At 48.4% G+C, this 57,671-nt stretch carries 55 protein-coding genes and 2 tRNA genes (2 of these 57 cut by a window edge); 29 read left to right on the top strand and 28 right to left on the bottom strand.

What is annotated here, in order from left to right; translation table 11 throughout:
- The 3 genes from ABO04_RS02655 to cyoE all read left to right on the top strand — a co-directional run.
- Window positions 1-572 carry the 3' portion of an SURF1 family protein gene (locus ABO04_RS02655; protein ID WP_160809071.1) on the top strand. Its footprint begins 148 nt before the window's first position, so only the last 572 of its 720 coding nucleotides appear in the window; its start codon lies off the left edge, out of view; the stop codon is at window positions 570-572.
- A complete protein-coding gene (locus tag ABO04_RS02650) occupies window positions 547-1,128 on the top strand; it encodes a hypothetical protein (RefSeq protein WP_160809070.1) in 582 nt (193 codons plus the stop codon). The genes ABO04_RS02655 and ABO04_RS02650 overlap by 26 nt, the downstream gene beginning before the upstream one ends.
- A gap of 122 nt (window positions 1,129-1,250) precedes the next feature.
- A complete protein-coding gene (gene cyoE / locus ABO04_RS02645) occupies window positions 1,251-2,147 on the top strand; it encodes a heme o synthase (protein ID WP_160809069.1) in 897 nt (298 codons plus the stop codon).
- Between the two features lie 166 nt (window positions 2,148-2,313).
- Here cyoE and ABO04_RS02640 read toward each other — a convergent pair whose 3' ends face one another.
- Together ABO04_RS02640 and ABO04_RS02635 are read right to left on the bottom strand one after the other, a co-directional pair.
- The gene (locus ABO04_RS02640; RefSeq protein WP_160809068.1) at window positions 2,314-3,681 is read right to left on the bottom strand and encodes an FAD-linked oxidase C-terminal domain-containing protein; all 1,368 of its coding nucleotides are present in this window, start codon (window positions 3,679-3,681) and stop codon (window positions 2,314-2,316) included.
- A gap of 163 nt (window positions 3,682-3,844) precedes the next feature.
- Entirely contained in the window at window positions 3,845-4,432 is a 588-nt protein-coding gene (locus tag ABO04_RS02635; protein ID WP_164504219.1) for a BON domain-containing protein, read from the bottom strand.
- A 643-nt stretch (window positions 4,433-5,075) separates the two neighbouring features.
- On the opposite strand from ABO04_RS02635, the gene ABO04_RS02630 reads away from it, so the two are divergent.
- The 11 genes from ABO04_RS02630 (at window position 5,076) to ABO04_RS02580 (ending at window position 17,762) form a co-directional block, all read left to right on the top strand.
- The gene (locus ABO04_RS02630; protein ID WP_240141381.1) at window positions 5,076-5,552 is read left to right on the top strand and encodes a chemotaxis protein CheW; all 477 of its coding nucleotides are present in this window, start codon (window positions 5,076-5,078) and stop codon (window positions 5,550-5,552) included.
- A gap of 66 nt (window positions 5,553-5,618) precedes the next feature.
- Window positions 5,619-6,506, top strand: a complete 888-nt coding sequence (gene argB / locus ABO04_RS02625) for an acetylglutamate kinase (RefSeq protein WP_160809066.1) — start codon at window positions 5,619-5,621, stop codon at window positions 6,504-6,506.
- 368 nt (window positions 6,507-6,874) lie between these two features.
- Window positions 6,875-8,041, top strand: a complete 1,167-nt coding sequence (locus ABO04_RS02620) for a nucleotide sugar dehydrogenase (RefSeq protein ID WP_160809065.1) — start codon at window positions 6,875-6,877, stop codon at window positions 8,039-8,041.
- On the top strand, window positions 8,042-9,049 hold the full coding sequence (locus tag ABO04_RS02615) for an NAD-dependent epimerase (RefSeq protein WP_160809064.1): 1,008 nt from the start codon (window positions 8,042-8,044) through the stop codon (window positions 9,047-9,049). It begins immediately after the preceding gene.
- Between the two features lie 8 nt (window positions 9,050-9,057).
- Window positions 9,058-10,332: a Vi polysaccharide biosynthesis UDP-N-acetylglucosamine C-6 dehydrogenase TviB gene (gene tviB, locus ABO04_RS02610; protein ID WP_160809063.1), complete on the top strand. Its 1,275-nt coding sequence runs from the start codon at window positions 9,058-9,060 to the stop codon at window positions 10,330-10,332.
- A gap of 610 nt (window positions 10,333-10,942) precedes the next feature.
- A complete protein-coding gene (locus tag ABO04_RS02605; RefSeq protein WP_160809062.1) occupies window positions 10,943-12,247 on the top strand; it encodes an oligosaccharide flippase family protein in 1,305 nt (434 codons plus the stop codon).
- A 15-nt stretch (window positions 12,248-12,262) separates the two neighbouring features.
- Window positions 12,263-13,297: a hypothetical protein gene (locus ABO04_RS02600; RefSeq protein ID WP_160809061.1), complete on the top strand. Its 1,035-nt coding sequence runs from the start codon at window positions 12,263-12,265 to the stop codon at window positions 13,295-13,297.
- Window positions 13,297-14,412 carry a glycosyltransferase gene (locus ABO04_RS02595; protein ID WP_160809060.1) on the top strand — a complete coding sequence of 372 codons (1,116 nt, stop codon included), beginning with the start codon at window positions 13,297-13,299 and terminating at the stop codon, window positions 14,410-14,412. The genes ABO04_RS02600 and ABO04_RS02595 overlap by 1 nt, the downstream gene beginning before the upstream one ends.
- Window positions 14,384-15,388 (top strand): hypothetical protein, encoded by a 1,005-nt coding sequence (locus ABO04_RS02590; RefSeq protein ID WP_160809059.1) that lies wholly within the window; start codon window positions 14,384-14,386, stop codon window positions 15,386-15,388. Before ABO04_RS02595 ends, ABO04_RS02590 begins: the two co-directional genes overlap by 29 nt.
- On the top strand, window positions 15,388-16,518 hold the full coding sequence (locus ABO04_RS02585) for a glycosyltransferase (RefSeq protein WP_160809058.1): 1,131 nt from the start codon (window positions 15,388-15,390) through the stop codon (window positions 16,516-16,518). The genes ABO04_RS02590 and ABO04_RS02585 overlap by 1 nt, the downstream gene beginning before the upstream one ends.
- Window positions 16,519-16,685: 167 nt before the next feature.
- Entirely contained in the window at window positions 16,686-17,762 is a 1,077-nt protein-coding gene (locus tag ABO04_RS02580; RefSeq protein ID WP_345852759.1) for a glycosyltransferase family 4 protein, read from the top strand.
- A gap of 207 nt (window positions 17,763-17,969) precedes the next feature.
- On the opposite strand, the gene ABO04_RS02575 is transcribed toward ABO04_RS02580, so the two are convergent.
- The 5 genes from ABO04_RS02575 to yegQ form a co-directional block, all read right to left on the bottom strand.
- Complete coding sequence (locus tag ABO04_RS02575) at window positions 17,970-18,650, bottom strand: tetratricopeptide repeat protein (protein ID WP_160809057.1); 681 nt, start codon at window positions 18,648-18,650, stop codon at window positions 17,970-17,972.
- Window positions 18,651-18,746: 96 nt separating this feature from the next.
- The gene (locus ABO04_RS02570; protein WP_160809056.1) at window positions 18,747-19,871 is read right to left on the bottom strand and encodes a deoxyguanosinetriphosphate triphosphohydrolase; all 1,125 of its coding nucleotides are present in this window, start codon (window positions 19,869-19,871) and stop codon (window positions 18,747-18,749) included.
- Window positions 19,864-20,973: a 3-dehydroquinate synthase gene (gene aroB / locus ABO04_RS02565; protein ID WP_193565778.1), complete on the bottom strand. Its 1,110-nt coding sequence runs from the start codon at window positions 20,971-20,973 to the stop codon at window positions 19,864-19,866. Before aroB ends, ABO04_RS02570 begins: the two co-directional genes overlap by 8 nt.
- 47 nt (window positions 20,974-21,020) lie before the next feature.
- On the bottom strand, window positions 21,021-21,638 hold the full coding sequence (locus ABO04_RS02560) for a shikimate kinase (protein ID WP_160809054.1): 618 nt from the start codon (window positions 21,636-21,638) through the stop codon (window positions 21,021-21,023).
- A 107-nt stretch (window positions 21,639-21,745) separates the two neighbouring features.
- Window positions 21,746-23,104, bottom strand: a complete 1,359-nt coding sequence (gene yegQ / locus ABO04_RS02555) for a tRNA 5-hydroxyuridine modification protein YegQ (protein WP_160809053.1) — start codon at window positions 23,102-23,104, stop codon at window positions 21,746-21,748.
- A gap of 90 nt (window positions 23,105-23,194) precedes the next feature.
- On the opposite strand from yegQ, the gene dnaE reads away from it, so the two are divergent.
- Window positions 23,195-26,698: a DNA polymerase III subunit alpha gene (gene dnaE / locus ABO04_RS02550; RefSeq protein WP_160809132.1), complete on the top strand. Its 3,504-nt coding sequence runs from the start codon at window positions 23,195-23,197 to the stop codon at window positions 26,696-26,698.
- 13 nt (window positions 26,699-26,711) lie between these two features.
- On the opposite strand, the gene ABO04_RS02545 is transcribed toward dnaE, so the two are convergent.
- Window positions 26,712-26,903: a twin transmembrane helix small protein gene (locus tag ABO04_RS02545; RefSeq protein ID WP_160809052.1), complete on the bottom strand. Its 192-nt coding sequence runs from the start codon at window positions 26,901-26,903 to the stop codon at window positions 26,712-26,714.
- Between the two features lie 142 nt (window positions 26,904-27,045).
- Between ABO04_RS02545 and miaA the strand changes: the two genes are divergently transcribed.
- The 3 genes from miaA (at window position 27,046) to ABO04_RS02530 (ending at window position 28,316) form a co-directional block, all read left to right on the top strand.
- Entirely contained in the window at window positions 27,046-27,999 is a 954-nt protein-coding gene (miaA, locus tag ABO04_RS02540) for a tRNA (adenosine(37)-N6)-dimethylallyltransferase MiaA (RefSeq protein ID WP_160809051.1), read from the top strand.
- Window positions 28,000-28,140: 141 nt separating this feature from the next.
- A tRNA-Ala gene (locus tag ABO04_RS02535) sits at window positions 28,141-28,216 on the top strand.
- Window positions 28,217-28,240: 24 nt separating this feature from the next.
- Window positions 28,241-28,316 (top strand) — tRNA-Glu (locus ABO04_RS02530).
- Between the two features lie 145 nt (window positions 28,317-28,461).
- Here ABO04_RS02530 and ABO04_RS02525 read toward each other — a convergent pair.
- The 6 genes from ABO04_RS02525 to def form a co-directional block, all read right to left on the bottom strand.
- Window positions 28,462-29,727, bottom strand: coding sequence for a sigma-54 dependent transcriptional regulator (locus ABO04_RS02525; RefSeq protein WP_160809050.1), 1,266 nt, complete (start codon window positions 29,725-29,727; stop codon window positions 28,462-28,464).
- A 279-nt stretch (window positions 29,728-30,006) separates the two neighbouring features.
- Complete coding sequence (locus ABO04_RS02520) at window positions 30,007-32,196, bottom strand: ATP-binding protein (protein WP_160809049.1); 2,190 nt, start codon at window positions 32,194-32,196, stop codon at window positions 30,007-30,009.
- Window positions 32,197-32,204: 8 nt separating this feature from the next.
- Complete coding sequence (locus ABO04_RS02515; protein WP_240141380.1) at window positions 32,205-32,837, bottom strand: DUF4390 domain-containing protein; 633 nt, start codon at window positions 32,835-32,837, stop codon at window positions 32,205-32,207.
- Window positions 32,815-34,095 (bottom strand): 16S rRNA (cytosine(967)-C(5))-methyltransferase RsmB, encoded by a 1,281-nt coding sequence (gene rsmB / locus ABO04_RS02510; protein ID WP_160809048.1) that lies wholly within the window; start codon window positions 34,093-34,095, stop codon window positions 32,815-32,817. The genes ABO04_RS02515 and rsmB overlap by 23 nt, the downstream gene beginning before the upstream one ends.
- Window positions 34,088-35,053 carry a methionyl-tRNA formyltransferase gene (gene fmt, locus ABO04_RS02505; RefSeq protein WP_160809047.1) on the bottom strand — a complete coding sequence of 322 codons (966 nt, stop codon included), beginning with the start codon at window positions 35,051-35,053 and terminating at the stop codon, window positions 34,088-34,090. The genes rsmB and fmt overlap by 8 nt, the downstream gene beginning before the upstream one ends.
- A gap of 60 nt (window positions 35,054-35,113) precedes the next feature.
- Window positions 35,114-35,620 carry a peptide deformylase gene (gene def / locus ABO04_RS02500; RefSeq protein WP_160809046.1) on the bottom strand — a complete coding sequence of 169 codons (507 nt, stop codon included), beginning with the start codon at window positions 35,618-35,620 and terminating at the stop codon, window positions 35,114-35,116.
- 178 nt (window positions 35,621-35,798) lie between these two features.
- Here def and ABO04_RS02495 point away from each other — a divergent pair, with 178 nt between their 5' ends.
- The 4 genes from ABO04_RS02495 to ABO04_RS02480 all read left to right on the top strand — a co-directional run bounded on the left by ABO04_RS02495 (window position 35,799) and on the right by ABO04_RS02480 (window position 41,216).
- Window positions 35,799-36,827 carry a LysM domain-containing protein gene (locus ABO04_RS02495; RefSeq protein ID WP_160809045.1) on the top strand — a complete coding sequence of 343 codons (1,029 nt, stop codon included), beginning with the start codon at window positions 35,799-35,801 and terminating at the stop codon, window positions 36,825-36,827.
- A 103-nt stretch (window positions 36,828-36,930) separates the two neighbouring features.
- Window positions 36,931-38,052, top strand: coding sequence for a DNA-processing protein DprA (dprA, locus tag ABO04_RS02490; protein ID WP_160809044.1), 1,122 nt, complete (start codon window positions 36,931-36,933; stop codon window positions 38,050-38,052).
- A gap of 80 nt (window positions 38,053-38,132) precedes the next feature.
- The gene (locus ABO04_RS02485; protein ID WP_160809043.1) at window positions 38,133-38,591 is read left to right on the top strand and encodes a DUF494 domain-containing protein; all 459 of its coding nucleotides are present in this window, start codon (window positions 38,133-38,135) and stop codon (window positions 38,589-38,591) included.
- Window positions 38,592-38,717: 126 nt separating this feature from the next.
- Window positions 38,718-41,216: a DNA topoisomerase III gene (locus tag ABO04_RS02480; protein ID WP_160809042.1), complete on the top strand. Its 2,499-nt coding sequence runs from the start codon at window positions 38,718-38,720 to the stop codon at window positions 41,214-41,216.
- A gap of 49 nt (window positions 41,217-41,265) precedes the next feature.
- Here ABO04_RS02480 and ABO04_RS02475 read toward each other — a convergent pair whose 3' ends face one another.
- On the bottom strand, window positions 41,266-41,520 hold the full coding sequence (locus ABO04_RS02475) for a hypothetical protein (RefSeq protein WP_160809041.1): 255 nt from the start codon (window positions 41,518-41,520) through the stop codon (window positions 41,266-41,268).
- A gap of 479 nt (window positions 41,521-41,999) precedes the next feature.
- Between ABO04_RS02475 and aroA the strand changes: the two genes are divergently transcribed.
- From aroA to ABO04_RS02445, 6 genes are all read left to right on the top strand, one after another.
- Window positions 42,000-43,289: a 3-phosphoshikimate 1-carboxyvinyltransferase gene (gene aroA, locus ABO04_RS02470; RefSeq protein ID WP_160809040.1), complete on the top strand. Its 1,290-nt coding sequence runs from the start codon at window positions 42,000-42,002 to the stop codon at window positions 43,287-43,289.
- A gap of 78 nt (window positions 43,290-43,367) precedes the next feature.
- Window positions 43,368-44,042, top strand: a complete 675-nt coding sequence (gene cmk, locus ABO04_RS02465; RefSeq protein ID WP_160809039.1) for a (d)CMP kinase — start codon at window positions 43,368-43,370, stop codon at window positions 44,040-44,042.
- A gap of 96 nt (window positions 44,043-44,138) precedes the next feature.
- Entirely contained in the window at window positions 44,139-45,851 is a 1,713-nt protein-coding gene (gene rpsA, locus ABO04_RS02460; protein WP_160809038.1) for a 30S ribosomal protein S1, read from the top strand.
- Between the two features lie 9 nt (window positions 45,852-45,860).
- Window positions 45,861-46,178: an integration host factor subunit beta gene (locus ABO04_RS02455; protein WP_160809037.1), complete on the top strand. Its 318-nt coding sequence runs from the start codon at window positions 45,861-45,863 to the stop codon at window positions 46,176-46,178.
- 312 nt (window positions 46,179-46,490) lie between these two features.
- Window positions 46,491-46,688, top strand: coding sequence for a LapA family protein (locus ABO04_RS02450; protein ID WP_160809036.1), 198 nt, complete (start codon window positions 46,491-46,493; stop codon window positions 46,686-46,688).
- Between the two features lie 13 nt (window positions 46,689-46,701).
- The gene (locus ABO04_RS02445) at window positions 46,702-46,839 is read left to right on the top strand and encodes a hypothetical protein (RefSeq protein WP_160809035.1); all 138 of its coding nucleotides are present in this window, start codon (window positions 46,702-46,704) and stop codon (window positions 46,837-46,839) included.
- Window positions 46,840-46,932: 93 nt separating this feature from the next.
- Here ABO04_RS02445 and ABO04_RS02440 read toward each other — a convergent pair whose 3' ends face one another.
- The 6 genes from ABO04_RS02440 to ABO04_RS02415 all read right to left on the bottom strand — a co-directional run bounded on the left by ABO04_RS02440 (window position 46,933) and on the right by ABO04_RS02415 (window position 51,845).
- Entirely contained in the window at window positions 46,933-47,985 is a 1,053-nt protein-coding gene (locus tag ABO04_RS02440) for a phytoene/squalene synthase family protein (RefSeq protein WP_160809034.1), read from the bottom strand.
- A 9-nt stretch (window positions 47,986-47,994) separates the two neighbouring features.
- Window positions 47,995-49,248 carry a diaminopimelate decarboxylase gene (lysA, locus tag ABO04_RS02435; RefSeq protein ID WP_160809033.1) on the bottom strand — a complete coding sequence of 418 codons (1,254 nt, stop codon included), beginning with the start codon at window positions 49,246-49,248 and terminating at the stop codon, window positions 47,995-47,997.
- Entirely contained in the window at window positions 49,245-49,367 is a 123-nt protein-coding gene (locus ABO04_RS02430) for a lipoprotein (RefSeq protein ID WP_164504218.1), read from the bottom strand. Before ABO04_RS02430 ends, lysA begins: the two co-directional genes overlap by 4 nt.
- A gap of 103 nt (window positions 49,368-49,470) precedes the next feature.
- On the bottom strand, window positions 49,471-50,085 hold the full coding sequence (locus ABO04_RS02425; protein WP_160809032.1) for an ABC-type transport auxiliary lipoprotein family protein: 615 nt from the start codon (window positions 50,083-50,085) through the stop codon (window positions 49,471-49,473).
- A complete protein-coding gene (locus ABO04_RS02420; protein ID WP_160809031.1) occupies window positions 50,082-50,990 on the bottom strand; it encodes an MlaD family protein in 909 nt (302 codons plus the stop codon). The genes ABO04_RS02425 and ABO04_RS02420 overlap by 4 nt, the downstream gene beginning before the upstream one ends.
- Before the next feature lie 27 nt (window positions 50,991-51,017).
- The gene (locus ABO04_RS02415; RefSeq protein WP_160809030.1) at window positions 51,018-51,845 is read right to left on the bottom strand and encodes an inositol monophosphatase family protein; all 828 of its coding nucleotides are present in this window, start codon (window positions 51,843-51,845) and stop codon (window positions 51,018-51,020) included.
- A 50-nt stretch (window positions 51,846-51,895) separates the two neighbouring features.
- Here ABO04_RS02415 and ABO04_RS02410 point away from each other — a divergent pair, with 50 nt between their 5' ends.
- A complete protein-coding gene (locus tag ABO04_RS02410) occupies window positions 51,896-52,645 on the top strand; it encodes an RNA methyltransferase (RefSeq protein WP_160809029.1) in 750 nt (249 codons plus the stop codon).
- A gap of 101 nt (window positions 52,646-52,746) precedes the next feature.
- Here ABO04_RS02410 and ABO04_RS02405 read toward each other — a convergent pair whose 3' ends face one another.
- The 7 genes from ABO04_RS02405 to ABO04_RS02375 all read right to left on the bottom strand — a co-directional run.
- Entirely contained in the window at window positions 52,747-53,565 is an 819-nt protein-coding gene (locus ABO04_RS02405) for an ABC transporter permease (RefSeq protein WP_160809028.1), read from the bottom strand.
- Complete coding sequence (rfbC, locus tag ABO04_RS02400; protein ID WP_160809027.1) at window positions 53,565-54,113, bottom strand: dTDP-4-dehydrorhamnose 3,5-epimerase; 549 nt, start codon at window positions 54,111-54,113, stop codon at window positions 53,565-53,567. The genes ABO04_RS02405 and rfbC overlap by 1 nt, the downstream gene beginning before the upstream one ends.
- On the bottom strand, window positions 54,101-54,268 hold the full coding sequence (locus tag ABO04_RS02395) for a hypothetical protein (protein WP_160809026.1): 168 nt from the start codon (window positions 54,266-54,268) through the stop codon (window positions 54,101-54,103). The genes rfbC and ABO04_RS02395 overlap by 13 nt, the downstream gene beginning before the upstream one ends.
- Before the next feature lie 14 nt (window positions 54,269-54,282).
- On the bottom strand, window positions 54,283-55,167 hold the full coding sequence (rfbD, locus tag ABO04_RS02390) for a dTDP-4-dehydrorhamnose reductase (RefSeq protein WP_160809025.1): 885 nt from the start codon (window positions 55,165-55,167) through the stop codon (window positions 54,283-54,285).
- A gap of 49 nt (window positions 55,168-55,216) precedes the next feature.
- Window positions 55,217-56,296 (bottom strand): dTDP-glucose 4,6-dehydratase, encoded by a 1,080-nt coding sequence (rfbB, locus tag ABO04_RS02385; RefSeq protein WP_160809024.1) that lies wholly within the window; start codon window positions 56,294-56,296, stop codon window positions 55,217-55,219.
- Window positions 56,297-56,299: 3 nt separating this feature from the next.
- Window positions 56,300-57,346, bottom strand: a complete 1,047-nt coding sequence (locus ABO04_RS02380; protein WP_240141379.1) for a glycosyltransferase family 2 protein — start codon at window positions 57,344-57,346, stop codon at window positions 56,300-56,302.
- A 218-nt stretch (window positions 57,347-57,564) separates the two neighbouring features.
- Window positions 57,565-57,671, bottom strand: the end of a protein-coding gene (locus ABO04_RS02375) for a hypothetical protein (protein WP_160809023.1). 163 nt of this gene lie beyond the right edge of the window; only the last 107 of its 270 coding nucleotides appear in the window; its start codon lies off the right edge, out of view — the gene reads right to left on this strand; it ends in the stop codon at window positions 57,565-57,567.

Here is a 57,671-nt window from a genome sequence, read left to right as displayed (position 1 = left end):
CCCAGCAGCCACCAGTTACAATTCCAGAGTCACTTGTAAACCTGGATGATTATTTATATCGCCGAGTTGAAGTTGATGGTTATTTTGATCCAGAGCAGAGCATCTTTCTCGATAACAAAATCCATCATGGAGTTGCAGGCTATCATGTGCTTACACCGTTGCGGCCAGTAAACAGCTCAATTGATATCCTGATCAATCGCGGTTGGGTAGCTGGAGGTAATGATCGATCAGTGTTGCCCGATATTCGCACACCAGACGGACTGGTTCATCTGGTTGGAATAGTAGTATCGCCATCAATCAGAACGTTATCACTTTCAAACGATAACTTCGCAGGAAGCGTTTGGCAAAATTTTGATCTTGATAGTTATCAAAGCATGACCGGACTTACCTTGCAGCCTTTGCTGCTATTGCAGCAGAATGATGTCGCAGATGATGGCCTGGTCAGACAATGGGAAACTCCGGATTCCGGTTCTTCAAGAAATACAGGTTACGCTTTTCAGTGGTTTTCATTCGCAGCAGTGGCTTTAATTATCTACATTGTATTAAATGTCAAACGAAAAAATAACGCGTAGTCGGCTTAAACTGATCATATTAATACTGGTGATATTATCGCCAATCGTAATTTCATCCTTCCTGCATCGATGGGATTTTCGTCCGGATCATACGGTAAATTATGGGGAGTTGCTGGAAATCAAGCCTCTGCAGGGAGTAGCAACAAATATTGAAGACAATACAATTTTCCGGAATCGCCAATTAAAAGGTATTTGGAGTTTATTGATTATTGACTCAGGAAAATGTGATGGTTACTGTCAGGAAAAGCTTTACATAATGAGACAGATTCGCTTGGCTCAGAATGTTGATAAAGATAAGGTTCAGCGGATATGGTTAATTAATGATGATGTTAAACTTGATCCAGAAATAGTTGATAAATACAAAGGGACCAAACTGATTCTCGCACAAGGCAAAGATTTGTTGAGTGAGTTTCCCTTTGTGAATGACCAGAAAGACCATATCTATGTTATCGACCCGATGGGAAATCTAATGATGCGGTATCCCCGGGATCCGGATCCCAAAAAGATGATCGGAGATCTGAAAAGATTGCTAAAACTCTCGCATCCTGAGTATTAACTGGAGGCTGACCAGGGCGGCAGAGTGAAAATCGATTTTACGGGACAAGGTGCCGATTAACGTAAATTATAAGCAGGTATTACAAACCTGTAATTGGAAATTAGTATTATAAGGAGTGAGTAATGTCAGCAAATCCGTTAGTCTGGCAACAGGCAACCACACGCATTCAACAGTTTTACCGACTTACCAAACCACGGGTAGTTTCTTTAATTGTTTTTACGGCTGTGATTGGTATGTTTCTATCAGTCCCCGGCGCAGTCCCTTTGGATAAGTTAATCCTGGGCACGATCGGAATATCACTTGTTGCGGGCGCAGCTGCTGCCCTTAATTGCCTGGTTGAGTATAAGTTTGATGCAGTTATGGCCCGAACAAAGGGGCGACCCTTGCCCCAGGGAAAAGTGAGTGTTCCTGAAACTCTGTTTTTTTTGGTAATAGTGGGTGGGCTTGGGCTTTTTATTCTCCATCAATGGATTAATCCATTGACTATGTGGCTAACGCTTGGCACGTTTGTAGGGTATGCAATCATATATACCGTAATACTTAAGCCGTTGACACCACAAAATATCGTTATCGGCGGTGCATCTGGTGCTATGCCACCCGTACTGGGATGGGCAGCAGTTACAGGAGAGGTTACGGCTGATGCTCTGTTGCTGTTTCTTATTATTTTTGCCTGGACTCCTCCTCATTTTTGGGCATTGGCTCTTTATCGCAAATCGGATTATGCAAAAATTGGGATGCCAATGCTTCCAGTCACACATGGTGAGGAATTTACTCGGCTGCATGTGTTACTCTATACAATCATTCTTTGTATTGCAACAGTTTTGCCTTACCTTACGCAGATGAGCGGTTTAATTTATCTTGCGAGTGTGCTGATACTCGATGCGGTATTCCTTTATTATGCAATCAGGATTTACTTGCACTACACTGACCAGATTGCCAGAGAGGCTTTTCGCTACTCTATAATTTATCTGGCATTATTATTTACCGCGTTACTGATGGATCACTACTTTTATTTCTGATATCAAATAAATTCATTATCTGAACAAAAAACCTCGATAAAAATAAGTTTTTATCGAGGTTTTTATTTGTCTGAAAGATTAGAGAAAATATTGGCGTAAGGCAAAAATAAATAATACGTTCGATTTTAACGCCGCATTGTGTTTTTCAGTGGTATTTTGAACAGTTTTAGGGGAATAATTTTCCTGGATTCAGGATATTGCAGGGATCAAATGTTAATTTGATCTGCTTCATCAAAGTCAAGGTGGCTTCATTGAGCTCTTTATCAATGTAAGGGCGCTTTTCAGAACCAATGCCATGCTCACCCGAAAGTGTTCCGTTAAGGCTGATAACCAGATCAAATATCTGATTCAGGCATTGATATGCATTTGCGTTTTCCCCTGGATTATCCGGATCAATCAGCAGATTGATGTGAAGATTTCCATTACCTGCATGTCCAAAGTTCACGTTGGGTATCTGATATCGTTTACATAGCGAGGATAATCCGGCTAACAACTGGGGAATTTTATCAACGGGTACTACAATATCCTCATTTATCTTCTTCGGTGCGATATCTCGCAGCAAGGGCGATAACGTTTTTCTGGCCTTCCACAAGTCTGCTGTATTTTGAACAGGCAGTGCTTTCAGCAATCCGGAGTTTTGACAGGCAGCCAGAAGTCTGGTTGCTATTTCAAAAATTTCGTGTTTTGTACCATCGATCTCAATCATCAGCATGGCACGAGAATCATCCGGTAACATTCCGGGATTCCTGGAGCGAATAAGATCAAGCGAGCCTGAATCCAGGAATTCAAGCGCGCTGGGTCCTTGTGGCTCTTTCATAATAGTCGCTATCGCTGATGCACAACTCTCAGTATCTTGATAATGAGCAACAAGTCCACTTTTTGCTGCGGGTAACGGAGTCAGCTTAAGTGTTGCCTCGGTTATAACAGCAAGCGTACCTTCCGAGCCAACCAGTAAACGGGTAAGATCGTACCCAACTACCCCTTTGGTGGTGTAGCACCCTGTTTTAATAATATTGCCTTGCCCTGTTACTGCGGTCAGTCCCAAGACATGGTCGCGAGTCGTGCCATATTTAACCGCATGCGGACCTCCTGCGCAGGTGGCAAGGTTTCCGCCGATACTTGAGAATGCAGCACTGGAAGGATCTGGCGGCCAAAAAAAACCATAAGGTTTGACAGCTGCCTGGACGGATTCATTTAAGACCCCCGGCTCTGCAACAAGTACTCGATTGGCCGTATCGATCGATATAATTCGTATCATGCGCTCCAGTGAAAGTGAAGCCCCCCCCTGCTCGGTAAGACTGCCACCAGCTGTACCGGTGCCTCGCCCACGAGGCGTCAAGGGAACCTTGAACTGATTGCATAGCTGGATCGTCTTGACGACTTCATCAGTTGTCAGAGGGAAAATGACACATTCAGGCGGAAAATATTTTCTGCTGTTGTCATAAGCATAAGCGTAACAATCAACCGGATCGAAATAGAGACGATCAGGTGGAATCAGATTTTGTAATAATTGGATAAACTCAGCGGACAACATCGATTGATGCCAGAGAAAACTTTGAGAAGAGCTGAAAAGGCACTTGCTTTGAATCTGTTCATCTTGATCAAGGAAAGTCATTGCTGTCGGACATGGGGCAATTCCGTTATTTCATTTTCACTTAACTTTGCATGATTGATGTAATCATCAGATGAAAATGGAATTAGTCAAGGTACTCAAATACTTTAACAACCTTTATAACGCTTTCTGTCGTACTGGCAATGCGTGTAGCAGTATCCCCTTCTTTTCGGGTGACCAGCCCCAGTAAATACACAACACCGTTTTCTGTAATTACTTTGACATGGTTTATCTGGAATACTTTATTGTTAATGAAGCGGGCTTTTACCTTGGATGTGATTAGTGCGTCATTACTGCGGGAAGATAATGAGCTTTTGGGCGCAACAGTAATTTCATTGGAAATATTTCGTACGTTTTCGATACTCATTGCCAGTTTTTCGGCTTCCTTTTTGCTGAATTCGTCAGGTACTTCACCAGTCAGCAAAACATTACGGTTAAAACTGGTGACGTTAATATGGACTTTGTCACCCAATCGTTCTTCAATTCTGCGACTGGTTTTAAGTTCGATTCCCTCATCGTCTATATACATTCCACTACTACGACGATCTTCCACCATTAATGCCCCGGCTCCGGCACCCATTCCCACGCCGGTCAAGACCACTGGCGCACACCCCGGCAAAAGGAACAATAAAACTTGCGTCCATAATGTCAATCTGATGAAAGTATTTTGCATAATGATTGAAAAACGTACAATAAACCTAATCTGTTTGCCAAAACAAAAGTTTGCAAGCTCCGGCACGCGTCACTGAACCTGCAACAAAATAGCGTGGAAATACAAAGTACATAGTCTACACTGGTTTAACCTGTACTGATGATTAACCACTGTGCTTTATTGTCTGCAGGCAAAGCCTTAGAATACAAAATTATAATTTTTTCCTGGTTGTGAACGAATACAAAGTTTTTATTGAGAACTGCACATGACGCTAAAACAATATTGACAATTGATGATTTACCAACGGATTGTCATATTCTTTCCAGCATACTAACCCAAAACAGGTCAGCAGGAAGGGGGAGGGGCTGAAAATGGTGAAGCAGGTGTTACCAAAGTCAGAGAGACTTGGCCGGATCTGGTTTTAATGGATGTGGTAATGTCTGGAATCAACGTCTATCAGACAACACGCATGCTTGTACGGGATGGCGCAAAGTGCTACATCCCCGGATCCTGTGTACAATCAGTAAACCAGATAAAATCTGGGGGTGCGACAAGGTGCTCAGGATTATATTACCAAGCCGGTTGTGGCTGCAGAGTTGCTGCAAAAAACTGTCGAACTGGATTAATGTGTTAAAAACAGACTACGCTGAGGCATCAATTGTTGATGACTGAACAAAGCAATACAAAAGTTCAGAAAATTTCACTCGCTATCCCGGTGCTGGGAATCACGATCAATGAAGATCGCTGGCTGATTCCAATGAATGATATCAGTGAAATATTGCCTGTCCCGAAAATAACACCGGTTTTTCTGACACACCCCTGGTTTCTTGGTGTCATCAATGTACATGACAACATTTATGGTGTATGCGACCTCGCCCATTACTTGGATGAAAAGCCGACGCGCGTTAATGTAAAGACGCGAATTTTCTTGACTGCTTCCCGTTCGAGGACAGGCTATGCCATGCTGGCTGAAAGTGTTCTGGGTATCCGGGACCTGATGGAGTTTACCCGTCAGCCAGACCACGAGGACAAACGGCCTGTTATTGCCAATATATACAACGACCGCCAAAACAGATCTTGGCGTATGCTGAATTTACCCGCACTGGTACGACTTGAATCCTTCCTTAAGGTAAGCGATTGAATTGCTCTATGTGTGCTCACGCTCGCACGACCCCACCACAACAATACAACAGAATTTCTTTCCAACATGCAATCTTCTTTTGCCGTTAACGAAAAAGTAGAAATCCTCGCTGAAGCATTGCCATATATACGGCGCTTTCATAATAAAACCATTGTAATCAAATACGGCGGCAATGCTATGACGGAGGAAATACTCAAACAGAGTTTTGCCAAGGATGTAGTGCTGCTGAAGCTAGTCGGCATGAACCCGGTTATCGTCCACGGTGGTGGTCCGCAAATAGACAGCATGCTGAAGCGTGTCGGCAAGGAAGGTGTGTTCATACAAGGTATGCGCGTTACAGATGCCGAGACAATGGATATTGTCGAGATGATATTGGGCGGACTGATCAACAAGGAAATCGTCAATCTTATCAATCGCCATGGCGGACAAGCGGTAGGACTGACCGGTAAGGATGGCATGTTTATTCGTGCCAAAAGAATGCTGATCAAGGATAGAGAAAATGTCGGGCAATGGATTAACCTTGGCCAGGTTGGCGAAATAGAGTATATCGATCCTTCGCTGATTAAATTGCTTGAAACCCGTGGTTTCATCCCTGTAATTGCCCCTATCGGCGTCAGCGAAGAAGGTGAATCTTACAATATTAATGCTGATCTTGTGGCGGGTCACCTGGCGGAAACACTCAAAGCTGAAAAACTGATATTGCTGACTAATACGCCGGGTGTGCTGGATAAAAATGGCAATCTGCTCACGGGTCTGACCACCAGCCGGGTAGATGAGCTTTTTGCTGACGGTACTATTTCCGGTGGGATGCTGCCCAAAATAAAATCAGCGTTGGATGCAGTAAAAAATGGCGTCAAATCCTGTCATATTATTGACGGGCGTGTACAGCATGCTCTTTTGCTTGAAATACTGACTGACGAGGGAGTGGGAACCCTGATTAAAAGCGAGAGCTGAAGATCAAGCCAGGACAAAAATAACTTAGGAGCTTCTGATAAGTCTTCCATGAGCGCATGATTTTGCCACAGCCTTTTGGAGACTGGTTTTGCGGACGGACTACAGTGTTAAGCGTGTTGTGAAGGGGTCACATTCACTGCCGCATTTGTACAAAACACAGTGTGCGGCCATGTGGGATTTAATCAGAAGTTTCCTTGTCATCACATCTGACGATTTGATCTGCACTCAATTCTTCAAGGAAGATCTGAACTGCAAAATCCAGCAAACTTCCGGGCAAACCCCATTTTCCAGTCCAGTTATTTGTTTAAACAAAAAAGCAGTGATGATAACCTAGGCTCTTGATATCAATCTGGAAAGCACTTGAAACTATGAAAATTGCGGTTGCAGGAGTTGGTTATGTAGGATTGTCTAATGCGGTATTACTGGCGCAGCATCATGAAGTTGTTGCACTGGATATTGTTCCCGGAAGGGTAGAGAAGCTCAATCGTAGGGAATCGCCCATTGAAGACGCGGAGATTGTGGATTTTCTGGGAAACAAACCTCTGAACCTGCGTGCTACGGTTGATAAACGTGAAGCATATGCAGGTGCCGAATTTATCATCATTGCCACGCCGACAGACTACGATCCTGAAACCAATTATTTCAATACAAGTTCCATTGAGGCAGTCATTCGTGATGTCATGGCGATCAACCCTCAGGCGGTAATGGTAATCAAATCCACTATCCCGGTAGGCTATATCACCAAAACACGAAAAGCGCTGGGTACAGATAATCTGATTTTTTCTCCTGAATTTTTGCGTGAAGGCAAGGCGCTTTACGACAACCTGTATCCTTCACGCATTGTGGTGGGAGAGCGTTCGCAACGGGCCGAGGTCTTTGCCAGTCTGCTCAAGCAGGGCGCTATCCGCCAGGATATTCCGCTATTGTTTACCGATAGCACTGAGGCAGAGGCAATCAAACTGTTTGCCAATACATTTCTTGCAATGCGCGTTGCCTATTTCAATGAGCTGGATACTTATGCCGCTACGCTGGATCTGGATACACGTCAGATCATTGATGGAGTTTGCCTTGATCCGCGTATTGGCAATTATTACAACAATCCGAGCTTTGGCTATGGTGGTTACTGTCTACCCAAAGATACAAAACAGCTGCTGGCCAATTACCGCACAGTGCCACAGAATCTGATCCATGCCATCGTCGAAGCCAACACCACGCGCAAGGATTTTATTGCTGATGAGATTATTCGCCGCGGACCCGGAGTAGTCGGTGTCTATCGCCTTATTATGAAAACGGGCTCGGATAATTTTCGTGCTTCGAGTATTCAGGGCATTATGAAGCGCATCAAGGCTAAGGGGATTGAGGTGATTGTCTATGAGCCGGTGCTGAATGACGCCGAGTTTTTCAATTCACGGGTAGTGAATGATCTGGAAACATTCAAACGCGAAGCAGATGTCATCATTGCCAATCGTAAAACTGACGCACTGAGAGATGTCTCTGACAAAATTTATACACGTGATTTATTCGGGAGCAATTAGTTGAAGATACTTATTACGGGTTCAGCCGGATTTATTGGATCTGCACTGGCACTGCGACTGCTTGAACGGGGCGATACTGTTATTGGTGTTGATAATCACAATGATTATTACGATCCCAAGCTGAAGGAAGCCCGCCTGGCCCGTTTTGCTGATTATTCTGCTTACACCCATTTACGTTTGGATCTGGCTGATCGGAAAGGGATTCAAACCTGTTTTGCAAATCACAAGCCGCAACGCGTGGTGAATCTGGCAGCTCAGGCCGGGGTGCGTTATTCCATCGAAAACCCGCTGGCGTATATCGATAGCAATATCGTTGGTTTTGCACATATTCTGGAAGGCTGCCGTCATCACGGTGTTGAACATCTGGTGTATGCCAGCAGTTCCAGTGTTTACGGTGCGAATACAACCATGCCGTTTTCGGTGCATCACAATGTGGATCACCCGCTCAGTCTTTATGCTGCCAGCAAAAAATCGAACGAGCTGATGGCGCATACCTACAGCCATTTATACAACCTGCCTACTACCGGGCTGCGTTTTTTTACGGTGTATGGCCCGTGGGGGCGACCGGATATGGCGCTGTTCAAATTTACCAAAGCGATTCTGGCCGGAGAGAAAATACCGGTTTTCAACTATGGCAGGCATCGGCGGGATTTCACTTATGTCGATGATATTGTCGAGGGTGTGATCCGCGTGCTGGATCAGCCGGCTGAGCCTGATCCGGCCTGGAACGGTGCAACACCGGATGCCGGCACCAGTACAGCACCCTGGCGGGTTTACAACATCGGGAATAACAGCCCGGTCGAACTGATGGATTACATTGCTGCGCTGGAGAAAGCACTGGGTAAAAAAGCTGAAATGGATTTGCTGCCACTACAGCCGGGTGATGTGCCCGACACCTATGCCGATGTTTCCGATCTGATCGAACAGTTTGATTACAAACCTTCCACGCTGGTGGAGCATGGAATTGCCAATTTTGTGGCGTGGTATCGCGCTTATTTCAATTTGTAGGAGATAACATGCAGTTGCAGGATATCAGGCTTGCCATCATCGGACTTGGATATGTCGGCCTCCCGCTGGCCGTGGAATTCGGGCGCAAGCGCCCGGTAACCGGTTTTGACATCAATCAGCGCCGTATTGATGAGCTCAAAAACGGCAACGACTTTACGCTGGAAACTACGTCGGAAGAACTGGCTGCAGCCAAGCAGCTGGAGTTTACCACCCATTTGGATGATTTGTACGCCTGCAACTGCTACATCGTGACGGTTCCTACGCCGATCGATGAATACAAGCGCCCCGATCTGACGCCCCTGCTCAAGGCGAGCGAAACGGTTGGCAAGGTGCTGAAACAGGGTGATATCGTTATTTACGAATCTACCGTCTATCCTGGTTGTACTGAGGAAGACTGTGTGCCAGTGCTGGAGCGGGTTTCCGGCCTGAAATTCAACCGGGATTTTTATTGCGGTTACAGTCCGGAGCGGATTAATCCGGGAGACAAGGAGCATCGCGTGACCACAATCAGGAAAGTGACATCCGGCTCTACGCCGGAAGTTGCCGATCTGATTGATCAGTTATACCGGGAAATTATTACAGCCGGTACGCACAAGGCAGAAAGTATCAAAGTGGCGGAGGCTGCCAAAGTGATTGAGAATACGCAGCGTGACCTGAACATTGCGCTGATCAATGAGTTGGCACTGATTTTCAACAAAATTGGTATCGATACGGAAGCGGTGCTAAAGGCGGCAGGTACCAAATGGAATTTTTTGCCGTTTCGGCCCGGTCTGGTGGGCGGGCACTGTATTGGAGTGGATCCGTATTATCTGACGCACAAAGCGCAGGCGATCGGCCACCACCCGGAAATTATCCTGGCCGGCCGGCGGTTGAATGACAGCATGGGTGCCTATGTGGTTGCTCAACTGGTCAAAGCAATGACCAAAAAGCGCATTCAGGTGGAAGGTGCCCGGGTACTGGTGATGGGGCTGACGTTCAAGGAAAACTGTCCGGATCTGCGCAATACCCGCGTGGTGGATATCGTTAAGGAACTGAAAGACTACAACTGCGTAGTCGATGTTTATGATCCCTGGGTCGATGCCACTGAAGCGCAGCACGAATATGGTATTGTGCCGATAGCATCACCCGACGTCGGTCATTATGACGCTATTATTCTGGCGGTGGCGCATCGTGAGTTTAAGGACATGGGCGCTGCTGCCATTCGTGCTTTGGGTAAATCCAATGCAGTACTCTACGACCTCAAATATGTGCTCGATCCACAGGAATCGGATCTGAGATTGTGATTCCTGATGATAGCAGATGTACCAAAACAGTTTCTATCCAGCGCTTATATTCAGACTGTTTATTGTCGGGGCATGGAGTGTATATCTCAATTGGATTCGATGAATGCGGTTTTTGAAGCAGTGGTCAATGCTATGGCGCACAGAGATTACTTCATATACGGTTCCCGTATCCGCCTACATCTGTTTTCAGACAGGCTGAAAATATTTTCGCTCGGTACGCTAATACCATGACGGTAGAAAGCATTTCCGGGCGCAATGAACTGGTCACATCTTGACTGATGCACTGTTCCATGAATGCGATGGGCAGCTAACATAATTACATCATGGATAAGCACGGAGAAAGTGTGCCGATCATCATCACGGAAAGAGACAGCTTTCGGATAAAAATTCGTGTACAGATTGCTGAATGATGCTGACCATTTAGGCAGCCCAGCCGCCTCATGGAGAAGATAAACATAAAAATCGCAGCTGATTGCTTATCGACCTCTGGAAACCGTGATGGATATTGAGTCTACTGCCTTCGCTCATGCCGACCTGATGGGTGAGACTACTGCACGCCTGATTGTACGCTTGATATGCTGTCTGGCTGCGTTGCTCCTCGTTGTAGGGAATGACTCTTTCAACACCTTCTCCAACAAAATGTCACCTTGTGTTGTTCAGGGGTTCCTTAGCCTTGTCTGATATATCAGGAAAAAACCGGGATCTTCACCAGTTACTGGATAATCTGGTATCGCTAGCGATAGTACGGGGATTGGATTATCTGGTGCCTTTAATTACGCTTCCATATCTGGTAAGAATTTTAGGTATAGAGGGGTTCGGGCTGGTCAACTATGCACTGTCTTTTGCTTTGTATTTTTCTGCGGTAATGCAATATGGCTTCACGATAACAGCAGTTAGAAAAATTGCAAAAAATCGTGATAATCCTAAAGAGATTGCTGTTATTTATAGCGAAACTATCACGGCTACGATGTTACTCATTGTGGCAGGTGCGCTGATCTATTTTCCGATGGTGTTGTTTATAAACGATTTTTATCAGCATTTTTGGCTGTACGTATTTTCGTTTACTTTTATCGTTGCGCAGGCATTGTTTCCTCTCTGGTTTTTTCGGGGCGTGGAACGAATGCGACAGAGCGCTGTAATTAGTATTACATCGAAACTGTTGATGTTGTCTGGTATGTTCATCTTTATTAAGAATGAATCAGATTATTACCTGGTTCCGGCATTGAACACCGCAGCGATGGCTGGATGCGCAATTTTTTCTGCTTTCTGGATATCCAGCCAGTATGACATTTCGTACAAGATCCCTTCCCTGAAAAAAATAAAAGACGTGTACAAAGAAGGGTGGGATATTTTTATTTCTCAGCTGGCACCCAATCTGTATAACAACTCTGCTTTCTTTTTGTTAGGGGTTTTTGCAGGGCCGACAGCGGTCGGTTTTTTCAGCGCAGCATCAAAAGTAGTCGATATATTCAATTCTGCCGGGATGATCATTTCCAATGCATTTTTTCCATACCTGGCCAGAAACAAAAATATGATTCCTAAGTTTCATAAACTGATGTTGCTCATGGGTTTATTACTCATGATCCTTTGTTTTGTTTTTTCGGATTTTATTACAGCAATTTTGTTTGCTGATAAAGGTGCTGGCATTGCTTATTACATCAAGTTCATGAGCTGTGGGATCTTGGCTTATTTTATGACTTTATCATTTCATCATAACGGATTGGTACTGGCTGGAAAAGACAGATATGTTCGATTGATTTCTGTATGGGTGTCTGTTTTCTTTTTTTTAATAGGGCTGGGAATTGTTCCAGTTTTTGGAATTTATGGCGCGATGATTATGCTGGTAGGCGCACGGATAATGATGGCTGTGGGAGGGTTCTTTTTTTACAAAAGGTATGTTGCAGATACTTTTTAGTCCTGGAGATCTGATATGGAAGGAAAGATAGGTATACATGCACGTCCGGGAAGTTTTAGTGACCGTTGGATCGAATATTGCCAACAAAAAAATATTCCCTACAAAATAGTTGATTGTCATTCGTCCGATATCATTGAAGAGCTGGCTGAGTGTTCGTTTCTGATGTGGAACTGGAGTCAAACCTACGCGGAGGATATGCTGATCGCACGTGGTTTGATAAAAGCTGTGGAATCAATGGGAATCCGGGTTTTTCCAAGTTCTGAAACATGCTGGCACTTTGATGACAAAGTCACACAAAAATACCTGATGGAAGCTTTAGGTGTTCCCATGATTAAAAGTTATGTTTTTCTTGATCGGACTACGGCGTTGGAGTGGGCCAGGAAAACGGAATATCCGAAGGTTTTCAAGCTGAGGGGTGGAGCTGGGAGCAGCAATGTTTTTCTGGTGAATGATATCAGCAAGGCTAAAAGCCTTATCAACAAGGCTTTTTCAATCGGTTTTCCGGCGGTTTCGCGCTGGAACGCGTTGAGTGAGCGCTGGTGGCAGTTTAAGAGAGACAAGACTTTTACCTCTTTTTTCAATGTCTCCAAAGGAATCTTGCGTGCACTGATTCGGAATCCTACTCTCAAACGTTTACCGATTCAGAGAAACTATGTCTACTTCCAGGATTTTATTCCCAATAACGATTTTGATATCCGGGTCAAGGTAATCGGTGAAAGGGCTTACGGCCTCAAACGGATGGTACGTGAGGGAGATTTCAGGGCATCTGGAAGTGGAAAATTCTTGTACGATCAAGAGTTGATTCCTCAAGCCTGTATCACGCTAGCATTCGATCTCGCGAGGAAAATTAAATCACAATCTCTGGCTTTGGATTTTGTTTTCCATGAAGGTATCCCGTTAATTGTGGAAATGAGTTATGCATTTTCTGCTCATGCTTATCTTTTGTACTCTGGTTATTGGAAAAGTGATATGACGTGGGTAGATGGAAATTTCCACCCAGAAGATTTTATGGTGGAGGATCTGATTACATCTTCGGTAGAGGGGAATTGATGCATATTGCCATATATCTTCCATCCTTGCGCGGTGGTGGTGCCGAGCGAGCGATGGTTACACTGGCCAATGGCTTTGCTGAACGGGGATTGAAGGTAGATCTGGTGCTGGCCAGCGCAGAAGGTCCATACCTGTCTGAGGTGTCATCTGGCGTTAATATTATTGACCTGAAATCCAGCCGTGTACTCGCCAGTTTGCCCGGACTGGTGCGTTATCTGCGTCGGGAGCGTCCTCAGGCAATGCTATCTGCACTCAATCATGCCAATGTGATTGCTGTCGTGGCACGGATGCTGGCCGGAGTACCTGTCCGCCTGGTAGTGAGTGAACGTAACAATGTTTCATTATCCGGCAGCTCTTCAAAAAATCTACGCTCGCGTGTGGTGCTATACATGATGCGGTGGGCCTATCGTAAAGCAGATGGGGTGACGGCAGTATCCAGAGGCGTAGCGGATGATCTGGCAAATACCATCAACCTGCCGCGTGACAGGATATCTGTAATTTTTAACCCGGTAGTAACTCCAGAGTTGATTGAGAAATCCAGAATGCCACTGGAACATCCGTGGCTGGGAGAGGGTAAGCCGCCTGTTATTCTGGGGGTAGGAAGGCTTACACCACAAAAAGATTTTTCTATCTTGATACGCGCTTTTGCCCGAGTGCGCGCTGAGTACGATTGTCGCCTCGTAATTCTAGGCGAAGGTGAATTACGTGGAGAGCTGGAGCAGCTAGTCACGTCTTTGGGGATACAAGATAGTGTGCAGCTCCCAGGGTTTGCTGAGAATCCTTTTGCATGGATGAGTCGCGTACAATTGTTTGTATTATCTTCTAGATGGGAAGGACTACCTAACGTATTGATTCAGGCAATGGCTTGCGGTGCTGCGGTAGTGAGTACGGATTGTCCCAGTGGACCGGATGAAATTCTGGAGAGAGGCAAATGGGGGAAGCTGGTACCGGTAAGGGATGAAGAGGCATTGGCGGAGGCAATAGCTGCCTTATTGGAGGTACCGGGTAATCTGTTACCTGATGTGCGCCAACGTGCTGGTGATTTCAAACAGGAGCTAGCTGTTGGCGCCTATCTGAATGTAATGTGTGAAGATCAAAGTAAAAAAGACAATTAGCAAGACTACCTTAGATACCATTGCAGTTCTTGGGTTTGCCATGGTTGTGGTTGCTATACCGTGGGAAGAAATTTTTCGTACTGTCAATGGCTATGGATTTATCGATAAGGGTGTCTATTCGGATTATTTTCTGAATCAAACCAGTGTCCTTGACTATAAAGAATTTAGTGGGGTTTTGAGTTATGTTTCGAATGAATTTCTGTGGCATTACGCAATAGGCTGGTTGGTCAGCAATACCGGCATCCTGATCGATCATGTGTTTCTGGCAATCTCTTGCATCACGCTGTTGGTTTTTGGGCTATTACTGGCAAAATGGCTGGGTATTTACGCGCTCCCCTTGCTTGTCAATCCGCTGGTCATCGACTTTGCCTTTTCGCAGTATCGGCTTGCGTTGGCGATCTCAATTCTGGGTGCAGCTTATCTATTGTATGGACGATACAGGGCGGTTCCTATTGCCTTGGTGCTGGCTTCCTTGTTTATTCATTCGGGGACAACATTATTCATTCTGATCTATGCTGCAGTTTGGGTCGCTAACTGGCTTTCTGTGCGGTTTCAGGCTGGCTGTTCAGCAGTGTTTTTTATGCTCTTTGCTGTTGGTGCTTTTATATCGCTTTTAATCGGTCCGTTACGTGAAGCTCTGCTATCGGCGATAGGCGATCGCCGTGCTGAATATCATGATATGTCCAGCTCTTTGCTGTATTCCTTATTTTGGATAGCTTTACTGATTCCCTTCTATTTAAATCGGCGATATCTGGTGACATTGGATTACGCGCGTTATGCATTGGTAATTGTTTCCATAGTTTTCGTAAATGTATTTCATAGCGGCTACTCGACAAGATTTCTGGCAGCTGCATTTCCATGCCTTATTTCTACGATTTTAAGTTTGCACAGTGCGATTAAAATAATGGTGACTGTGCTGTTCATCGCTTACGCTATGCTTCAGTGGCTGTACTGGCTGCGCATATTGGGGGGGTAATGAAGAAGATTGTCCATATTATTTCCGGCCTCAACGATGGCGGTGCCGAGGCCGTTTTGTATCGCTTGTGCAGTAGTGATAAGGCTGCGCAACATCATGTCATTTCATTGATGAATGAAGGTAAGTACGGTCCTTTGCTGCGAGAGGCTGGGGTAGATGTGTTCTGTCTGAATATGCCGCGAGGCCAGGTTACAGTCGGTGGGCTATGGCAATTATGGCGATTACTGCGTCAAGTTCGTCCGCAAGTGGTGCAAACGTGGATGTATCACGCTGATCTGATTGGTGGTGTCATTGCTCGTCTGGCTGGTGTCAAGCGTGTGTTATGGGGGATTCACCATACTACGTTGGATGCAGAGAAATCCCGGCGTTCTACCATCTGGGTAGCCAGATTGTGTGCGCGTGTCAGTTTCTGGGTACCTTCAACTATCGTATGCTGTGCGCAGAAAGCGCTGGAAGTGCATCGTGAGCTGGGTTATGCAGCAGAAAAATTATGGGTGATTCCCAATGGTTACGATCTGATTCGTTTTCGTGTCGATGAAGATGCGCGTGTACGGTTGCGTACAGAATGGAATATAGGTAACTGTTGGCTGGTGGGTATGGTTGGACGATTTGATCCACTCAAGGATCATGAGAATTTGCTGAATGCATTGGCGATTATCAAAAGCAATGGTGTGGACTTTTGCTGTGTGCTGGCCGGCCGTGGCCTGGATCAGAATAATGTCCAGTTGATGGCCTGGCTGGCAGAACACAATTTGACCAGTGAAGTGAAATTGCTGGGCCAGCGCACGGATATACCTGATGTAATGAATGCATTGGACGTGCATGTGCTGTCCAGTTCCAGTGAAGCATTTCCCAATGTAGTAGCGGAGGCGATGGCTTGCGGTACACAGGCAGTGGTGACGGATGTCGGGGATGCAGCTGTAATTGTTGGTGAGACCGGCTGGGTGGTGCCGCCAAAAGATCCGGAGGCGCTTGCCGACGCCTTATTGCAAGTGCATGCAGCCATGCGTGATATGGCAGCCTGGCAGGCACGCTGTACTGCTGCACGGCAGCGGGTGGAAACTCATTTCAGCCTGGAGCGTATGATTGAAAGTTATCATCTTGCATGGAAGGATCAAGCTGCAGAATAAGAATTTCGCAGCTTCCGGGCATGAATGTATGCAGCGTATGATCGTTTGATCTCCATCTGCAAAGTGAAGCTCCGGTCAAGACGAACTGGAAAATAGCGGACGTATCGACAGGAGAAATATTCCTGAATAATAAAATTGTTATCGCACTCAATGCCGCATGGAATCTGGTGAATTTTCGTGCCGGTCTGATTCGTGGTCTGATTGCTGCAGGTCATGAAGTGGTAGCGGTTGCGCCTCCCGATAAATATGTGCCACGGCTGGCTGAGCTGGGCTGCCGTTATGTCCCGTTGTCCATGGATAACAAGGGTACGCATCCGGGGCGTGATCTGTTGTTGTTCTGGCGGTTTTTACAGCTGTTGTACAGGGAAAAGCCTGCGGTTTACCTGGGGTATACCGTCAAACCGAATATCTATGGTTCACTGGCAGCACATATGCTCAGAATTCCGGTTATCAACAATGTTGCCGGTCTGGGAACAGTATTTATCCGTACCGGATGGTTGACCCGACTGGTACGCGGGTTGTATCGGCTGGCCTTGTCGCGTTCAGCGAAAGTATTCTTCCAGAATGAAGAGGACAGAGTCCTGTTTGTTTCGCAGAAGCTGGTATCGGCAGCGGTCACTGATCGCTTGCCAGGCTCCGGGATTGATCTCGATCATTTTAAACCTGTGCCGCTACCCGATAAAGCACCATTACGTTTTCTGCTGATTGCCCGCATGTTGTGGGACAAAGGTGTGGGAGAGTTTGTCGAGGCAGCACGTATTCTGAAAAAACAGGGATTGGATGTGGAATTTTGTCTGCTGGGTTTTCTGGATGTGCAAAACCCGGCAGCTATTTCACGTCAGCAGATGGATGAATGGACAGCAGAAGGCGCAATTCGCTATCTGGGCGTGAGTGATAACGTGGCGGAAGAAATTGCGCTGGCTGATTGTGTTGTCTTGCCTTCTTACCGGGAAGGTATTCCGCGCACTCTGCTCGAGGCAGCAGCAATGGCGCGCCCCATCGTGGCAACGGATGCTGTCGGCTGCCGTGATGTGGTTGATGATGGCATTAATGGCTATTTGTGCAAGCCGCGAGATGCAGCGGATCTGGCTGATAAAATTGCCCGGATGGCTGCGTTATCTCATGCTGAACGCGAGGCGATGGGGCAGCGTGGCCGGGAAAAAATGGAACAGGAGTTTGATGAACAGATTGTCGTGGGCAAATACCTGCATGCAATTCAAATGATCTTGAATCGTTCAGAATAATTACTGGCTGGTATTGCAAATTAAAAATGGTTTTTCAGGTTGAATTTCTCGGTTGAGGTGAGGTACGAACCGCATCGCTGTCTTTGCCACCTCGTCTACCATACGGGCAGACGAGGTGGGCTGGATTGCCACGTCGACTTGCAGCCTCCTCGCGGTGATGGAGCAGCTGTTACGTTTAAAACATTACTGAAAATAATTCGCAGGTAATTACTTCCCGGAATCTTTCTGCGTTGCACGGATTGCTTTCAGATTCTGTATGGCGTCTTCATTGCCTTGTTCGGCTGCTTTTTTAAACCATTCGACTGCTTTATCAGTATTTTGCTCGACGCCTTCCCCCAGCAGGTAAATAACACCCAGATTATTTTGGGCATCGATATTTCCCTGTTCGGCAGATTGAGTGAATAATTCCACCGCCTTGGTCTTATCCTGAGCAACGCCTTCGCCAGTAAAATATAGCAATCCGAGATTAAATTGTGCGTCAGCATGGCCTTGCTCGGCCGCCCGGTAAAACCATCCTGCTGCAGCTTCCGGATCTTTGTCCAAAGGGTTTCCCCGGGCATCGTGTGAAACGGCTTCTCCCGAGAAATACATGGAACCCAGTCCGTTTTGTGCTTCTGCATCGCCAGCTTCCGCTGCTTTGCGCAAATTCAGAAAGCGTTGTTCGGAGGTCAGGCCGTCATCCAGTGTGGGCATGATTTTTTTCTTCAGTTCATCCTGTTCTTTTTCAGACAGGCCTTCTTTCAGGAACGATGGAAGTTCGCCGGCAGAAGTGGACTCACCCATGAGTGCGATTTCCGATTCACCGACTGCTGTTTTTTCAGTGGAACTCTTGTTTCCACAGCCAGCGACCAACAGAGTTGCTGCTAACAGAATCGTGATAGTTTTCATGCTGTTTTCCTTTTTCTCTGATTGATTGGATAAAAACTAGCCAGTTGGCTCCGGCGTTGTTTCATTGGTATTTCACTGTATGGTTACGGGATCGGTTCAATCCTCGATGATGGCAAACATGCGCCGGTATTCCCTGATTGCATAACGATCGGTCATGCCGGCAATATAGTCGGCGATTGCCTGATGTCCATAGTCGCTAAATTTGTGCTGATATTTGAAGGGTAACAATGTGGGCCCGGATTCAAATGCTGAAAATAGTTTTGTAACAATATGGTGTGCTTTGTTGCTCATACGCATCACCTGATAATGTTTGTAGAGATTTTTGTGCAGAAAACGTTTCAGTTCCTGCTGCTGGTGTTTGATCGTGTCACTGAAACCGATCAGGACTGGCATTTCTCGTGCGCTGTCCGGACTGTTCGGGTTGGCCGCTTCAATATGGGCCTTGCTTTGCACAGTCAAATCAGTTGCCAAAGTATTGATCATGCCACGTACGGTTTCATGAATCAGACGTTTTTCGGCAATATTCGGGTAGTCTTGTTTTACCTGGTGCAAATGCCGGGCAAAGATTTCGATTTCTTCCAGTTGCGCCAGGGTAATGAGGCCGGAACGTACGCCATCATCCACATCATGATTGTTATAGGCAATTTCATCTGCCAGGTTGGCCAGCTGCGCTTCCAGTGATGTGCTGCGCCCTCGCAGAAAGCGCTCCCCTAATTCTCCCAGCGTTTGCGCTTTGGATTTTGTCGCTCTTTTCAGAATGCCTTCGCGCGTTTCAAAACATAAATTTAATCCGTCGAATCGGGCATAGCGTTCCTCCAATACATCTACTACCCGGAGCGATTGCAGATTGTGTTCGAATCCTCCATGGTCTTTCATACAATGATTCAGAGCATCCTGCCCGGCGTGGCCAAAAGGGGTGTGACCCAGATCATGCGCCAGCGAGATAGCTTCCACCAGTTCCTCGTTGAGTTTCAGATTGCGTGCGATGGAACGGGCAATCTGGGCGACTTCCAGGCTGTGTGTCAGGCGGGTGCGGAACAGATCGCCTTCATGATTGACGAATACCTGGGTTTTATATTCCAGACGACGAAATGCAGTGGAATGAATGACACGATCCCGATCGCGCTGGAACTGGCTGCGTCCGGTCGGCGGATTTTCATGGATACGGCGGCCGCGCGAATTGGTATCGGATACGGCGTAGGGCGCCAGATGGTTATACATTGGCGATACAGGCTGACAATGTTTCAAGCAGCAACGGGGCAGGGACAGAATTATCCAGTGTGGCTTTGCCGATGCGATCAAGCAGGATGAAACGGATTGCGCCATCCTGTACTTTTTTATCGAGTTGCATCGATTCCAGGTAGCGCTCAGGTGCGATGTCCGGGCCCTGGGTCGGCAGTCCGGCATTTTCAAACAGCCGCCGGATACGATCGATATCCTGCGAGGTGATGCGTTGCAGACGCAGGGAGAGATCAGCTGCCATGAGTGTGCCGGCTGCAACAGCCTCGCCGTGCAGCCATGCACCGTAGCCCATGGCGTTTTCGATTGCGTGGCCGAATGTATGTCCGAGATTGAGTAATGCCCGCACGCCACTTTCACGTTCATCCAGTGAAACGATTTCGGCCTTTATTTCACAACTGCGGCGGATTGCATAATTCATGGTTTCGGGATCGCGCGCCAGTAGCTGCTTTATGTGGTGTTCCAGCCAGTCGAAAAAGGTTGCATCATGAATCAGCCCGTATTTTATGACTTCTGCGATTCCGGCACGCAGCTCCCTGTCCGGCAGAGTGGTGAGCGTGGCGGAGTCAGTCAAAACCAGGCGCGGCTGATAAAACGCACCGATCATGTTTTTACCCAGCGGGTGATTAATGCCGGTTTTTCCGCCTACGGATGAATCAACCTGAGCAAGTAAAGTAGTGGGGATCTGGAGAAAGGGCACGCCGCGCAAATAGCTGGCAGCTGCAAAACCAGTCAGATCACCAATGACTCCGCCCCCCAGTGCAATCAGCGGTGTCTTGCGTTCGCAACGGTGTTTCAGCAGTGCGTCGAAAATCAGATTCAGCGTTTCCCAGTTTTTGTATTGCTCGCCATCAGGCAGAATGATTGCGAAGGTTTCCACCTGCTGCTCAGTAAGCGCACTACGTAATTTTTCCAGGTAAAGCGGTGCGATGGTCGTGTTGGTAACAATCGCAGCCTTTTTGCCGGGTAGATGAGGGAGAAGCAGATCGATCCTGGTAAGTAGCGCCTGTCCGATATGGATGGTGTAACCGCGATTTTCCGGAGACGTATCAAGTGCAACTTCGACTGATTCCATGACATTCATCTGCTGATCTTCAAAGGTTGGTTTGCCGGGAGTAAAGCAGACTGCTGTTATTCCGGGCGTTTAGTGGGAGCGTGATTTTTCAGATCAGGCTCAACCGGTTCCTGATTGAACTGGCGCAATTTCTGCATCAGTTTCTGCACGAAAGCGCGGGCATTTTGTCTGCCGCTATCCATAATGATATGTGCTGTTTCACGGTACAATGGATCGCGCTGCACAAATAGCTCGGCCAGTTTGGCATGCGCATTTCCCGTTTGCAGCAAAGGGCGGTTTTTATCTTGATGCGTACGGCGACGTAGCTCGGTGACAGGTGCGCACAAATAAATCACGGTACCATGCTGCCGCAACAAAGCGCGGTTGTCTGGATGTAATATTGCGCCGCCTCCTGTCGCGAGGACAATATTCTGCTGCTGAACGACTTCCCGTAGAACTTCACTTTCACGCTTGCGAAAGCCGGCTTCCCCTTCTATTTCAAAGATCACGGGTATTCCGACTCCTGTGCGTTGCTGGATTTCGTGGTCGACATCAAGGAAAGTTTTGCCGACAAGATTCGCCAGCAATTTTCCAACCGTTGTTTTACCGGCTCCCATCATCCCGATCAGAATGATGTTGCCTGGTATCAGCTTGGCATCAGAATTGCTTGTGGTTGGAGTTTTATTGCGCTGCATAATGCAATTGTAATAGAAATCCACAACCGGTCTGTGAATTCCCTCGAGGATAAATTCTGATGTAATAGAGTACTCCGGGAACGGAAGCAACTGACCAGCATGCGTGTTCATAAAAATCGGGCAACGAATGCTTTCTCGATATTTCCGCTCAGCGGGATTCTGACACGATGGCCGCTGCCAGGGGCAATGCTGACGGTGTTACCATCGAGATCCTGCATCTGTTCGAGTTGAATCACGCGGTTGCCGGAGGGATGAACGATTTCCAGGCGGTCACCGATCTGGAAGCGGTTTTTGACCAGAATTTCAGCCATGCCGCTGACAGCATCCACATGCTCGATATCACCGACATACTGGCTGCGGGAAGATTCAGAGTGTCCGCGCAGGTAATTCTGGGTTTCCTCGCTGTGGTGACGCTGGTAGAAGCCATCAGTATAGCCGCGATTGGCCAATCCTTCCAGCTGACCGAGCAACGCGGGATCAAATGGACGCTGCTGCACCGCATCATCAATGGCCTGGCGATAAACCTGTGCGGTGCGGGCGACATAATAGGCTGATTTGGTGCGTCCTTCGATCTTGAGTGAATCGATACCGATTTCGGCCAGATGTGCGACATGCTCGACTGCACGTAAATCCTTCGAATTCATAATGTAGGTGCCGTGTTCGTCTTCCATGACAGGCATCAGCTGTCCCGGCCGCTTACCTTCCTCGATGAGATAGACTTGATCGGCGGCAGGATGCCGTCGTATGGCGGTATTGCTGAATGAAGCTGATTCGGATGACTGAAGAGCTTCACTGAAATCAAAGTCGATTTTCTGCAGTTCAATATCGCCGCTGGCATTTTCTTCAGCAGCCTTGATCTTGTAGTCCCAGCGGCAGGAGTTGGTGCAGGTGCCCTGATTGGGATCACGATGGTTGAAATAGCCGGATAGCAGGCATCTGCCGGAATAGGCAATACACAACGCACCGTGCACGAATACTTCGAGTTCCATATCCGGACAAAGTGTGCGGATTTCGGCGATTTCCTCCAACGACAGTTCACGCGACAGGATGACACGCGTCAGACCAATTGATTGCCAGAACCTGACGGCAGCATAGTTGACGGTATTGGCTTGGACGGACAGGTGAATTGGGATATCCGGCCATTTTTCCCGCACCAGCGTGATCAAGCCAGGGTCAGCCATGATCAGCGCATCAGGCTGCAGCTCGATGACAGATTCCATATCACGCAGATAGGTTTTGACCTTGGCGTTGTGTGGCATCAGGTTGCTGGCCACGAAAAACTTTTTGCCAAGCTGGCGGGCTTCGGTAATGCCGGCACGCAATTGTGGCAGCGTGAATTCATTATTGCGGGCACGCAGTGAATAGCGTGGCTGACCGGCATAAACCGCATCGGCGCCGAAGGCATAGGCAGCGCGCATTTTTTCCAGAGATCCGGCGGGCAGGAGTAATTCAGGGGCTTTCAGCATGATGTAAAATGAGAAGATAAGTCAGTGAGCACTTCTGCTGCACTGATTATCCGGTTTTTCAAAATTTCACTTGGTTTTTATTGTATCACCATGCCGATAGACCCTGTTTTCGTTCATTTGCGATTGCATAGTGAGTATTCTGTCGTGGACGGTATCGTGCGGGTTGAAGAAGCGGTTGCAAAAGCACACGAGGTTGGCATGCCGGCACTGGCACTGACAGATCTTTCCAACCTCTTCGGGCTGGTCAAATTTTATCAGCGTGCCTGCAAAGCAGGTATCAAACCGATTGCCGGTTGCGATGTCTGGATCAGCAATGAAAACGATGTGGAAAGACCTTTTCGTCTGTTGTTGTTGTGCCAGTCGTTTTCGGGCTACCTGCTTTTGAGTCGCCTGCTGTCGCGTGCTTACCGGGAGAATATGCAGCAGGGTCGTCCGGAATTGAAGAAGACCTGGTTTCGGGAAGAAGGTGCCGGAACCGAGGGATTGATCGCTTTGTCTGGCGGTGAACAGGGAGAGGTGGAGCGCCTGTTACAGGCGGATTTATCCGCCGCAGTCGTGGCGGCTCTGGAGTGGGCGGCTCTGTTTCCTGAAAGATTTTATCTGGAAATTCAGCGCTGTGGCCGCCCGGATGAGGAAGTAGCTAATCATGCCATGCTGGCGCTGGCTTCCGGGCAGGAGTTGCCGGTGGTGGCGACGCATCCGGTGCAGTTTATGCAGCCGGAGGATTTTGTAGCGCACGAGGCGCGGGTGTGTATCGCACAGGGCTATGTGCTGGGAGATCGCAGACGTCCCCAAGAGTTTACTGAACAGCAATATTTCAAGACACCATTGGAAATGAGTGAGCTGTTCCATGATATGCCAGAAGCATTAGCTAACAGCGTGGAAATTGCCCGCCGTTGTTCACTATTGCTGGAGCTTGGAGTCAACCGATTGCCAGATTTTCCGGTGCCGACGGGTATCAGCGTTGAACAGCATTTGCAGGAGCAGGCGCAGACAGGTCTGGCAGTGCGGATGGCGCAATTGTTTCCAGAGGCAGCGCAGCGTGATGAAAAATGGTGGGTTTATCAGGCACGCCTGGATTTTGAAGTGGAGACTATCATCCAGATGGGGTTCGCCGGCTATTTCCTGATCGTGGCTGATTTTATTGGCTGGGCAAAGCGGCATGATGTACCGGTCGGGCCCGGGCGCGGTTCCGGAGCGGGCTCGCTGGTGGCGTATTCACTGGGTATCACTGATCTGGATCCTTTGCTTTACGATTTGTTGTTCGAGCGCTTCCTGAACCCGGAGCGGATTTCCATGCCGGATTTTGATATTGATTTTTGCCAGGATCGGCGCGAACAGGTCATCGAGTATGTGCGTGAGCGCTATGGTGCGGAAAGTGTGGCGCAGATTGCGACATTTGGCACGATGGCAGCCAAGGCGGTGGTACGCGATGTGGGCCGTGTGCTGGATCTGCCATACGGTTTTGTGGATCAACTGGCCAGGCTGGTGCCGTTTGAGTTAGGCATGACCTTGCGTAAAGCGCGTGAGATCGAGCCGTTACTCAACCAGCGGGCGGAGGAAGAGGAAGATGTGCGCAATCTGCTGGAACTGGCAGAACGACTGGAAGGGTTGACACGCAATGTGGGGATGCATGCCGGTGGGGTGCTGATTGCACCGGGCAAGATCACTGATTTTTGTCCGGTTTACTGTGCAGATGCGGGTGATGCAGTCGTCAGTCAGTATGACAAAGATGATGTTGAAAAAATCGGGCTGGTGAAATTCGATTTCCTCGGGTTGCGGACATTGACCATTCTTGATCGGGCGGTTACAGATATCCGGCGGTACCGGTCAGTTGCATCAAGTGAAAAAGTTGCCGATGCGCAGCTTGTGGAAGACAACCACTTTTCGCTCGGCGATATTTCCCTTGAGGATGCGACTACTTTTGCCTTGATGGCGAAAGGCAATACCGTCGGAGTTTTTCAGTTTGAATCACGCGGTATGAAAGATCTGCTGCAGAAGGCAAAACCGGATCGGTTTGAAGATCTGATTGCACTGGTGGCGCTCTATCGACCTGGTCCGATGGATCTGATTCCTGATTTTATCGAGCGCAAACATGGCAAACGGGTGGAGTATCTGGATCTTCGCTTGCAGCCGATTCTGGGCCCGACCTATGGCATCATGATTTATCAGGAGCAGGTAATGCAGATTGCCCAGGTGATTGGCGGTTATAGCCTGGGTGGAGCTGATTTACTGCGGCGCGCCATGGGCAAGAAGAAAGTGGAGGAGATGGCGCAGCAGCGTGCGGTTTTCGTTGAGGGTGCCATCAAAAACGGTATGGCCGAAGCAGATGCTGTCACACTGTTCGGTTTGATGGAGAAATTTGCCGGCTACGGTTTCAATAAGTCTCACGCGGCAGCGTATGCGCTGATTGCTTACCAGACCGCTTATCTCAAGGCACACTTTCCGGCGGAATTCATCGCGGCCTGTATGTCATCGGATATGGATGATACCGAAAAAGTGTATGTATTTTATGAAGATTGTAAGCTGAATGATATTACTATTCTGCCACCGGATATTAATCAGTCTGTGTATTATTTTGTTCCGGTTGATCGTAAAACCATTCGCTATGGCCTGGGTGCCATCAAGGGGACAGGAGAAGCTGCGATCTCGGCTATTATACGAGCGCGGGAACAGGGGGAGGTCTTTGCCGGTCTGTTCGATTTTTGCCAGCGGATTGATCGGCGCATTGTGAATCGCCGTACCGTTGAAGCGTTGATCCGTGCGGGCGCGTTTGATGCTGTTGAATCCAATCGTGCCGCACTGATGGCATCCATCGGAATGGCACTTGAATACGCGGAACATTGCAGCCTGGCCGCGAGCCAGGGTAGCTTGTTTAATGATCATGCTGATCTGTTGCAGCAACCTGCTGTGGCGAATGCCACACTATGGCCGGAGAAAGAAAAGCTGCTGCATGAAAAAGCAGCACTGGGGTTTTATCTGAGCGGCCATCCTTATGACAGCTACGCCAGGGAGTTAAGCCGTTTTATTCCAGTGCGCCTTGGTCGGATTGTACCTGCACGTGAGCCGCAGCTGATTGCCGGTATGGTCGGTGCTATTCGGACACAAATGTCCCGACGCGGTAAGATGGCAATTGTGACGCTGGATGATGGTCTATCGAAAGTTGAAATCGTGGTTTACAGTGATTTACTGAGTACGAGTGCGTCGTTTCTGAAAGCAGACCAATTGCTGATAGTAAGTGTTGTGGTTAGCCATGGCCATGGAGAAAATGCTGACAAACGTATTGTGGCCAAGGACGTTTTTGATTACGCCACAGCCCGTTCGATGCATGCCAAAAAACTGAAAATCATGATTGATCATCCGGGGCTGCTCACGCCTGCGCAACTCAAGGAATTACTAGCTGCGTATCTCCCGGAAAGCGGTATACATGATGTAATTCCTTCGGCAGTTTGTCCGGTGTCGATTAACTTTCGCAATGAGAGTGCCCAATGTGAAATTGATTTAGGCAGTCGCTGGCGGGTTCATTTACATGAAAGGTTGATCGAATCGCTTATGGACAGTGTTGGTCATGACAAGGTGGAGGTGGTGTACTGATGTCCGGTCTGTTTCAGGTACCGTGTATGTATTCCACATAAACCCATAACATCATGATTGCGAACAATACCAGAGATAATATGACGCGCGCGGTGAGCGCCTTTACCATCCGTGTACTGTCATTTTTATCTTTGATCATGTAATACAGTGCAGCGCCGAGAGTATACAAAATGGAGAGCAAGAGCAGGATAGCGAGTATTTTCAAGGGTTCTCCCGGTGGGCCATGGCAGTATCAGAAAACATCTTGGAATTTCCTTGTGATTGTTTGAAAGCTTCGGCAAACAACGCCAAAGTGATTGTCCGGACGTCAATTGTCTGGTTTTTATTGTAACTGATAACAGTTGACTGTGAATCCTTCCGATACAGAATCTCCACCAGCCATCTTTCTGATGGGACCGACTGCCAGTGGTAAATCCGGCATGGCAATGGAGATTGCGCGACGTTTTCCGGTGGAAATCATCAGTGTCGATTCAGCGCAGGTTTATCGGCACATGAATATCGGCAGCGCCAAGCCGGACAAACGGATACAAGCGGAGATTCCGCATTATCTGATTGATCTGATCAACCCGGATGAAAGCTATTCTGCTGCGCAATTCAGAGAACATGCCCTTTCTGCCATGCGTGGGATTACAGCGTGCGGCAGAGTACCGCTGCTGGTGGGGGGGACCATGCTTTATTTCAAAGTATTACGGCAGGGATTGGCTATGTTACCTGCTGCGGATGAATCTCTGCGCAGAATGCTGGAGCAATCGGCTCGGGAACAGGGGTGGCCCACCATGCATGCTGTTCTGAACCGGCTTGATCCTGTCGCGGCGGAACGTATCAAGCCGAATGACAGCCAGCGTATTCAGCGCGCACTGGAAGTCTGTTACCTGACCGGAAAACCCATGTCGGAAGTGCTGAGGCAACAACAGAATAGCGATTTTCCTTATCGCGTTTTCAATATTGCCTTGCTTCCGGGAGATCGCAGTGTTTTACATGAGCGCATCAGCCAGCGGTTTGACGGGATGCTGCAAGCAGGTCTAGTTGATGAGGTAGGCATGATCCGTGATCGGTTTCAGGTCACCCGTGATATGCCTTCAATGCGTTGCGTAGGCTATCGTCAGGTATATCGGTATCTGGAGAATGAAATCAGCCTGGCAGAAATGCGGGAGAGAGGTGTTTTTGCAACCAGGCAACTGGCTAAGCGTCAATTGACCTGGTTGAGGGCGATGAATGAACTGCAGAGCTTCGACTGCCTGGATGATCAGTTAACTCAGCAGATTATTGGTTTTATTCAGAAGCAGCGTATCTTTTCCTGAGATTTTGCAGATGCCAAAAACAAGGGATGAAGGGAAGTCTTGATGCCGGTTAGATACGGAGCAATACAAAAAACCAGCAATTCCAACAGGCTGCTTTACAACAAACAGGGGGGTCAGTATAATTGCCGACTTGTCTTAACCGGGGGTATAGCTCAGCTGGGAGAGCGCTTGCATGGCATGCAAGAGGTCAGCGGTTCGATCCCGCTTATCTCCACCAGCTTTTACTTTATCCACAACACCGGTCCCCATCGTCTAGAGGCCTAGGACACCACCCTTTCACGGTGGGTACAGGGGTTCGAATCCCCTTGGGGACGCCATATTCTGGCGCCATCCATATTCACTTTGCCTGACATGCCCTGCCCGGGTGCAGTCGGATCATTTTGTTTCACTGAATTTTCTATGCGCCTGCCTCGATATCGTTAATCATTGAGGTTTTCTGGTCTTTTGATATAACAATAGAAATCAGTAATTCTGGCTGCGCGGCTTGATGCCCAGTGTTTTGATTTTCCGGTAAAGATGGGTGCGTTCCAGGCCGGCACGTTCAGCAACGCGGGTCATGTTGCCACCTTCCTGCTCGATGAGTTTTTCAAAGTAATTTTTCTCGAAAATATCCCGTGCCTCACGCAGTGATATATTGAGCGGGATATCTGAAACAACTGATACCGCTTCGCGTGAAGAGAATGCCAGAGCTTGCTGGACGGCATCGACAGTGATTTCGTCATCTGTGCAGGTGAGTGCCAATGAATGCACGATACTGGTCAACTGTGCAAGATTGCCTGGCCAGTCATAATTGCGTAAGGCGTTAAGTGCAGCCGTACTAAAATGCATGAGTGGCACTTCTCCTGATTCAATCCAGCTTGAAAGCAGTTGATTGGCTATTTCCGGCACATCTTCGCGGTGAGCGCGCAAAGGCGGGATGGTGATGCAGAGATTACTCAGTATTTCAAACAGTTTAGGGTGATAAGTGCCTTGTGCCGTCAGTTCTGCCAGAGAGCGTGTCGTTGCACAGACCAGTCGTACGCTATATTGCTCCAGTTTGCCAAGCAGCAGCAGCAATCCCTTTTGTTCCAGTTTGCTTAGATCTCCAACCTCTACGAGGAAAAGTAATCCACCTTTCGCCTGTTCCAGTTGTGCCAGCGGGCTTTCTGCAAGAAATAAGCAGGATTCCGGGGCAATCCAGGCTGTGTTGGGACGATGCAGGAATTGCGCACAATGTTCCACGCCGACACCAGGCTCTCCGGTGAGCAAGACAGGAATTTTAAGATTCTCCACTTGTTCCAGTTTTTTCCGGAGTTCTGTGATTAACCCGCTGTGTCCTAGATGTGACAGGGAGAGGGCTGAGAAAGATTTATGTTGCCTGCCTCCGCGCATGACCTGCCCGACGGTATTAAGTAATTTCTGCAGTGGGATTGGTTTTTCCAGATAACCCACTGCACCAATGCGCGTTGCTTCCACTGCGGTATCAATTGTGCCGTGCCCTGACATCATGACGACTGGCATGGTCAGAAGGCCGTTATTTGCCCAATCTTTTAGCAGGGTAATACCGTCCGTGTCTGGCATCCAGATGTCCAGCAGCACCAGATCGGGGCGTGTTTGGCTACGATAATTTCTCGCCTGTTCCGCGTTTTCTGCCAGCGCAACGTTGTAACCTTCATCCCCCAGTATTTCGGATAGTAGCTCGCGTATTCCGAGCTCGTCATCCACAACGAGAATAGTGTTATTGGTCATGTGATCCTTATCCTTTCATGTGACTGAGGTATGGGAATTTTTTTCAGGAGGCATCCCTGTTCGCGCTTGTTATGGCGCAGATCCAGATTTGATTCCGGTCTTCTGGCCGGATGTTTGTTCTGAAGCTTCCGTGGCAAGAGCCTTTCGGTTATATATTTATAAATAAACGACGTCTGGGCAGGGTGACTATCGCTGTTATTGTGCCTTGCATGTTTTGCATGTGCAAAAATTTGTGAAAATGCTGACCAGATTCAATCTGCTGCGAGCCATAATTAGAGATCATCCGGTATCTCCAGTGTGCGTTGCTTTGGATGAAACCTGTGCATTGCTGTGAGAAAACGTGGGCAGAATGATTGAAATTTGTGCGCCGTGAGGCTGAATATTTTGTATTTTGACGGTACCGCCATGCTCATCCACGATTTTTTTAACAATCGGTAATCCAAGTCCGGTCCCCTTTTGTTTGGTAGTGACATAGGGTTCGAATGCGTGTGTTTTGACCTGATCCGGGAAGCCCTTGCCGTTATCGGTTACGCTAAGCTCAATCCCGGTATCGACTGATCTGGTCTTTACGGTAATGCCAGCTTCCTTGGTATGGATCAGTGCATCCTGTGCGTTTTGTAGCAGGTTATGGATGACCTGGCGCAACCTCGCCGGATCTCCTCTGACAGGGACAAGTTCTCCCGCCAGCTCTGTTGTGATCGGTGGCAGTGGTGATTCGTTTTCTGTGCTGTCGATTGTCTGATAAAGCGCCAGCACCTCCCGCACCAGCCGATTGATATCCACCTGATATAGCTCGGGTTCGGGTACCCGTGCGTATTCCCGGAATTCATTCACCATTTTTTTCAGAGCTTCAACCTGGTTCACAATGGTCTCGATGGAACGCTTCAGTATTCTGGTATCCGTTTCATCAAGTTTGCTGATCAGCTTGTGCTGCAAACGCTCGGCAGATAACTGGATCGGAGTAAGTGGATTTTTAATCTCATGGGCAAGGCGTCGTGCTACTTCTCCCCATGCCACGGTACGCTGGACCTGTAACAGGCTGGTGATATCGTCGAATACGACAACACCGCCTCCCCCGGATGCCAGGGGCAAGCGTGAGCCTCGCAGCAGCAATACTTGTTCCTTGTCTGCATTGAAATGTAACACTTGTCGTTGCCACTCCCCCACTTCCTCGGAATCGAAGCCACTTCTGATTTCTCCGGCCAGTAATCGCAACCCCACTTCCCGTTTGGCGCATTCTTCTATGGTTAATCCCTCGAAACTGGTCAGTGGAATCTGCAGTATCTGCTCGGCACTCTGGTTGACTGCACGTATTCTCAATACCTTGTCAAAGACAATAACGCCTGATGACAGATTGGCCAGAATATTTTCAAGGTAGGCGCGTGCATTTTCAATCTCCTGCTGATGCTGTTGTGCGATCGTACGTGCAGCTTCGAGTTGCTCAGTCATGAGATTGAATGATTCGGTCAGGATGCCGAACTCATCGGCACTGTGAATCTGGTGTCGCCGGCTGAAATCACCCTGCGCCACGGCGCGCGTTCCTTCTGCCAGTGACCCCAGTGGAGCGCTCAGTTTTTCACTGATCAGAAATGCGCTGGCCAGTGCAGAAAACAGGGCGAGCAGCAGGGCCAGAGTCAATGTTACGCTGTACAACCGGGTCAATCCCTGGCGCGATAACATCAATTCCTGATAGTCACTGAAGCCAGCTTGAATAATTTCCGCGTTGTGCGCGATGGATTGCGGTACGCGTTGCAGCACTTGCAGCACCCGGATGTCTTCATCGGCACTTAATATATTGACTGGAACGAGTACCCGCAGATACAGCGTGTTATTGGCGAGTGTTTCGACTGCGCTGTAAGCTTTCTGCATCCGGATGCGCCGCATTGCTTCCATGTTCGGAATTTCAGGAAACAATACGCCATCATCCAGACTGGTAAAGGCGATGATTTTTCCTTCCTGATTGAACAGGGTTGCTTCCTGTATTTGTGATTGGATCAGAAGCTGATTCAGAACAGTCAGCGGAAACGAGGTGGGTTCTGCCAGATCGAGCGCAGCGGCCTGTGTCTTTTTTTGTAATTCCTCCAGCAAATTGTCCAGTACTGTCTGGCCTAGTGTTAACCCGCCTTCCAGCGCCCGATCCACCTTGACATCAAACCAGGATTCAATACTTTTACCCAGAAATTGTACCGAAATACCGTACACCAGTACACCGGGCAGAATGGCCATCAGCGAAAAAACCATCAGAAGCCGTAATGCCAGTTTTGAACCGAATACGCCGGTTTTGAGTCTGCGCCGCAATCGTCCAAGCAGAAATCCAACAACTCCGATCAGGAGCAGCAGAAAAATCACAATGCTGACGATCAGCCAACGATAGTGGCGTTCAAAAAATTCGGTATTGGCGCCGGCTGAAGCCAGCAGGTACAGCATGATGGTGCTCAGTCCGGCAACGATGAAAATAACGTATTTCATAAACGGGCCTAGCGATAATCAGATTCGTTGTCAGTTGTGGGAGCAAGTGGAAATGTGACCTGCCAGATTTTCTTTTCGGAGCTGAGATTCCAGTCCTGGGTATCGAGCCATTCCAGTTGAAATGGCTTGGATAGCCGTGAAACATCCAGCCATATTTGCAGAATTGCGGTGTAAGAGGTATCGGAGAGGAGCGGCGTATGTTCTTTGATCAAAAGATCTGGCTGGTGCCCTAAAGCCTGTAGTGCATCCTTTAGCGTCGGAAAGCTTTGTGACTGGCCACGCTGAAGCAGACGGTATTGCCGGGTCAACGCCTGATAACTGAGCCCGATTCTTTCTTTGCTGCGAGCAACTTCTTTATCCAGCCAGTACCAGCGCGGTTTCATGATCAGAAGTCGGGTGACAAAATAAAGATCAACCCCTTTTTCCAGGGCTTGCTTCATTGTTGTGCTTAGATCAATGTCAGCCTGGACATTGATATAAAGGTTTTCGTCTGATTTGATCAGATGGAAGGATTCAATTTCTATATGTCCCTTGGCAGCAAGCGTGGTTGATGAAAACAGGGCCGTCAGCAGTATAAACATGATGTTGAGCAGAGCATTCCTGATGGCAGCGTGCATGTCAGTTTTTTCGGAACAAGGCATAAAAGAAACCATCGTGGCGCGCCCCTGGCAGTAGCTGACCGTTGTCAGTGGTTGCGTGGAAACAGGGTAATCTGCTGGCATCTTGATGGGTAGACAGGAATTTTTCAGCGACCAGGTTATTTTCTTCATTGAACACGGAGCAGGTGGCGTAAAGCAGTTTTCCTCCCTGCTGCAGTAATGGCCATAGTGCATTCAATATAGTTGTTTGTGTCTGCGCAAAGTTATCCGTGTCACTGGGTTTTCTGAGCCATTTAATGTCCGGATGGCGGCTGACTACACCTGAGGCGGAGCAGGGCACATCCGCCAGGATTCGATCATATAACTGGCCATCCCACCATTGTGACGGATGCATCGCATCACCACAAAGCAGTTGATAATCGGTTATTTTCAGTCGGGAGAAATTTTCTGTCAGTCTGACCAGCCGCGCCTCATGTTTATCCAGTACTGTCAGTTCGATGTCTTTGACCAGTTCTGCAAGATGGGTGCTTTTTCCGCCAGGTGCTGCGCAGGCATCCAGCACACGCATTCCCGCTCCGGCATCCAGCAGAGGGGCAGCCAGTTGTGCACCGGCATCCTGCACAGTAGCCAGCCCTTCAGAAAATCCGGGGAGTTTCTCCACGGCAACCGGCCTGGCCAGTCGCAAGGCGTTGCCCCATAACCATTCGGAGTCGATGCCCTGGGCAGCCAGCAGTGCTTGGTAGTGTCCGACCGAAGTATATAACGTGTTGATGCGCAACATCATGGTAGGGTGTTCATTTCCCGCGAGCAGAATGGCTTCGTAGTTCCGGGGGTATTGTTGATGCAATTTATCAATCCACCATTGTGGATAGGAATAGCGGGCGACTTCGTTGGTCTTGATTTGATCAAGGAGCGAAGTGCGCTGGCGCATGAAATTACGCAATACAGCGTTGATCAGTCCCGCTGCACCGGGATTGCGTGTGATTTTGCGGGAGGATGACACGGCGTGATCGACGATGGCGTATACCGGGGTTTTACTGAAACAAAGTTGATAGAGTGCGATCGCCAGCAGGTAATGAAGCGGTTTAAGCTGTACCGGTTTATTCAATAATTGGTGGAGGATGGCATCGATCTGCCCGTAATGACGGAGCGTGCCATAGGCAATGTCCTGAATGGCACCGCGTTGCTGAAGTGTAAGCCGGGTATTGGCTTGCCAGATATGACGCAATATTTCGTTCAGATTGGCACCAGCAAAGGTTTCTCCGATTGCCTGTACAGCGAGTAATTGAACCTCAATCATTTGAGATATCCTGGTGATCCTGTGCGGCTTTCTGGAAACATTCTCCAGGTTGCAACGGGTGTCCGGCAAGGAACGGTGCAGCAGCCAGTTTTCTGCCGCCTGCTTTTTGCAGAATGTTGATGGATAACGCGTCGCGTCCACATGCCACAACGATCCCGTTGTGGTCAGCGGCCATAATTTCACCGGCCTGATGAGCGTTGCTGCGAGTGACAATATCGGCCTGCCATAGCTTGAACATGGTGCCATGCAGATGGGTGAATGCACCGGGATGCGGGTTGAATGTCCGGATCATCCGGTCAATATGAGCTGCATCGTGTGTCCAGTCGATTTCAGCCTCGATTTTTCTGATTTTTACCGCATAACAGGCATGCGCATTGTTTTGTGGTGTGGAGGTCAGCTTACCCTGATCCAGTAACGTCAGGGCTTCAACAATACATTTGCTACCCAGATCAGCCAGTTTGTCATGGAGGCTGGCTGTAGTGTCGTGCGGTCCAATGGAAAACGCACGTTGCAGCAGAACCGCTCCGGTATCCAGCCCTTCATCCATTTGCATGATGGAGACACCGGTTTCTGCATCGCCTTCCAGAAGGGCGCGCTGAATGGGAGCGGCGCCACGCCAGCGCGGCAGGAGAGAGGCGTGGATATTGATGCAGCCATGATGCGGGATGCGCAATACCGCTTCTGGTAGCAGCAGTCCATAGGCGGCCACGACCATCACATCAGGTTTGAATGTTTCGAGTTGTGCCTGTGTATCCGGCGACTTTAACGTTTCCGGCTGTAACAGAGGAATATCGTATTGCTGCGCCAGTATTTTGACCGGGCTGGCCTGCAGCCGCATACCGCGCCCGGCTGGTCGATCTGGCTGGGTCAGCGCCAGGATGATATCAAATCCTGTTTTTTGTAATGCTTCCAAGGCTTTTGCTGCAAAAACCGGAGTGCCTGCAAAAATTATTTTCATGCGTGACCGTGCTCGCTGGATAAATGTAGTTATCGGAATATGAACACTGGCTGGATCTGGTTAGGCAATCTGTTTGCGCGCCTGTTTTTTTAGCTTGCTCAGAATGCGGGATTGCTTGAAGGGTGACAGATATTCGACAAATACCTTGCCGATAAGGTGATCCATTTCATGCTGAATACAAATTGCCAGCAACCCGGTTGCAGTCATTTCAAATGATTTTGCATCAATACCGGTTGCCCGGACGGTGACCTGCTCAGCGCGGGAAACCTTGTCGAAAATACCAGGTACGGAGAGACACCCTTCCTGTATTTCCGATTGGCCTGTGCTGGCAATGATTTCCGGGTTGATTAAAACCAGCAGTTCATCACGGGTTTCAGAGGTATCAATAACAATAATCCGCTTGTGAACGTCTACCTGGGTGGCAGCCAGGCCGACACCTGCAGCATCATACATGGTTTCGGCCATGTCGTTGATCAGCGTGCATATTTCCTGAGTGACCGATGGCACGGCCGCTGCTATCTTGTGCAGCCGTTCATCGGGATATCGAAGTATGTTCAGAATTGCCATAACAAATTTGCATAGTTCAAATACTGGAATTTTGGGGGAAGGCTCTATCATTGTGCAGCGGCCGATTTTATGATTCACCCGGTGCTCTGCCTGGTCTGGCAGCTCTATGTCCTGTCCGGAACGAACAAGTCAAGTGACTTTGCTTTTCCGGGTGCCTTGATGGAGATGAAGAACCTCTATGTCTATTTGGACAATTATATCTGTGATTTTGTTTATCAGTCTGTTTTCCGGGTTGTCTTCCGCGGCAGATGAGAGCAGATTGCGAGAGGATGCGCCTGAGCGTTATCAGGTTGTTCCCGGTGATACGCTCTGGGGGATTGCCTCCCGGTTTTTGAGGGAGCCGTGGTGTTGGCCTGAAATCTGGCAGATGAACCGTGAGCAGATCAGGAATCCGCATCGGATTTATCCGGGAGATATTATTCTCGTGGAGCATACCCAATACGGCAAACGCTTGAGAATGGCGAATGAAAAGGGCACTGTCAGGCTTTCTCCCCGGATTCGTGTCGAGAAATCGGCGATGCGGGCCATTCCCAGTATTCCAGCCGAGAAAATCGAGCCTTTTCTGAGTCAGCCGCTGGTAATTGAAAAGGGCGAGCTGGATAGAGCTCCGGTTATTCTCGGAGCCAGTGATGGTCGAGTGATTCTGAGTACGGGTGACAAAATTTATATACGTGATTTGCCTGTTGATCAGGGGGTGATCTGGCAGGTGTTTCGTAACGGTAAGGTGCTGACTGATCCTGATCACGATAATCGGATCCTGGGTTATGAGGCCATTTATCTGGGGACTGTTGAAATCACTGATTTTGCGGCGATCAGTACCGCGAAGATTTCCCGTTCGATACAGGAAATTCTGAAAGGAGATCGCCTGCTTCCATTTTTGGCTGCAAAAGTAGATAACTATCTACCGCATGCGCCTGATTTTCCTGTAACTGGCCGAATTATTTCAGTTTACGGTGGGGTGAGTGCAATTGGTGAAAATATGATTGTCACGCTGAATCTGGGACATAACAATGGTATTGAGCCGGGACATGTGCTCGCTGTTTTTCATGAGAATGATACCCGCTCGTATGAAGGAAAACAGGAGAGTCTGCCTGATGAACGGGTTGGTCTGGCGTTGGTTTTTCGTGTGTTTGATACGGTTTCCTATGCGCTGATCATGCAGAGTACTCAGGCGATCAAAGTAACGGATGCCGTGAAAACGCCCTGACAAGGTGATGTAAAGTTACTATACTCGCCTCGTGTTGATTTTTGCTGCTTAAAATATAACCTTGGGCTTGTTTAAAGGTGTTTCGGGGTGAGTGCTTTATTCTATGCAGATTGACCAGGATATCGAATCTTGGCTGCGCCTTGGTCTGACAGAAGGTGTAGGGGGTGGAAATTTGCGCCGGCTGTTAGTTGCTTTTGGTGATCCGGCCGAGGTGCTTGCTGCCAGTCAGCATGCGCTGGAAGGCGTTGTTAAGAAGCCGCTTGCTGCCAGCATTTTTTTGCGCAAGGTGAATGAAGATAAATTCGCCCGGACCATTGAATGGCTGAAAGATCCACTGAATTCTCTGATTACACTGGCAGATTCGGATTATCCGGATCTGCTGCTTAATATTCCGGATCCTCCTCCAATCCTTTATTTCAAAGGTCAGAGAGAATTTCTGACACGACCGGCACTGGCAATTGTTGGCAGCCGCAATGCGACACCGCAGGGGCTTGCAAATGCAGATGCTTTTGCCGAGGCTGCCAGTAACGCAGGATTTTGCGTCATCAGTGGTCTGGCGCAGGGTATTGATACCGCTGCTCATCAAGGCGGACTGCGCGGCGCATCTTCCAGCATGGCAGTGATTGGCACCGGGCTTGATCTTGTCTATCCTTCCAGGAATCGTGAACTGGCTCATAAACTGGCAGATGAGGGGGCTCTGATTTCGGAGTTTCACCTGGGGGTGCCAGCCATGAGCAAGAATTTTCCACGCAGAAACCGTATCATCAGTGGGATGTGCCATGCATGTCTGGTTGTGGAAGCCACGCTGTACAGTGGATCACTCATTACCGCCAGGCTGGCGCTGGAACAGGGGCGCGACGTGATGGCAATACCTGGTTCCATTCATTCCCCCTTGTCAAAAGGCTGCCATGCACTGATTAAGCAAGGAGCAAAACTGGTTGAGAGTATTCAGGACATTCTGGATGAGTTGAATCATCAATCCATACAACTGATCCAGTCTGTTCCAGCTGATCGTAATGGAACGGGCGGATCGGCAGGTGCGAGTGATGGCTGCGTTGATGATACCGGACTGCTGATGTATTTTGACTATGATTCAATCGACATTGATGCGCTTTGTACACGCAGCGGCTTGACGGTTGAGGTGGTATCCGCCATGCTATTGACCTTGGAACTAGAGGGCAGAGTTGGCAGTTTGCCTGGTGGGAAATACCAGCGTATTTGTTGATTCACCGGGGGTGTCCGGTGGAGTTTGTTACCCTGTTTAAGTGTTTTATAGTAGTTCTAATGTGGGAGTGCAGGGCGACTATGTTCGATATTCTTGTTTATCTGTTTGAAAATTATTTCGATACCGGAAGCTGTCCGGATTCTGCGGTACTGACCCGAAAATTGACTATGGCTGGTTTTGATGATGAGGAGATTACACTGGCACTTGACTGGTTATCCGAATTTTCTCATCGTGATACGGAGGGTTATCTGACTGGGTTGGCTGAAAGTAATTCAATGCGTCATTTCACAACAGAAGAAATGGAGATTATTGATACGGAAGGGCGCGGATTCATTTTTTTTCTTGAGCAAGCCGGTGTCATTAATCCTCTGCAACGCGAATTGCTGATTGATCGTGTAATCCGTATGAATGGTGATACTTCCAGCGTGGAAAAGATAAAGCTGGTCGTGCTGTTCGATCTCTGGATTCAGGATCAGCCGACAGACAGTCATACCATTGAAAAATTATTTGTAGTCAGTGACTCCCATCAGCGACACTGATGTTTTACAGGTGCGCTTTCCACCAAGTCCACTCATGATTGGCAGCCAGGAAACCGGATGATCTGATTGACTGACGAGCCCGTGTGTCAGTTGTTTTCTGTGCCTGTAGCGGTTTATAAGTACTTTATGAGTAAAAAATTAATCATCGCCGAGAAACCTTCTGTTGCTAATGATATAGCGCGTGTCCTGGGTGGATTTACCAAGCAGGGTGACTATTTCGAGAATGATGAATACGTCCTCTCTTCTGCAATCGGGCATTTACTGGAACTGATTGTTCCCGAGGAATATGAAGTTAAGCGGGGAAAATGGAGTTTTGATCATTTGCCCGTTATCCCTCCGCGCTTTGATCTTGCTCCGATCGAAAAAACTACGGATCGACTCAAGCTGCTCAGCAGGCTGATCAAGCGTAAGGACGTTGATACATTGATCAATGCATGTGATGCGGGGCGTGAAGGTGAATTGATTTTTCGTTATATCGTGCGTCATACCGGCAGCAAAAAACCGATTAAGCGTTTATGGCTGCAATCTATGACGCCAGTAGCCATACGGGAAGCTTTCACAAACCTGCTGGAAGATAGCGAGATACAGCCTCTGGCAGATGCGGCCGTCAGCCGTTCTGAAGCGGACTGGCTGGTGGGTATTAATGGCACGCGTGTCATGACCGCATTCAATTCACAGGAGGGTGGATTTCATAAAACAACAGTCGGGCGTGTGCAGACACCTACACTTGCTATACTGGTCGAGCGGGAAGAGGCGATCAAGAAATTTGTAGCCAGGGATTATTGGGAGGTTCATGCCGTTTTCCAGGCAGAAAACGGCCTCTATAAGGGGAAGTGGTTTGATGAGCACTTTAGCAAGCGTAAAGATGAATCTGAATCCAGAGCAGATCGGATTTGGGATCATGCCAAGGCTGAAGCGATTCGGGCTAAATGTCACGGGCAAACCGGGATTGTTTCTGAAGAAAGCAAGCCGGCCAGAGAAAACTGTCCTTTACTCTACGATCTGACCAGTCTGCAACGGGATGCTAACAGCCGTTTTGGTTTTTCTGCCAAAACGACACTAGGGCTTGCTCAGGCCTTATATGAAAAGCATAAGGTACTGACTTATCCTCGTACTGATTCGCGTGCGCTTCCTGAAGATTATCCTGAAACGGTCAGGGATACGCTGCAAGTGCTGCAGGAATCTCGCTACGGTCAGTTTGCCAGCCAGATTCTGAAATCCGGTTGGGTAAAACCGAATAAACGGATTTTCAATAATGCGAAGGTTTCAGATCATTTCGCAATCATACCCACTGCACTTGTTCCAAAAAAGCTCAATGAAGCAGAAGAAAAGCTTTACGATCTGGTCACCAAGCGGTTTCTGGCAATTTTTTATCCAGCGGCTGAATTTCTGATCACGACTCGCATTACAAAGGTAGCGGATGAGCTGTTTAAAACGGAAGGCAAGGTTCTGGTACATGCTGGCTGGCAGGCTGTTTATGGCAAGGTGGAATCCACCCGCGGACAGGAAGAAGAATCGGTACTGGTGTCAGTAACACCGGGTGAGATAGTTCTCGCTCAGGAGGTTGCTGTGATTGCCAGCCAGACGCGCCCTCCTGCCCGATATAACGAATCGACGTTGTTGTCCGCGATGGAAGGTGCTGGAAAACTGGTGGAGGACGAGGAGTTGCGTGCGGCCATGAGTGCCAAGGGGCTGGGTACACCTGCCACGCGTGCTGCCATCATAGAAGGTCTGATTCATGAAAATTATGTTGAGCGCTCGGGAAGAGAGTTGCAGCCGACCGCCAAGGCGTTCTCGCTGGTGACGCTGTTGCGGGGGATCAAGGTTCCTGAGCTGATTTCACCCGAGCTGACTGGAGACTGGGAATTCAAATTGCGCCAGATTGAGCAGGGTCAGCTTAAGCGCGATGTTTTCATGGAGAAGATCGCCGCGATGACCCATCATATTGTCGAGCAAGCCAAAAATCATCGGGGCAAGACTATCAGCGGAGATTTTGCAACGCTCCAGGTACCTTGTCCGAAATGTGGTGGCGTAATCAAGGAAACCTACAAAAAATTCCAATGCCAGCAATGTGATTTTGCCGTGTGGAAAATTTTGGCAGGTCGGCAGTTCGAGGTGAATGAAATGGAAACATTGATTTCTGACCGCGAGATCGGTCCCTTATCAGGCTTTCGTAGCAAGATGGGACGCGCATTCAATGCCCTTGTCAGATTGACGGATGAGCATGAAATGAAGTTTGATTTTGGCAATGAGGCCACTCAGGCGGAAGAGGAAGTCGATTTTTCGGCGCAACAAGCGCTTGGAAAGTGTCCTCAATGTGGCCATTCCGTATATGAGCACAAGTTATTTTATGTTTGTGAGAAGGCAGTAGGATCAAGTCCTTCCTGTAGTTTCAGGACCGGGAAAATCATTTTGAATCGCTCCATTGATCCGGAACAGGTGGTCAAGCTGCTGCAGACAGGCAGAACCGATTTGTTGGCAGGATTTATTTCCAAAAAAGGGCGGCCTTTTTCTGCCTACCTGGTTGTGGGGCCGGAAGGTAAGATCGGATTCGAGTTTGAACAGAAAAAAGCAAAGAGCAAACGTATTAACGCTGTTCCGGAAACCGATAAAGCGGCTTCCTGATTCTACCGGTGGATAGTTTTCGTTTTATATTCCCGGAACAAACGTCAGATCAGCCATATACATAAATAATATAGCGAATGATGCCAGAAACGGCAGTGATCAGAACGGATAGACAGCCTACCAGTGCGAGCCCCTCGACTACGAAGAAAGACAGTGCATGCCCCAAGCTTTTGTATTCCATTTCACCTGATTCATTGCGGTGCCGGTCTTTGCGAACTTTAATCCAGTAGAGGATCATAAAAGCGATCGGAAAGGCCAATATAGAATAAATCAGGGTGGCTATCGGTGAAGAAGTATCTTCCATCAGTTGACCTCATAAAACTATTATAAGAAAAGGGTTGTATTGTATTTGATCTTAAGGGGCTTTAGTAGAGTCGGCTGCGTTAATGTTCCCGCCAGCTAAAATAGTTGATTTGCAGACGAGTTGAATTTGGTAGAGGCTGCATGGCATTCAAAATACTGGGGATTAAGGCGGCAGAAGATTGTATTGGTTGAATAATTTGGAAACAGGATGGCCACTTTAATATGCATTTGCTTAAGGAGCCTTCGCAAAACTAGCTGCGTTGTCATTTCTACGTTAAAAGTCAGCGCAAAATACTCATGATTACGTATAAACTTCGTTTTTACCGGCTTCTGCCTTGAGCTGGCTGCCTCGCTAACGTTTTTCAAAGGTTCCTTAACTTGACACGACTCACGCAACTGACGATTACTGTCGAACAAATGAAAAAAAATCCTTATGTCTTGATTAACTCCTGTCTTTTGTCTGCAAAAGGGCGTTAGCACATGGAATGGCTTGATCTTCCTCTGGCGCGTTGTGCAACAGGTCATGTACGTTTGCCGGGTTCCAAAAGTATTTCCAACCGTATTCTTTTGTTATCTGCACTTGCTCAGGGCGCAACAACAGTCAGCAATCTGCTCGAATCCGATGATACCGAACGCATGCTGGACTCACTAAAAATACTTGGAGTGGCCATTGTCCGTATTGATGAAGGTTGCTATCGGGTAACGGGGTGCAATGGAAAGTTTCCCGTAAAAAAGGCGGATCTGTTTCTGGGTAATGCGGGGACGGCTTTCCGTCCGTTAACTGCAGTATTGTCATTTATGCGTGGACATTATCGTCTTTCCGGTGTGCCGCGTATGCATGAGCGTCCAATCGGCGATCTGGTAGATGCGTTGCGCCAGATCGGGGCTGTTATTACTTATCCTGAGCGCATGCACTTTCCTCCGCTGGAGATCCACCCGGCTGCAATCCATCCGGCTGATATTACTATCAATGGCAATATTTCCAGCCAGTTTCTCAGTGGGCTGCTGATGGCACTGCCTCTGACGGGTGAACCGGCGACTGTCATTGTCAATGGTACGCTGATCTCGCAACCCTATGTAGCGCTTACCATTGCACAAATGGCACGTTTTGGCGCACAGGTTGAGCAGGAATCCTGGCGGAGGTTTATTCTGCCAGGAAGCCAGGTTTACCGCAGTCCGGGGAAAATGACCGTTGAGGGGGATGCATCTTCCGCTTCCTATTTTCTTGCTGCCGGAGCCATCGCAGGTGGTATGGTACGCGTCGATGGCGTAGGGAGTGATAGCTGTCAAGGAGATATCCATTTTGTTGAAGCCCTGGAAGCAATGGGGGCTCACATTAGGATGGGAAGTGACTGGATAGAATCCGGTGCCTCGAACGACAAGATCTTAAAGGCAATTGATTTTGACTGTAACCACATTCCTGATGCCGCCATGACACTGGCCACAACCGCATTGTTTGCGCAAGGGACAACCACACTCAGAAATATAGCGAGCTGGCGGGTCAAGGAAACAGACCGGATCGCGGCAATGTCAACAGAGCTCCGCAAACTGGGTGCTCAAGTAGAATCCGGGGATGATTTTCTGCGGATTACACCACCTGATGGTTCCTTGAAGGCCGGTGCTGTTATCGATACCTATGATGATCACCGGATGGCGATGTGTTTTTCCCTGGTATCCCTGGGCACACCGGTGCGCATCAATGATCCACATTGCGTGGCCAAAACTTTTCCGGATTATTTTGAAAAATTTGCGGCAGTTACGCATCAGTAATTTCCAGAAACGCATCGAATCTGAATTTTAAAGAACACAACTTGAATCCGGAGGAATCTTGTTCGGATGGAATGAATCATGAAAAATCAATATATTCCGGTAATTACGCTGGATGGCCCTTCCGCGTCGGGGAAAGGTACAATTGCTCGTCTTGTATCGCAGGCGCTTGGGTTTCATTATCTTGATAGTGGCGTGCTTTATCGTCTGGTGGCGCTGGCTGCAATGAAGCGTAATGTGGATACCAGTGATGAGCAAAAGGTGGTTGGTATTGCCCGATGCCTGGAGGCGTCTTTTGCGGATTCGTTAATCTGGCTGAATGGGGTGGATGTAAGCGATGCAGTTCGTGCAGAAGCATGCGGAGAGTATGCTTCTCAAATCGCACAATATCCTGCTCTCAGAGCAGCGTTGCTGGAGCGTCAGCGGAATTTTCGCAAACCGCCGGGTCTGGTGGCTGATGGGCGTGATATGGGATCAGTTATTTTTCCTGATGCCATGCTGAAAATATATCTGACTGCCAGTGAAGAAGAGCGTGCGTGCCGACGCCATAAGCAGTTGATGGAGAAGGGAATAAATGCTAGTATCGCGGAACTTATCCAGGCACTTCGCGAGCGTGACGAACGTGATAGCAAACGTGTCGCGTCACCGCTGCAACAGTGTGAAGATACATGTTTACTGGATACGACTGGTCTCGATATAGACCAGGTTGTCGGAAAGGTATTGGGTATGTATGCCGACTCCGGCAATACTGGATAACTTTGAATTCAAGTTTTTATTGTTGTTTTTATTAACCAACCAACCTGTCCTCTTTATTCTTTTGAGGGGAATTGTTTACGATCGGGTATTTTTTAAATGACTATTGCAACCAGTGTAGCGGATTCTACAGAAAGCTTTGCCGAACTTTTCAATGAAAGCCTGTCGCATAAGGAAATGCGTGTAGGTGAAGTGATTACTGCTGAAATTATTCGTGTTGATTACAATTTTGTTGTAGTTAATGCAGGACTGAAATCCGAGAGCTATATCCCGATTGAAGAATTTAAAAATGACAGGGGCGAGGTTGAGGCGCGTGAAGGCGACTTTGTCAGTGTTGCTATTGAGGCGCTTGAAAATGGCTACGGTGAAAGCCGATTGTCAAGAGATAAGGCAAAACGCCTGAGTGCCTGGTATGAACTGGAAGATGCCATGGAAAAAGGCACAATTGTTACCGGCATGGTCAATGGAAAGGTAAAAGGCGGATTGACAGCCACAATCAATGGTATTCGTGCTTTTCTGCCAGGATCCCTGGTGGATATCCGTCCGGTTAAAGACATGACACCCTATGAAAATAAGGAAATGGAATTCAAGGTGATCAAGCTTGACCGCAAACGTAATAACGTGGTCGTGTCCAGACGTGCGGTGCTGGAGGAAACTCAGGGAGCAGATCGGGATGAGTTGCTGGCCAGTTTGCAGGAAGGTGCGGTTGTTCAGGGGATTGTCAAGAATATTACGGACTATGGTGCATTTGTCGATCTGGGGGGTATAGATGGATTGCTGCACATTACCGATCTCGCCTGGCGTCGTGTAAAACATCCAACTGAAGTGATCAATGTGGGCGATGAAGTCGCTGCTAAGATCCTGAAATTTGATCAGGAGAAAAACCGTGTATCCCTGGGACTGAAGCAGCTCACGGAGGATCCGTGGATTGGCCTTTCCAGACGTTATCCTCAGAATACGCGTATGTTCGGAAAAGTTACCAATATGACTGATTATGGTGCTTTTGTTGAAATTGAACAGGGTATCGAGGGATTAGTGCATGTTTCTGAAATGGACTGGACCAACAAAAATGTTTATCCCTCCAAAATTGTGCAGTTGGGTGATGAAGTTGAAGTTATGATTCTTGAGATTGATGAAGATCGTCGGCGTATTTCTTTGGGTATGAAACAATGTAAGCCCAACCCTTGGGAGGAATTTTCACTGAGCCATGAAAAAGGCAATAAAGTGACTGGTCAGATCAAATCCATAACAGATTTCGGTTTGTTCATCGGGTTACCCGGAAATATTGATGGTTTGGTACATTTATCTGATCTCTCCTGGATTCAACCCGGTGAAAAAGCAATCTCTGAATTTAGAAAAGGGGATGAGGTAGAAGCGGTTGTGCTCTCCATTGACGTAGAGAAAGAACGAATTTCTTTGGGTATCAAACAGCTGGAAGGTGATCCTTTTAATATCTATGTCGCCTCACATGATAAAAACAGTATTGTCAAAGGTACTGTGAAGTCTATTGATGCCAAGGGTGCCGTTATTGCATTGACTGACGACGTAGAGGGTTATTTGCGTGCTTCTGAGCTTTCCCGTGACAAGATTGAGGACATCCGTACCCGTATTAATGAAGGGGATGAAATTGAAGCCGTGATCATTAATGTTGATCGTAAGAGTCGAAATATCAGCTTGTCGGTTAAGGCCAGGATCCGAGAGGAAGAAGATAAAGCGATCCGATCACTGGCGCCAACTCCAGCCAGTGCGGGTACTACTAATTTGGGTGCACTACTCAAGGCAAAGATCGATAGCAAGTCCTCAGAAGAATAAAGGCTGGTTATGACGAAATCCGAACTGATTTCTAGGCTGGCGGAACGTTTTCCTCAGCTGCTGGCAAAGGATGCAGAGTTAGTCGTCAAGATTATTCTGGATGCGATGGCCAAGAGTCTTGCCAAAGGAGAGCGTATCGAAATTCGTGGATTTGGCAGTTTTGATCTGAATTACAGGCCTTCGCGTACTGGGCGTAATCCAAAATCGGGCGAACGGGTTCATGTGCCGGAGAAGTATGTTCCTCACTTCAAGGCAGGTAAAAAAATGCGTGAATTGATTGATGCAGACCACGAACAACGTGGTCTGCTTGATCGAGCTACAGGCTAGGAATCTAAGAATCCACTGATTCTGAAGTACCTGCTGTGTCGGCGCGGAGAAGTATGTGCTTCATTTCCTATCGTCGGTTTCTATTGCATAAATCTGCAGTGTGCCCTTCAGGGGGGTGAGCCGGTTTTAGACTGGACAGATTCCGGGCATGTGTTTATTGCCCGGATTAAAAGAAAAGGGTAGAGTTTTACAGTTGCTGTCGGTTTTGGGTGCTATCCGGCAAATATAATCGGAATTGTTTCAGGTATTTTGATGAATACACTCTCTTTGATTTTACTGTTCTGAATTGAATCAGAAGAAATGCACATATTTATGACCCTTGTACGTCTGGTTGTTTTTTTGTTTCTGCTCAGTGTGGCCGTTAAAAATTCCGGGATGGTGACAATTCACTATTATCTTGGAATGGAGTGGGAAGTTCCCGTGGTGGTCGTGCTTTTTCTTTGTTTCACAGCAGGCGCCCTGTTCGGATATTTATCCTGTCTGGTAAAAAAAATCCGTAAAAAAACCTGATATTTCCGACCGTATGAATGATCCGGGCAGCATTGCCGCACTGGATTTTTCCAATCAGGACGCGGTATTAAATCTTGCAGCCAAGCTGGACGGCTGGTTTTCTCAAGCTCAGATTGGAAAAGAACGCTTTGCCTCGCAAGGCCCCAACTGAAAGAAATTAATGCAACTGGGCTTTGATGTTTTCCTGATTTGAAATTGCACGCTATCTGAACACAGTTGCAGTCGAACTTGATTGACTGTCGCTTTATAATCCAGGAATTCGTACTTCCGGCAGCTTTCTGGATGCGATAACGAAAATCTTCTTAAGTGCCCAATCCTGACTAGCCAGAAGACTGGTAACCAGGACGGTCGCTTTGACGCTTCTGCGAGAAATTTTTACCTGTACGCCAGCGGTAAAATCACGTTTGTGGTTTATTTTGTTTAGCGTGAGCACGGCCATGCCAATAGCCCACAAGCAAAAACGGCGTATTCCTGTTTCATGAGAAGGAATCATGCAAGTGTAGGTCATCGCATTATACAGGTGTGATTTTGCGATACCAATCAGAGTGCCCAACCCATCATGGAAACCTTGCGCAGAGTAGCCTGATTGTAAGCTGTTGAGATCAAACTCCTTTTCCAGAAAAATATCTCTTGGCAGCCAGCATGCCCCTCGTTTTCTGTCTTCCCAGATATCTTTCAGGATATTAGTCATTTGCAGCCCCTGGCCAAAAGATACAGCCAGTTTCATCAGTGTAGACTTATGCTGATTGATTTCCGGGGAATAATCGCAGAATAGTTCGGTCAGCATTTCACCAACTACACCAGCGACATGGTAGCAATAGCGATCCATTGCAGCCATATTTTCAAGCCCTGACAGAGATTCTGCTTCCTGATATGCGGCCATGCCCTGTCCCATGATGCGAATACAACGCTCCAGTGCCTGACGTTGCGCAGTATTGAAGCTGTGTGTCATTCGTATGATGGCGGATGTATTTCTGATGAGATCCAGCTCTGCTGGAATGGTGTGTTCTGAAAGCAGGGGATGCAGGAGTTGTGCAAAAGTCTCGGCTTCAGTATTGCCGCTGACGACTTCAGTAAACATTCCTGCCAGCTCACGTGTTTGCTTTGGTGTTAGCGCTCCGTCATCCTCAACAGTATCAACTATGCGGCATAATAGATAGGCATTGCCTATTACTGCGCGCAATGCCGGTGGCAGCTGAGGGATCGTGAGTGCGAAAGTGCGCGAGACACCTTGCAGAATGTGTTCCTGGTAGCGCGCATCATCGTGTGTGGCTATATCTGACATAGCTGAAGTCATATACAGATTTCAGGTTGGGAATTTTTCCAGAGCATACAAATCCTCCACAGTTTCACGCGCACGGACGAGATGCACCAAGCTGCCGTCTACCATAATTTCAGCTGCGCGCGGACGAGTATTATAATTTGAACTCATGCTCATGCCATACGCACCTGCCGACATGACAGCCAGTAAATCGTTTTTCTCTACAACCAGATCGCGATTATGGCCGAGAAAATCACCGGTTTCACAGACAGGCCCGACGATTTGGTAGGTTTTTTTCTCTCCTTTGTGCCTGGTGATTGGTAGTATTGAATGATAAGCCTGATATAGAGCAGGTCTCAGCATGTCATTCATCGCCGCATCCACAATCGCGAAATTACGGTGGGGTGTATGCTTGAGATAATGCACCCGGGTCAGCAGCAGCCCGGCATTCCCTGTCATTGAGCGCCCGGGCTCAATAAGCAATTGCTGGGGATGGTTTTCTGTAGCTGCACATAACGCCTTGACATACGCTGTTATTGTGGGAGGCGCTTCCAGATCATAACGAATTCCCAGACCTCCACCGAGATCCAGGTGGTCAATGGAAATACCGGTTGCTTGTAATCGTGCCAGCAAGTCCAGCATTTTATGAGCGGCTTCAATAAATGGCGCAATTTCAGTTAATTGCGAACCAATGTGGCAATCCAGTCCTGAAACGCGGATATGGGGAAGCCGGTGCGCCAGTGCATATATCCGTTCGGCTTCCGCAGCCGGAATACCAAACTTGTTTTCCTTCATCCCTGTTGAGATATAAGGATGCGTGTTGGCATCCACATCCGGGTTAACACGCAGGCTGACCGGCGCGGTTTTCTGCATTTGTCCGGCAACTTCATTTAATGCAATCAGCTCCATTTCTGATTCGACATTGAAGCAGAGAATATCGGCAGCCAGTGCCACACGAATTTCCTCAAGTGTTTTGCCTACGCCGGAAAAAACTGTTTTTTGCGGATCCCCCCCTGCTTTCAATACACGCTGTAATTCCCCGCCGGAAACGATGTCGAAACCGCTGCCCAGGCGAGCAAGCAGATTCAGTACAGCCAGATTTGAATTGGCTTTTACCGCATAGCAGATCAGGTGGTTCCGCTGACCGAATGCGAGGCTAAAAGCCTGATAGGCTGTACGGATTGCTGCGCTGGAATAAACATAGCAAGGCGTACCAAATTCGTCTGCAATTGCTGTCAGCGGAACTTCTTCCGCAAAGAGCTGATTATCACGATAATCAAATGAGCTGAAGTGGCTCATGGTTTTTCCTGTGTATTGTTGTTTTCGGCGGGTTGATCCTGTGGGAGATAAAGCGGACCTTTATAGCCACAGGCAGACAGAAGTAGTGACAATAAAAGAATCAGACCGAGTATGCGCATTATTGCTTTACTGAAGAAATACATGGAAAGCAGATCAATGGTGCAACATATCGGAACATATCGGAGCAGAGGTTATGGCACAGCGCTAAAAATACCATGTTTATCATTGGTGAATGTCGGATAGCCACTGTGTCAACTCATTGAACAGGTTGTCACTTACCAGCATAAAGGCCGCGACTGCACCCGCTGCGTCGGCCGTTTGAGTGGTCTGTTTGCCCAGGAAATTCCGGTGTGCGATTGGCAGACGTAAGGTTGGTTTGTATAAAGAAGCACGCAATTGAACAACAGCCTGGCTGCTATCTGGTGTGGTGAAGATCTGAGTGAACTCACTCAGATCAAGTTTTAACAAATAGTGAGCAGGTGTGCCATTTTCTCTGTTTCCATCCTGATTCTGCTTGCCGATGCTTCCAGCTGCAAAATACTGCCTGAGGCGCTCAGTCAACAACGCTGCCGGTGGTGCATTCCAGCGACTTTCGGCATAAGTATAGACACGGGCAGGGTCATGATAGGCAAGCCGGTAGAGAATTGACTGAGTGTCCAGCCAGACAGGTGCGGTGATGTCTGCGATCTGAATGGTCGCCTGAACGGGCAGAGAATATCCGGGTGCAATAGCAGATGGCGAGCCAAGATCATACAGTGAGACAGCAGGTGGCGCTTCGGGTGTCAGTGCACACCCTGTCAATAGAACAGCCAGAAGCGTCGTAGTAATTTTCGTCATTGTTTCATCGGCTGTGGTGGCGTGAATCCGGGTTCGCCCGGGCCAGGCGAGGCAGGAGGTTTACCAAACACCAGGCTTTGTGGATTTTCTTCCAGTAAATTCAGTAACTGATTGAGTTTTCGGGTGCTCTGCGTAACAGCTTGACCGGTTTTGTTCAGACTGGCAAGGGTGTGGGTCATTTCCAATGATCCATGGGTCAGGTTATCTACCAGTCCTTGCTGTTGATTAAGTTTCTGTAGCACCTGGCTGGTATTTTCCATGACCTGGCGGGTTTGCCTGAATGTTGACGTAAATTCGCTGGTCAGTTGCGGCAAGGTTTGCAGACTGTCCTGAAACTGCCCTGTCAGTTTGTTATAGCTTTGAACTGCCTGTTCCAGCTGACTCAGGATGTTACCAATATGTGTCTGGTTCTTTTCGTTCAACAGGCTGTTTATTTGCTTGATTACGGTATTCGAGTTCTTGAGAATTTCTTCCAGGGAATCGGAAAGCGTCTTGATCAGCGAGGATCTCAGGAAAATACGTGCCTCCTTTTCCAGATAGCCGGTTTCTCCTTCAGCGATATCATCATTTAGTTCAATATATGTTAATCCGGTGATGCCCTGGCTGGCCAGTTGTGCATAGATATTTTTTGGAAGTGCTACGTGACTATTGACAGCGATACGAACAATGATATTACGTATATTTTCCTTGTCAAAGTAGATTTCCTCCACTTTTCCGATATTTACACCACGATAACGAACGGATGCTTCCGGATTCAATCCTGATACGGATCCTCCCACAGAGATTAGAGAATAATGATCGTGATTAATATTATCGCGGCTAAACCATTTGACTGCTGTGACTGCCGCGATTCCCAGGAGGAGTACGAACAAGCCGGCAGCAAAGGTATGTGCTCGATTTTCCATCAGATCCTTTCGTGATTAACCTCGGAATTATTGGGCCGGCTCGCGATTTTCGGCAAGAAGCTGTTCAGTCAGATGAGGAGCGATAATCTGCAGAAGCTGGGAAAATATTCTGGGATTACCTGCAACGATCTGCCCACTTTGCATGTAATGCCCGTTGCCTTCCAGATCACCGACCATACCACCTGCTTCGAGAATGAGCAGACATCCGGCTGCAATATCCCATGGTGCCAACCCGGTTTCCCAGAAGCCATCGTAGCGTCCGGCGGCAACGTAGGCGAGATCCAGTGCTGCAGAACCCGGGCGACGGATGCCGGCAGTCTTGGGGATCATATCCCGGAACATAGCCAGGTAGGCATCCATATGTGTGAAATCCCGGAATGGGAATCCGGTGCCGATCAAGCATTCACTCAATTGCGTCCGTTTGCCGACGCGAATACGATGATCATTGAGAAAAGCACCACTGCCACGTGTGGCAGTAAATAATTCATCACTGATCGGATCGTAGATTACAGCTTGCGTCAAAACCCCTCGGTACAACAGCGCGATCGAGACGCAGTATTTGGGAAATCCATGCAGAAAATTGGTCGTGCCATCCAATGGATCAATGATCCACTGGTATTCCGGTTTATTCGCATTCCCGCTGGCGCCGCTTTCTTCTGCTAGAATCGAATGATCTGGATACGCATCCAGCAAGATTTTGATAATGGTATCTTCAGCGACTTTATCCACTTCACTGACAAAATCGCTGTGAGCTTTGCGTGCAACAGTTAACCGATCCAGATCCATTGAGGCGCGATTAATGATATTGCCGGCCCGGCGAGCTGCCTTGACCGCAATAGTAAGCATAGGATGCATAGTAAAGATTTTACTTTAGAAACAAATGACTGGAAAACCACTATTTTAATATGAATCCCGCCACGCCGCTCGATAATGTCCGGATCGTGTTAAGTCATACCAGTCACCCGGGCAATATCGGCGCAGCTGCCCGGTCCATGAAAACCATGGGGCTGGACAAGCTCTATCTTGTCAACCCGAAATCCTTTCCGGATAGCGAAGCAGATGCTCGCGCCTCCAATGCACGCGACATACTTGAAACAGCGCGCGTATGCAGCACTCTGGAGGAGGCAATAGGCGACACCTTTCTGGCCGCTGCGCTGACTGCCCGTCGGCGTGATCTGCCGCACCCCACCTGTAGCGCAAGACAGGCTGCAATGGAGCTTATGCAGCATGCGCGCCATCATCCGGTGGCATTATTGTTTGGCCGGGAAAGTGCCGGGCTTACCTCCGCAGAGATCAGTCATTGCCAGTTAACTGTACACATCCCGGCCAACCCCGCCTATTCTTCACTCAACCTGGCCGCTGCAGTGCAGATTATGGCTTATGAGCTGCGTATGGTGCTCGAAGAGGATGCAGCCACTGCGCATTGTTCCGCATCTCGATTGCCGGATGCCGCCAGCTTGCATGAAATCGAAGGATTCCATTGTCACCTGGAACAAGTCATGATTCATAGTGGATTTATGGATCCCGAGCAACCCAAACACCTCATGCGCCGGATGCGCCGTCTGTTTGCGCGTACCCGCCTGGAAAAAGAAGAAGTGAATATCCTGCGTGGTTTGCTCGCTGCAGTCAGCCCGAAAAAACGGACTGATGGCTGATTTATTCAGCAGCCTTATGGTTGTTCGCTGCGTTTTACTTGCATTACCGACTTTGCCTTGAGCCGACTGCCTCGCTAATGCTTTGTGAGGTTCCTCAAGGTTCAAAGCACATCCGCGAATCCTTTTCTGGTTTTCTGGAACCAGACAAACCCAAGCCAGGCAATGCCAAAAGTGGCAATCCAATAAATAGCGAGCATGATGAACTCCGGTGGCTGGCCAAAATACAGGACAGCTCTGGTCTGCTCAACAACTGGCGTTAACGGATTCAGATAAAACAAGTGGCGATAGGCTTCGGGCAGTACGGTCGCCGGATAAAAAATCGGACTGAGGAACATGAGGGCTGTCGTCAGGACACCGATAAATTGCGAAATATCACGCAAAAATACACCCAGAGAAGCCAGTGCCCAGCTGAGTCCCATAACAAACAGGCAAAATGGTAAAACAATCAAGGGTAAATAAATGATGGTGAGGTGGGGAATACCAAAAAATATCAGGTAAGCCAGCAGCCAGACGATCAGGCTGACTCCCCAGCGAAACAAAGACGACAGCAGGCTGACAAAAGGCAGAATTTCCAGCGGGAAAATAACTTTTTTAACATAATTCTGATTGGAGAGAATCAGGGCGGGTGCACGATTGATACACTCTGCAAACAGCTCGAACATCATCAGCCCTGCAAACAGAATCAGTGCAAATTCTGTTTTTGAGCCTTCGCCCGTTCCCCAGCGTGCTTTAAATACGACGCTGAATACAAAGGTATACACGGTCAGCATGAAAAGCGGTACGAAAAAAGACCAGAGCAATCCCAGAAATGAGCCGCGATAACGTCCGAGTATTTCGCGTTTAGCGGAAGCGACAATTAATTCACGATTACGCCACAGACTGGCAAACATTTCTTTCGGGGTGGCAGAAAATTCACGCATCAGGCAAACACCTCGGCTTCCTTAAAAATTTTACCTTTGGCATCTTTGACGGATACCAATGGTGCGATCTTCAGTTTCGGCCATTCAATTGCCAGCGTTGTATCATCCCAGCGAATACAGCGTTCGTACTCGGGCGCGTAATAATCTGTTGTCTTGTAGAGAAAATCGGCATGCTCGCTGACGACAACGAAGCCGTGGCCAAAGCCTGGCGGAATCCATAGCTGCTGCTGATGGTCAGCGGACAGCTCAACGCCCACCCATTTGCCAAATGTGGCCGATGAGCGACGCAGATCCACAGCCACATCAAACACAACTCCACTGACCACGCGCACCAGTTTGCCTTGCGGCTGCTGTATCTGATAATGCAGACCACGCAGCACACCGTAGCGGCTGTGACTATGGTTATCCTGCACAAAATGCACAGGGTGGCCGATCGCATCATCGAAATCTTTCTGATTAAAGCTCTCCAGAAAAAAACCGCGAGCATCGCCAAATACTTCGGGCTTTAAAATCAGGATATCAGGAATGGCCGTTTTCACAACTTGCATTGCATCCCCCTTTTCAGACAGTGCATCCGATGCCGGCCATGACCGTTCTGCAGCAGCGGTTGAGCCAACACTTCCAGCCGGGATGCATCAATCCAGCCCATGCACCAGACAATTTTCTTAAGACAGGTAATTTTTAAGCCCTGATGTTGTTTCATGTGTTTTCTTGATCTTAAAGAATTTCAGTTAACAAGCGCGCCACGCCCTGCTGCCAGGGAGGTAGCGTCAGGTCAAACGTGGCTTGCAGTTTGCGGGTATCCAGACGCGAGTTATGCGGACGCTGGGCCGGAGTGGGAAAAGCGCTGGTGGGGATGGGGGCTATTTCTTTGGTTTGGATGGATGAACCCGCTTTGCGGGCATACTCAATTACAAACTGCGCATAGGCGTGCCAGGTGGTTTCACCCGCTGCTACACAATGGTACAAGCCGCCGTGCTGTGGGTGACTTTGCAGATGGCGGATGGTATGCGCCGTTACATCGGCCAGCAGTTCAGCGCTGGTGGGTGCACCAACTTGATCATCAATTACTGTCAGGCGGTCTCGTTCTTGTGCCAGACGCAGCATAGTTTTAGCAAAGTTACCGCCGCGCGCAGCATAAACCCAACTGGTGCGCAAAATCAGATGCGGGCAGCCGGATCGCTGAATCAGTCGTTCGCCTTCCAACTTGGTCTGGCCATATACCGACAGCGGTGCGGGTGTATCCTCTTCCACCCAGGGCTCGCTGCCACTGCCATCAAATACGTAATCAGTACTGTAATGAATCAGCCACGCATCTTGCCGTGCTGCCGCCTCTGCCAGTACACCGGGAGCCGTTGCATTGATTCGTCGTGCATGTTCAGGTTCACTTTCGGCTTTATCTACTGCGGTATAAGCTGCTGCATTGACGATAATGTCTGGTCGTAATGTCTGTACTGTAGCGCGGATACCTTCATGATCAGCAAGATCTCCACAATAATCTGTGCTGTCGCGCCCCAGCGCAACGATTTCTCCCAACACCGCCAGGCTGCGCTGCAGCTCCCAGCCAACCTGGCCATTTTCACCAAACAGAAGAATTTTCACGGCAGGGTTTTCTCGTTTTTAGCAATCCTTATGCGCCCCACAATCCTGTTCAGGCACCCCTCATGATCTTCACTTCCCCATACTGCTTACCCACCCACTCCCGGTACGCACCACTGGTTACGTTCTCTACCCATCGTGGATTGTCCAGATACCACTGCACGGTTTTGCGGATACCGGTTTCAAACGTCTCGGCTGGTTTCCAGCCCAGTTCGCGTTCTATCTTGCGGGCATCAATGGCATAACGACGATCATGACCCGGGCGATCTTGTACGTAGGTAATCAGGCGGCTGTAGGGGCCTTCCGTGTTGGGGCGCAGTTCATCCAGCAGGCGGCAGATCGTTTGCACGATCTGAATGTTGGGCATTTCGTTCCAGCCGCCGATGTTGTACACCTCGCCCGGTGTGCCCGCTGCCAGCACACGGCGAATGGCGCTGCAGTGATCCGCAACATACAGCCAATCCCGCACTTGTTGACCATCACCATAAACGGGTAACGGTTTGCCGTGCAGTGCGTTGTTGATGACGAGCGGGATCAGTTTTTCCGGAAACTGATACGGCCCGTAATTATTACTGCAATTGGTCGTCAGAACCGGTAAACCATAGGTATGGTGATATGCTCGTACCAGATGATCAGATGCTGCTTTACTGGCTGAATACGGGCTGTTGGGTTGATAAGGGTGGGTTTCGGTAAAGGCCGGATCAGTTTTGGATAATGTGCCGTAGACTTCGTCAGTGGAGACATGCAAGAACCGGAAGGCAGTCTTAGCTTCACCCTGCAGGCTGTTCCAATAGGCTTTTGCTGCTTCCAGCAGACGAAAAGTTCCTACGATATTGGTCTGGATAAAATCCTCCGGCCCGTGAATGGAGCGATCCACATGGCTTTCGGCAGCAAAGTTGATGATGGCTCCGGGTTGATAATGACTCAGCAGCTGTTCCAGCAGTGCGCTATCGGCAATATCACCCTGTATAAAGCTATGACGGGTATCATTCTGCACCGTTGAGAGGTTTTCACGGTTACCCGCGTAGGTGAGCTTGTCCAGACTGATGACAGACTCATCCTGTTCCGCCAGCCAATCCAATACAAAATTCGCACCGATAAAACCAGCAGAACCAGTTACAAGAACCGTCATAAATTAAATTTTTCCGAAGATCGCAGCAACAATCAAGCCAAGATTACCAAGCAGCTTCTGGCGATAGATGCCACTGCGTTTAAGGTAGATGAGCCGTGGAATCAGACGCATTTGCCGGGCTTTGGCAAAGCAATCCAGGATTTTCCGGTTTTCCGGTGTCAGCCGATGTTCCAGCGTGCGTATCGCCGTAATATTGGCTTCGTTATACTTCCGAAAATACCCCTGCCACAGCATGCGGGCACGAGTAAAACGGGCCGGCCATGTGTTATTTACGCCAACAAGATTATGATCATGCTGGCGGTAGCGGGTTGTTGGCAACCTGTCATATAAAACCTGTCCACCACAACCGGTTACCACCATGTACAACCACCAGTCATGACTGATAACAGAGAGATCTTCTCCCGCTTCACACAGTAATTTTCTGGCGCCGTCGTTAAAAACCATGGTGTTACCGCCCCCGATACTTTGTACCAGGGCATTGGAAAAACCTGGCGGTCTGGGAAAAAGCGGAGACAGGCCAATCGGATTATTGTTCGCATCCACCAGCCGGGTGCGGGAACAATATAAGGCGGGTACTGTATCACTTACAGTTTTCAGTAGATTGACCGCCCGTTCCAGCTTACCTGCTTCCCAAATATCATCCTGATCCGAGTAGGCATAGAAATCAGCTCCGGAGTCTACCTTGCAGCTCAGTGAAATGAAATTAGCCGCAAAACCTTTAACAGGCCCGGTAAAAATAGTTAAGCGGCCAGCTGGCCACTTCTGCCGGTATTCCTCCAGAATAGCGCGCGTGCTGTCTGCAGAACCATCGTCCGAAACCCATACCTCCCAGTTGGAATACGATTGAGCAGCAAATGAATCAAGCTGCTCTGCAAGATAACGCTGGCCATAATAGGAACAAAGCAGAATGGCCACCTTGGGTTGTTCTTGATTGACAACTTGATCAGCCGCAGCGGGTACTGCCGCTGGCATAATCTTGATACTCAGAGCGCTCCTGAGCAGTTTTTCTGTCGGTGCGCCATCCGTGCGCACCCGGATATTCTGATTCATCAGGCTGTTTTATCTGTTTCTGTAAAAATTATTGCTCACAAAGTACCTGGCTTCGGACATCTGAAATGTGAGAAAGCTCAAAAAAACAGGACAACCTCTTTGTAAGCAGCAGAAAATATGGCGCGGAAGGCCGGAAAAATACATGCACACTGCGGCCAGACGCCACCAACAAAAAAACAGGCATGATCAACACCACCAAGAATGCTGCGCTGATTTTCTCACAACCTGTTAGAGTCGAAGCTATTTTTATGTCGGTAGTATAAAACAACAATATGATTTCCGAAATTGTCGCCAGTAGGGTGATCTGGAAAGTCAGCTGTTTTAA

It is taken from the genome of Nitrosomonas sp. HPC101 (assembly GCF_009833125.1).
Taxonomy (GTDB): Bacteria; Pseudomonadota; Gammaproteobacteria; order Burkholderiales; family Nitrosomonadaceae; genus Nitrosomonas.
Note: the sequence above shows the minus strand (reverse complement) of the source record. Positions and strands in the feature narration are given on the sequence as shown.

Excerpts from the sequence above, each read along its gene's own strand:
- ABO04_RS02450 (WP_160809036.1), top strand. The coding sequence starts at position 46,491 with ATGACCCTTGTACGTCTGGTTGTTTTTTTGTTTCTGCTCAGTGTGGCC.
- ABO04_RS02600 (WP_160809061.1), top strand. The coding sequence starts at position 12,263 with ATGGAAGGAAAGATAGGTATACATGCACGTCCGGGAAGTTTTAGTGAC.
- ABO04_RS02635 (WP_164504219.1), bottom strand. The coding sequence starts at position 4,432 with ATGCAAAATACTTTCATCAGATTGACATTATGGACGCAAGTTTTATTG.
- ABO04_RS02595 (WP_160809060.1), top strand. The coding sequence starts at position 13,297 with ATGCATATTGCCATATATCTTCCATCCTTGCGCGGTGGTGGTGCCGAG.
- ABO04_RS02445 (WP_160809035.1), top strand. The coding sequence starts at position 46,702 with ATGAATGATCCGGGCAGCATTGCCGCACTGGATTTTTCCAATCAGGAC.
- def (WP_160809046.1), bottom strand. The coding sequence starts at position 35,620 with ATGGCAATTCTGAACATACTTCGATATCCCGATGAACGGCTGCACAAG.
- fmt (WP_160809047.1), bottom strand. The coding sequence starts at position 35,053 with ATGAAAATAATTTTTGCAGGCACTCCGGTTTTTGCAGCAAAAGCCTTG.
- aroB (WP_193565778.1), bottom strand. The coding sequence starts at position 20,973 with ATGAATGTCATGGAATCAGTCGAAGTTGCACTTGATACGTCTCCGGAA.
- ABO04_RS02640 (WP_160809068.1), bottom strand. The coding sequence starts at position 3,681 with ATGTTGTCCGCTGAGTTTATCCAATTATTACAAAATCTGATTCCACCT.
- rfbC (WP_160809027.1), bottom strand. The coding sequence starts at position 54,113 with ATGCAAGTTGTGAAAACGGCCATTCCTGATATCCTGATTTTAAAGCCC.
- rsmB (WP_160809048.1), bottom strand. The coding sequence starts at position 34,095 with ATGATTGAGGTTCAATTACTCGCTGTACAGGCAATCGGAGAAACCTTT.
- ABO04_RS02630 (WP_240141381.1), top strand. The coding sequence starts at position 5,076 with ATGACTGAACAAAGCAATACAAAAGTTCAGAAAATTTCACTCGCTATC.
- cmk (WP_160809039.1), top strand. The coding sequence starts at position 43,368 with ATGAAAAATCAATATATTCCGGTAATTACGCTGGATGGCCCTTCCGCG.
- argB (WP_160809066.1), top strand. The coding sequence starts at position 5,619 with ATGCAATCTTCTTTTGCCGTTAACGAAAAAGTAGAAATCCTCGCTGAA.
- aroA (WP_160809040.1), top strand. The coding sequence starts at position 42,000 with ATGGAATGGCTTGATCTTCCTCTGGCGCGTTGTGCAACAGGTCATGTA.
- dnaE (WP_160809132.1), top strand. The coding sequence starts at position 23,195 with ATGCCGATAGACCCTGTTTTCGTTCATTTGCGATTGCATAGTGAGTAT.
- ABO04_RS02525 (WP_160809050.1), bottom strand. The coding sequence starts at position 29,727 with ATGACCAATAACACTATTCTCGTTGTGGATGACGAGCTCGGAATACGC.
- rpsA (WP_160809038.1), top strand. The coding sequence starts at position 44,139 with ATGACTATTGCAACCAGTGTAGCGGATTCTACAGAAAGCTTTGCCGAA.
- dprA (WP_160809044.1), top strand. The coding sequence starts at position 36,931 with ATGCAGATTGACCAGGATATCGAATCTTGGCTGCGCCTTGGTCTGACA.
- ABO04_RS02515 (WP_240141380.1), bottom strand. The coding sequence starts at position 32,837 with ATGCCTTGTTCCGAAAAAACTGACATGCACGCTGCCATCAGGAATGCT.
- ABO04_RS02520 (WP_160809049.1), bottom strand. The coding sequence starts at position 32,196 with ATGAAATACGTTATTTTCATCGTTGCCGGACTGAGCACCATCATGCTG.
- ABO04_RS02485 (WP_160809043.1), top strand. The coding sequence starts at position 38,133 with ATGTTCGATATTCTTGTTTATCTGTTTGAAAATTATTTCGATACCGGA.
- rfbB (WP_160809024.1), bottom strand. The coding sequence starts at position 56,296 with ATGACGGTTCTTGTAACTGGTTCTGCTGGTTTTATCGGTGCGAATTTT.
- ABO04_RS02495 (WP_160809045.1), top strand. The coding sequence starts at position 35,799 with ATGTCTATTTGGACAATTATATCTGTGATTTTGTTTATCAGTCTGTTT.
- cyoE (WP_160809069.1), top strand. The coding sequence starts at position 1,251 with ATGTCAGCAAATCCGTTAGTCTGGCAACAGGCAACCACACGCATTCAA.
- ABO04_RS02475 (WP_160809041.1), bottom strand. The coding sequence starts at position 41,520 with ATGGAAGATACTTCTTCACCGATAGCCACCCTGATTTATTCTATATTG.
- tviB (WP_160809063.1), top strand. The coding sequence starts at position 9,058 with ATGCAGTTGCAGGATATCAGGCTTGCCATCATCGGACTTGGATATGTC.
- ABO04_RS02410 (WP_160809029.1), top strand. The coding sequence starts at position 51,896 with ATGAATCCCGCCACGCCGCTCGATAATGTCCGGATCGTGTTAAGTCAT.
- ABO04_RS02585 (WP_160809058.1), top strand. The coding sequence starts at position 15,388 with ATGAAGAAGATTGTCCATATTATTTCCGGCCTCAACGATGGCGGTGCC.
- ABO04_RS02560 (WP_160809054.1), bottom strand. The coding sequence starts at position 21,638 with ATGCAGCGCAATAAAACTCCAACCACAAGCAATTCTGATGCCAAGCTG.
- ABO04_RS02405 (WP_160809028.1), bottom strand. The coding sequence starts at position 53,565 with ATGCGTGAATTTTCTGCCACCCCGAAAGAAATGTTTGCCAGTCTGTGG.
- ABO04_RS02620 (WP_160809065.1), top strand. The coding sequence starts at position 6,875 with ATGAAAATTGCGGTTGCAGGAGTTGGTTATGTAGGATTGTCTAATGCG.
- ABO04_RS02650 (WP_160809070.1), top strand. The coding sequence starts at position 547 with ATGTCAAACGAAAAAATAACGCGTAGTCGGCTTAAACTGATCATATTA.
- ABO04_RS02440 (WP_160809034.1), bottom strand. The coding sequence starts at position 47,985 with ATGACTTCAGCTATGTCAGATATAGCCACACACGATGATGCGCGCTAC.
- ABO04_RS02425 (WP_160809032.1), bottom strand. The coding sequence starts at position 50,085 with ATGACGAAAATTACTACGACGCTTCTGGCTGTTCTATTGACAGGGTGT.
- ABO04_RS02420 (WP_160809031.1), bottom strand. The coding sequence starts at position 50,990 with ATGGAAAATCGAGCACATACCTTTGCTGCCGGCTTGTTCGTACTCCTC.
- ABO04_RS02415 (WP_160809030.1), bottom strand. The coding sequence starts at position 51,845 with ATGCATCCTATGCTTACTATTGCGGTCAAGGCAGCTCGCCGGGCCGGC.
- yegQ (WP_160809053.1), bottom strand. The coding sequence starts at position 23,104 with ATGCTGAAAGCCCCTGAATTACTCCTGCCCGCCGGATCTCTGGAAAAA.
- ABO04_RS02430 (WP_164504218.1), bottom strand. The coding sequence starts at position 49,367 with ATGCGCATACTCGGTCTGATTCTTTTATTGTCACTACTTCTGTCTGCC.
- lysA (WP_160809033.1), bottom strand. The coding sequence starts at position 49,248 with ATGAGCCACTTCAGCTCATTTGATTATCGTGATAATCAGCTCTTTGCG.
- ABO04_RS02380 (WP_240141379.1), bottom strand. The coding sequence starts at position 57,346 with ATGAATCAGAATATCCGGGTGCGCACGGATGGCGCACCGACAGAAAAA.
- ABO04_RS02395 (WP_160809026.1), bottom strand. The coding sequence starts at position 54,268 with ATGAAACAACATCAGGGCTTAAAAATTACCTGTCTTAAGAAAATTGTC.
- ABO04_RS02575 (WP_160809057.1), bottom strand. The coding sequence starts at position 18,650 with ATGAAAACTATCACGATTCTGTTAGCAGCAACTCTGTTGGTCGCTGGC.
- ABO04_RS02480 (WP_160809042.1), top strand. The coding sequence starts at position 38,718 with ATGAGTAAAAAATTAATCATCGCCGAGAAACCTTCTGTTGCTAATGAT.
- ABO04_RS02455 (WP_160809037.1), top strand. The coding sequence starts at position 45,861 with ATGACGAAATCCGAACTGATTTCTAGGCTGGCGGAACGTTTTCCTCAG.
- ABO04_RS02570 (WP_160809056.1), bottom strand. The coding sequence starts at position 19,871 with ATGTATAACCATCTGGCGCCCTACGCCGTATCCGATACCAATTCGCGC.
- ABO04_RS02605 (WP_160809062.1), top strand. The coding sequence starts at position 10,943 with ATGACTCTTTCAACACCTTCTCCAACAAAATGTCACCTTGTGTTGTTC.